Source organism: Streptomyces sp. NRRL F-2664, assembly GCF_000719345.1.
Lineage (GTDB): Bacteria > Actinomycetota > Actinomycetes > Streptomycetales > Streptomycetaceae > Streptomyces.
Map to the genome: position 1 here is coordinate 1 of NZ_JOFX01000033.1, position 55,321 is coordinate 55,321.

56 protein-coding genes and 1 pseudogene (1 of these 57 cut by a window edge) are annotated in these 55,321 nt (G+C 72.9%); 25 read left to right on the forward strand and 32 right to left on the reverse strand.

Going from position 1 to position 55,321, the window contains the following annotated elements:
• Positions 1-179: 179 nt before the first annotated feature.
• The 8 genes from IF89_RS0125305 (at position 180) to IF89_RS0125335 (ending at position 6,884) form a co-directional block, all read left to right on the forward strand.
• Positions 180-833: an HAD family hydrolase gene (locus IF89_RS0125305; RefSeq protein WP_030772492.1), complete on the forward strand. Its 654-nt coding sequence runs from the start codon at positions 180-182 to the stop codon at positions 831-833.
• Positions 834-876: 43 nt separating this feature from the next.
• Positions 877-2,109 (forward strand): MFS transporter, encoded by a 1,233-nt coding sequence (locus tag IF89_RS0125310; RefSeq protein WP_030772495.1) that lies wholly within the window; start codon positions 877-879, stop codon positions 2,107-2,109.
• Positions 2,081-3,229 (forward strand): acetoin utilization protein AcuC, encoded by a 1,149-nt coding sequence (locus IF89_RS0125315; protein ID WP_043194393.1) that lies wholly within the window; start codon positions 2,081-2,083, stop codon positions 3,227-3,229. The genes IF89_RS0125310 and IF89_RS0125315 overlap by 29 nt, the downstream gene beginning before the upstream one ends.
• Positions 3,230-3,324: 95 nt before the next feature.
• Positions 3,325-4,155, forward strand: coding sequence for a phosphatase (locus tag IF89_RS0125320; RefSeq protein ID WP_030772499.1), 831 nt, complete (start codon positions 3,325-3,327; stop codon positions 4,153-4,155).
• 114 nt (positions 4,156-4,269) lie between these two features.
• The gene (locus IF89_RS0125325; protein WP_008738568.1) at positions 4,270-4,479 is read left to right on the forward strand and encodes a helix-turn-helix domain-containing protein; all 210 of its coding nucleotides are present in this window, start codon (positions 4,270-4,272) and stop codon (positions 4,477-4,479) included.
• Between the two features lie 142 nt (positions 4,480-4,621).
• Positions 4,622-4,720 (forward strand): 30S ribosomal protein bS22, encoded by a 99-nt coding sequence (locus IF89_RS42375; protein ID WP_003948845.1) that lies wholly within the window; start codon positions 4,622-4,624, stop codon positions 4,718-4,720.
• A gap of 95 nt (positions 4,721-4,815) precedes the next feature.
• Positions 4,816-5,892, forward strand: coding sequence for an NAD-dependent epimerase/dehydratase family protein (locus tag IF89_RS0125330; protein ID WP_043194391.1), 1,077 nt, complete (start codon positions 4,816-4,818; stop codon positions 5,890-5,892).
• Positions 5,892-6,884 (forward strand): lysophospholipid acyltransferase family protein, encoded by a 993-nt coding sequence (locus tag IF89_RS0125335; protein ID WP_030772502.1) that lies wholly within the window; start codon positions 5,892-5,894, stop codon positions 6,882-6,884. The genes IF89_RS0125330 and IF89_RS0125335 overlap by 1 nt, the downstream gene beginning before the upstream one ends.
• A 54-nt stretch (positions 6,885-6,938) precedes the next feature.
• Here IF89_RS0125335 and IF89_RS0125340 read toward each other — a convergent pair whose 3' ends face one another.
• The 3 genes from IF89_RS0125340 to IF89_RS0125350 all read right to left on the reverse strand — a co-directional run bounded on the left by IF89_RS0125340 (position 6,939) and on the right by IF89_RS0125350 (position 10,569).
• Entirely contained in the window at positions 6,939-8,147 is a 1,209-nt protein-coding gene (locus tag IF89_RS0125340; protein ID WP_030772504.1) for a DUF5667 domain-containing protein, read from the reverse strand.
• A 237-nt stretch (positions 8,148-8,384) separates the two neighbouring features.
• Positions 8,385-9,203, reverse strand: a complete 819-nt coding sequence (locus IF89_RS0125345; protein WP_030772508.1) for an ECF subfamily RNA polymerase sigma factor, BldN family — start codon at positions 9,201-9,203, stop codon at positions 8,385-8,387.
• 382 nt (positions 9,204-9,585) lie between these two features.
• Positions 9,586-10,569 (reverse strand): HAD family hydrolase, encoded by a 984-nt coding sequence (locus IF89_RS0125350; RefSeq protein ID WP_030772511.1) that lies wholly within the window; start codon positions 10,567-10,569, stop codon positions 9,586-9,588.
• A 111-nt stretch (positions 10,570-10,680) separates the two neighbouring features.
• On the opposite strand from IF89_RS0125350, the gene IF89_RS0125355 reads away from it, so the two are divergent.
• From IF89_RS0125355 to IF89_RS0125380, 6 genes are all read left to right on the forward strand, one after another.
• Positions 10,681-10,968: a glutaredoxin family protein gene (locus tag IF89_RS0125355; protein WP_063831342.1), complete on the forward strand. Its 288-nt coding sequence runs from the start codon at positions 10,681-10,683 to the stop codon at positions 10,966-10,968.
• A gap of 272 nt (positions 10,969-11,240) precedes the next feature.
• Positions 11,241-12,050: a redox-sensing transcriptional repressor Rex gene (locus tag IF89_RS0125360; RefSeq protein WP_030772518.1), complete on the forward strand. Its 810-nt coding sequence runs from the start codon at positions 11,241-11,243 to the stop codon at positions 12,048-12,050.
• Entirely contained in the window at positions 12,047-13,771 is a 1,725-nt protein-coding gene (locus IF89_RS0125365) for a glutamyl-tRNA reductase (protein ID WP_030772521.1), read from the forward strand. Before IF89_RS0125360 ends, IF89_RS0125365 begins: the two co-directional genes overlap by 4 nt.
• Entirely contained in the window at positions 13,768-14,736 is a 969-nt protein-coding gene (hemC, locus tag IF89_RS0125370; RefSeq protein WP_030772524.1) for a hydroxymethylbilane synthase, read from the forward strand. Before IF89_RS0125365 ends, hemC begins: the two co-directional genes overlap by 4 nt.
• The gene (locus IF89_RS0125375) at positions 14,733-16,400 is read left to right on the forward strand and encodes a uroporphyrinogen-III synthase (protein WP_030772526.1); all 1,668 of its coding nucleotides are present in this window, start codon (positions 14,733-14,735) and stop codon (positions 16,398-16,400) included. The genes hemC and IF89_RS0125375 overlap by 4 nt, the downstream gene beginning before the upstream one ends.
• A 148-nt stretch (positions 16,401-16,548) precedes the next feature.
• Entirely contained in the window at positions 16,549-17,895 is a 1,347-nt protein-coding gene (locus IF89_RS0125380) for a HEAT repeat domain-containing protein (RefSeq protein ID WP_030772529.1), read from the forward strand.
• On the opposite strand, the gene IF89_RS0125385 is transcribed toward IF89_RS0125380, so the two are convergent.
• Entirely contained in the window at positions 17,873-18,118 is a 246-nt protein-coding gene (locus IF89_RS0125385) for a DUF397 domain-containing protein (protein ID WP_030772532.1), read from the reverse strand. The genes IF89_RS0125380 and IF89_RS0125385 overlap by 23 nt on opposite strands.
• Complete coding sequence (locus tag IF89_RS0125390; RefSeq protein WP_030772535.1) at positions 18,115-18,939, reverse strand: helix-turn-helix domain-containing protein; 825 nt, start codon at positions 18,937-18,939, stop codon at positions 18,115-18,117. Before IF89_RS0125390 ends, IF89_RS0125385 begins: the two co-directional genes overlap by 4 nt.
• On the opposite strand from IF89_RS0125390, the gene IF89_RS0125395 reads away from it, so the two are divergent.
• Positions 18,938-19,486, forward strand: a complete 549-nt coding sequence (locus IF89_RS0125395) for an ATP-binding protein (RefSeq protein WP_078628506.1) — start codon at positions 18,938-18,940, stop codon at positions 19,484-19,486. The two genes, IF89_RS0125390 and IF89_RS0125395, sit on opposite strands and share 2 nt — an antisense overlap.
• Positions 19,487-19,528: 42 nt before the next feature.
• Positions 19,529-20,527, forward strand: coding sequence for a porphobilinogen synthase (gene hemB, locus IF89_RS0125400; protein ID WP_030772542.1), 999 nt, complete (start codon positions 19,529-19,531; stop codon positions 20,525-20,527).
• 6 nt (positions 20,528-20,533) lie between these two features.
• Here the strand turns inward: hemB and IF89_RS46135 are convergent, their stop codons facing one another.
• Entirely contained in the window at positions 20,534-20,710 is a 177-nt protein-coding gene (locus IF89_RS46135) for a hypothetical protein (RefSeq protein ID WP_158717924.1), read from the reverse strand.
• Between the two features lie 152 nt (positions 20,711-20,862).
• Between IF89_RS46135 and IF89_RS0125410 the strand changes: the two genes are divergently transcribed.
• The 4 genes and pseudogenes from IF89_RS0125410 to IF89_RS0125425 all read left to right on the forward strand — a co-directional run bounded on the left by IF89_RS0125410 (position 20,863) and on the right by IF89_RS0125425 (position 22,303).
• Positions 20,863-21,438, forward strand: coding sequence for a hypothetical protein (locus tag IF89_RS0125410; RefSeq protein WP_051807611.1), 576 nt, complete (start codon positions 20,863-20,865; stop codon positions 21,436-21,438).
• Positions 21,439-21,450: 12 nt separating this feature from the next.
• A pseudogene (locus IF89_RS38295) lies at positions 21,451-21,803 on the forward strand (RNase A-like domain-containing protein).
• Positions 21,713-21,934, forward strand: coding sequence for a contact-dependent growth inhibition system immunity protein (locus IF89_RS42380; RefSeq protein ID WP_420706962.1), 222 nt, complete (start codon positions 21,713-21,715; stop codon positions 21,932-21,934). The pseudogene IF89_RS38295 and the gene IF89_RS42380 overlap by 91 nt, the downstream one beginning before the upstream one ends.
• A gap of 96 nt (positions 21,935-22,030) precedes the next feature.
• On the forward strand, positions 22,031-22,303 hold the full coding sequence (locus tag IF89_RS0125425; RefSeq protein WP_030772548.1) for a DUF1876 domain-containing protein: 273 nt from the start codon (positions 22,031-22,033) through the stop codon (positions 22,301-22,303).
• 46 nt (positions 22,304-22,349) lie between these two features.
• Here the strand turns inward: IF89_RS0125425 and IF89_RS0125430 are convergent, their stop codons facing one another.
• Positions 22,350-23,108: an ABC transporter permease gene (locus tag IF89_RS0125430; RefSeq protein WP_030772551.1), complete on the reverse strand. Its 759-nt coding sequence runs from the start codon at positions 23,106-23,108 to the stop codon at positions 22,350-22,352.
• A complete protein-coding gene (locus IF89_RS0125435) occupies positions 23,105-24,115 on the reverse strand; it encodes an ABC transporter ATP-binding protein (RefSeq protein WP_234327865.1) in 1,011 nt (336 codons plus the stop codon). Before IF89_RS0125435 ends, IF89_RS0125430 begins: the two co-directional genes overlap by 4 nt.
• A 102-nt stretch (positions 24,116-24,217) precedes the next feature.
• Between IF89_RS0125435 and IF89_RS0125440 the strand changes: the two genes are divergently transcribed.
• Positions 24,218-25,048 carry a TetR/AcrR family transcriptional regulator gene (locus IF89_RS0125440; protein ID WP_030772555.1) on the forward strand — a complete coding sequence of 277 codons (831 nt, stop codon included), beginning with the start codon at positions 24,218-24,220 and terminating at the stop codon, positions 25,046-25,048.
• A 56-nt stretch (positions 25,049-25,104) separates the two neighbouring features.
• Here the strand turns inward: IF89_RS0125440 and IF89_RS0125445 are convergent, their stop codons facing one another.
• Complete coding sequence (locus IF89_RS0125445) at positions 25,105-25,902, reverse strand: VOC family protein (protein ID WP_030772558.1); 798 nt, start codon at positions 25,900-25,902, stop codon at positions 25,105-25,107.
• Positions 25,903-26,197: 295 nt separating this feature from the next.
• Complete coding sequence (argS, locus tag IF89_RS0125455; RefSeq protein ID WP_030772561.1) at positions 26,198-27,967, reverse strand: arginine--tRNA ligase; 1,770 nt, start codon at positions 27,965-27,967, stop codon at positions 26,198-26,200.
• 178 nt (positions 27,968-28,145) lie between these two features.
• On the opposite strand from argS, the gene lysS reads away from it, so the two are divergent.
• On the forward strand, positions 28,146-29,885 hold the full coding sequence (gene lysS / locus IF89_RS0125460) for a lysine--tRNA ligase (RefSeq protein WP_030772564.1): 1,740 nt from the start codon (positions 28,146-28,148) through the stop codon (positions 29,883-29,885).
• Between the two features lie 91 nt (positions 29,886-29,976).
• On the opposite strand, the gene IF89_RS0125465 is transcribed toward lysS, so the two are convergent.
• From IF89_RS0125465 to IF89_RS0125475, 3 genes are all read right to left on the reverse strand, one after another.
• On the reverse strand, positions 29,977-31,308 hold the full coding sequence (locus tag IF89_RS0125465) for a DUF2637 domain-containing protein (RefSeq protein WP_030772566.1): 1,332 nt from the start codon (positions 31,306-31,308) through the stop codon (positions 29,977-29,979).
• Positions 31,309-31,434: 126 nt separating this feature from the next.
• Positions 31,435-32,199: a DUF3558 family protein gene (locus IF89_RS0125470; protein WP_051807614.1), complete on the reverse strand. Its 765-nt coding sequence runs from the start codon at positions 32,197-32,199 to the stop codon at positions 31,435-31,437.
• A 113-nt stretch (positions 32,200-32,312) separates the two neighbouring features.
• A complete protein-coding gene (locus IF89_RS0125475; RefSeq protein ID WP_030772572.1) occupies positions 32,313-33,173 on the reverse strand; it encodes a hypothetical protein in 861 nt (286 codons plus the stop codon).
• A 190-nt stretch (positions 33,174-33,363) separates the two neighbouring features.
• On the opposite strand from IF89_RS0125475, the gene IF89_RS0125480 reads away from it, so the two are divergent.
• Positions 33,364-34,557, forward strand: a complete 1,194-nt coding sequence (locus IF89_RS0125480) for an RtcB family protein (protein WP_030772574.1) — start codon at positions 33,364-33,366, stop codon at positions 34,555-34,557.
• A gap of 69 nt (positions 34,558-34,626) precedes the next feature.
• Here the strand turns inward: IF89_RS0125480 and IF89_RS0125485 are convergent, their stop codons facing one another.
• From IF89_RS0125485 to IF89_RS0125495, 3 genes are all read right to left on the reverse strand, one after another.
• The gene (locus IF89_RS0125485; RefSeq protein ID WP_030772578.1) at positions 34,627-35,445 is read right to left on the reverse strand and encodes an LAGLIDADG family homing endonuclease; all 819 of its coding nucleotides are present in this window, start codon (positions 35,443-35,445) and stop codon (positions 34,627-34,629) included.
• Positions 35,446-35,625: 180 nt separating this feature from the next.
• A complete protein-coding gene (locus IF89_RS0125490; protein ID WP_030772581.1) occupies positions 35,626-36,390 on the reverse strand; it encodes an SDR family NAD(P)-dependent oxidoreductase in 765 nt (254 codons plus the stop codon).
• A gap of 62 nt (positions 36,391-36,452) precedes the next feature.
• Positions 36,453-36,788, reverse strand: a complete 336-nt coding sequence (locus tag IF89_RS0125495; protein WP_030772584.1) for a YnfA family protein — start codon at positions 36,786-36,788, stop codon at positions 36,453-36,455.
• Between the two features lie 191 nt (positions 36,789-36,979).
• Between IF89_RS0125495 and IF89_RS0125500 the strand changes: the two genes are divergently transcribed.
• Positions 36,980-37,477, forward strand: a complete 498-nt coding sequence (locus IF89_RS0125500) for a hypothetical protein (protein ID WP_234327866.1) — start codon at positions 36,980-36,982, stop codon at positions 37,475-37,477.
• A gap of 10 nt (positions 37,478-37,487) precedes the next feature.
• Here the strand turns inward: IF89_RS0125500 and IF89_RS0125505 are convergent, their stop codons facing one another.
• Positions 37,488-38,216, reverse strand: coding sequence for a Mut7-C RNAse domain-containing protein (locus IF89_RS0125505; protein WP_030772590.1), 729 nt, complete (start codon positions 38,214-38,216; stop codon positions 37,488-37,490).
• Positions 38,217-38,268: 52 nt separating this feature from the next.
• Positions 38,269-38,685, reverse strand: coding sequence for a winged helix-turn-helix transcriptional regulator (locus IF89_RS0125510; RefSeq protein WP_030772593.1), 417 nt, complete (start codon positions 38,683-38,685; stop codon positions 38,269-38,271).
• A 154-nt stretch (positions 38,686-38,839) separates the two neighbouring features.
• Here IF89_RS0125510 and IF89_RS0125515 point away from each other — a divergent pair, with 154 nt between their 5' ends.
• Complete coding sequence (locus tag IF89_RS0125515) at positions 38,840-39,736, forward strand: NADP-dependent oxidoreductase (protein WP_030772596.1); 897 nt, start codon at positions 38,840-38,842, stop codon at positions 39,734-39,736.
• Positions 39,737-39,828: 92 nt separating this feature from the next.
• On the opposite strand, the gene IF89_RS47850 is transcribed toward IF89_RS0125515, so the two are convergent.
• From IF89_RS47850 to IF89_RS0125585, 14 genes are all read right to left on the reverse strand, one after another.
• Positions 39,829-41,790: an NADase-type glycan-binding domain-containing protein gene (locus IF89_RS47850; protein WP_234327867.1), complete on the reverse strand. Its 1,962-nt coding sequence runs from the start codon at positions 41,788-41,790 to the stop codon at positions 39,829-39,831.
• 5 nt (positions 41,791-41,795) lie between these two features.
• A complete protein-coding gene (locus IF89_RS0125525; protein ID WP_030772603.1) occupies positions 41,796-42,371 on the reverse strand; it encodes a phage tail protein in 576 nt (191 codons plus the stop codon).
• Positions 42,368-44,347 (reverse strand): putative baseplate assembly protein, encoded by a 1,980-nt coding sequence (locus tag IF89_RS0125530; RefSeq protein ID WP_030772606.1) that lies wholly within the window; start codon positions 44,345-44,347, stop codon positions 42,368-42,370. The genes IF89_RS0125525 and IF89_RS0125530 overlap by 4 nt, the downstream gene beginning before the upstream one ends.
• Positions 44,347-44,769: a GPW/gp25 family protein gene (locus IF89_RS0125535; protein ID WP_030772609.1), complete on the reverse strand. Its 423-nt coding sequence runs from the start codon at positions 44,767-44,769 to the stop codon at positions 44,347-44,349. Before IF89_RS0125535 ends, IF89_RS0125530 begins: the two co-directional genes overlap by 1 nt.
• A complete protein-coding gene (locus tag IF89_RS0125540) occupies positions 44,769-45,086 on the reverse strand; it encodes a PAAR domain-containing protein (protein ID WP_030772612.1) in 318 nt (105 codons plus the stop codon). The genes IF89_RS0125535 and IF89_RS0125540 overlap by 1 nt, the downstream gene beginning before the upstream one ends.
• Before the next feature lie 108 nt (positions 45,087-45,194).
• Positions 45,195-47,012, reverse strand: a complete 1,818-nt coding sequence (locus IF89_RS0125545) for a VgrG-related protein (RefSeq protein ID WP_030772615.1) — start codon at positions 47,010-47,012, stop codon at positions 45,195-45,197.
• Entirely contained in the window at positions 47,009-47,734 is a 726-nt protein-coding gene (locus IF89_RS0125550) for a LysM peptidoglycan-binding domain-containing protein (RefSeq protein ID WP_030772618.1), read from the reverse strand. The genes IF89_RS0125545 and IF89_RS0125550 overlap by 4 nt, the downstream gene beginning before the upstream one ends.
• A gap of 75 nt (positions 47,735-47,809) precedes the next feature.
• The gene (locus tag IF89_RS0125555; protein ID WP_030772621.1) at positions 47,810-48,235 is read right to left on the reverse strand and encodes a phage tail protein; all 426 of its coding nucleotides are present in this window, start codon (positions 48,233-48,235) and stop codon (positions 47,810-47,812) included.
• Positions 48,236-48,273: 38 nt separating this feature from the next.
• The gene (locus IF89_RS0125560) at positions 48,274-51,015 is read right to left on the reverse strand and encodes a hypothetical protein (RefSeq protein WP_030772624.1); all 2,742 of its coding nucleotides are present in this window, start codon (positions 51,013-51,015) and stop codon (positions 48,274-48,276) included.
• Positions 51,016-51,145: 130 nt separating this feature from the next.
• Positions 51,146-51,304, reverse strand: a complete 159-nt coding sequence (locus IF89_RS47100; RefSeq protein WP_199820559.1) for a DUF6760 family protein — start codon at positions 51,302-51,304, stop codon at positions 51,146-51,148.
• Positions 51,301-51,798 (reverse strand): zinc-ribbon domain-containing protein, encoded by a 498-nt coding sequence (locus IF89_RS0125570; RefSeq protein ID WP_030772627.1) that lies wholly within the window; start codon positions 51,796-51,798, stop codon positions 51,301-51,303. Before IF89_RS0125570 ends, IF89_RS47100 begins: the two co-directional genes overlap by 4 nt.
• Positions 51,795-52,235: a phage tail protein gene (locus IF89_RS0125575; protein WP_030772630.1), complete on the reverse strand. Its 441-nt coding sequence runs from the start codon at positions 52,233-52,235 to the stop codon at positions 51,795-51,797. Before IF89_RS0125575 ends, IF89_RS0125570 begins: the two co-directional genes overlap by 4 nt.
• Positions 52,236-52,276: 41 nt before the next feature.
• Positions 52,277-53,827, reverse strand: a complete 1,551-nt coding sequence (locus tag IF89_RS0125580; RefSeq protein ID WP_030772634.1) for a phage tail sheath family protein — start codon at positions 53,825-53,827, stop codon at positions 52,277-52,279.
• Positions 53,828-53,995: 168 nt separating this feature from the next.
• A protein-coding gene (locus IF89_RS0125585) for an ATP-binding protein (RefSeq protein WP_078628500.1) crosses the window boundary here: on the reverse strand, positions 53,996-55,321 show its 3' portion. It continues 843 nt past the right edge of the window; 1,326 of the gene's 2,169 nt are visible here — the last part of the coding sequence; the start codon falls outside the window, past its right edge; the stop codon is at positions 53,996-53,998.

Below are 55,321 nucleotides of genomic sequence, written 5' to 3' on the forward strand. Positions count from 1 at the left end.
CGATGGTACTGCAGGGGGGACCCTGTGGGAGAGTAGGACGCCGCCGAACAATCATTGTGGGAAAGCCCCGCACCTTCTGGTGCGGGGCTTTTCTGCGTTCACGGGCCGGTCGGGTGACCCGGCGCCGGGGTGGGCACGGCGGAACCGTGCCGGATGGCCTTGCTCCGTAATGTGGGGGTATGGGCTACGACCTTGTCATCTTCGACAACGACGGCGTGCTGGTGGACGGCGAGCCGCTCGCCAACGACGTCCTCGCCGGGTACCTGACCGAGTTGGGGCACCCGACCACTTACGAGGAGTCGGTCCGCGACTACATGGGGGCTTCCGTGCGCCGCGTGCACGAGCTCGTCCTGGAGCGGTCCGGTGAGCAGCTGCCGGCGGACTTCGACGAGACCCTGCACGCGCGGATCTGCGCCGCGTTCGAGAAGGACTTGAAGCCCGTTCCCGGAGTGGAAGAGGTCCTCGGTGCGCTCACCGCCACCGGAACCGGCTACTGCCTCGTGTCCGCCGGCGGGCACGAGCGGATCCGGGTGGGTCACCGGGTGGCGGGGCTCGACGGATGGTTCGAGGAGGAGTGGATCTTCAGCGCGGACGATGTGGCCCTCGGCAAGCCGGCCCCCGACCTGTACCTGCACGCCGCACGGTCGATGGGTGTGGAACCGGCGCGGTGCGTCGTCATCGAGGACAGCCCCCGCGGGGTCCGGGCGGCGGCGGCCGCGGGGATGGACGTGTACGGCTACACCGCGCTGCTGCCTGCGGACGAGCTCCCCGGTGCCACCGGGTACTTCGGCGACATGATGCAGCTCCCGCTGCTCCTGCAACTGCCCGTGTGATCTCTCTACCCACGGGTAGTCCCTGGGCCTACGCTGGCCCGCCATGACGGATGATGTGCGGCTGCGCCGCGGCCGTGGCGCCCTGGGGTTCAGCTTCTTCGCGCAGGGTGTCACCTTCGCCCTGCTCGTCACCCGGATCCCGGCCATCCAGGACCGGTACGGGATATCCGACGGGTTGCTGCCCCTCTTCCTCGCGGCCGTCCCGGTCCTCGCCGGCGTGGCCAGCGTCGGCACCGAGCACCTGGTCGAGCGGGTCGCGCCCAGCGTCGTACTGCGGTGGGCCCAGCCGCTGGTGCTGCTGTCCCTGCTCGGTGTGGGCGCCGGCGAGCAGCTGTGGCATGTCGCGGTGGCCCTGGGGGCGTTCGGGCTGTCGGTGGGGGCGTTGGACGCCTCGATGAACATGCTCGGCGTCAGCCTCCAGCGGACGTACGGCCGCAGCATCATGTTGGGCTTCCACGCGTGGTACAGCCTCGGGGGGATTCTGGGGGCGTCGGCTGCCTGGTACGGGGCGCAGGCCCGGCTGAGCCTGTTCGCCGGCTACGCGCCCGCCGTCGTCGTGCTGGTGCCGCTCGTGCTGCTGGGCAGCCGCTTCTACGTCGACCGGACGGACCGCGCCGCTGCGCAGGGCGCGGCGGAGAAGGGTCTGGGCGGCGGCGGGTTCGCGGCGCTGCTGCCGCTGTGCTTGGTGATGGCGTGCGCGTACATCGGGGACTCGACGGTGGCGAACTGGAGTGCCAAGTACCTCCAGGACGTCCTCGGCAGCTCGGAGCAGACGGCCACCGTCCCCTACAACGTGTACATGGTGACGACCCTCGTCGGGCGGGCCGTCGGGGACCTCGGCGTGCGCCGGTTCGGGGCCGTGGCCGTGGTCCGCGCCGGGACGCTGCTGGCCGCCTCGGGGTTCGCGGTGGTCGCGGCGGCGCCGGAGGTGTGGGCGGGGATGCTCGGTTTCACCCTCCTGGGGCTCGGGCTGTGCGTGATCGTGCCGCAGACCTTCGCGCCCGCCGGGCGGTTGTTCCCCGGTTCCTCCGACACGGCGGTCGCGCGGCTGAACATCTTCAACTACGTCGGGTTCCTGGTCGGCTCGCCGCTCGTCGGCGCGATCGGTGGCGCGTGGAGCTACAGGGGGGCGATGCTGGTGCCGATGGTCCTGGTGCTGATCACGCTGGTGCATGCCCGCTCGTTCGGGCCGGACGGCGCCCGATACGGTGTCGACCATGAGCGGCGAGCCGGTGACCGGGCTGTTGATGTGGGACGAGGCGGTAACGGGGTATGACTTCGGGCCGAGCCATCCGATGGACCCGGTGCGTCTGGCGCTGACCATGGGCCTGGTACGGGCCTTCGGGCTGGACCGGGCGATGCGGGTGCGGGCCGCCCCCGCGGCCGGCGACTCGACGCTGAGGCTCGTGCACCGGGAGGACTACGTCGCCGCGGTGCGCGAGGTGTCGGCGGACCCGGACGCCGCGGACGGCTCGTACGGGCTGGGCACGATGGACGATCCGGCTTTCCGCGGCATGCACGAGGCGTCGGCGCTGATCGCCGGACAGTCGGTGGCCGGTGCGGAGGCGATCTGGCGCGGCGAGGCCGAGCACGTCGTCAACTTCGCCGGCGGGCTGCACCACGCCATGCCGGGCGGGGCGGCCGGCTTCTGCGTGTACAACGACGCCTCGCTCGCGATCGCCCGGCTGCTGGAGCTGGGTGCGGAGCGTGTCGCCTACGTGGACGTGGACGTCCACCACGGGGACGGCGTGCAGGCGGCCTTCTGGGACGACCCGCGGGTGCTGACCGTGTCGCTGCACGAGCACCCGCGGACGCTGTTCCCGCAGACCGGCTGGCCGGAGGAGACCGGGGGCGCGGCGGCGGAGGGCTCGGCGGTGAACGTGGCGCTGCCCGCCGGCACCGGCGACGAGGGGTGGCTGCGGGCGTTCCACGCGACGGTGCCGGAGCTGCTGGCGGACTTCCGTCCGCAGGTGCTGGTGACGCAGCACGGGGCCGACACCCACTTCGAGGATCCGCTCGCGCACCTGGCGGTGTCGCTGGACGCCCAGCGGGCCGTGCAGGAGGCCTGTCACGGGCTGGCGCACACGTACGCGGACGGGCGGTGGCTGGCACTGGGCGGTGGCGGGTACGCGGTGGTGGACGTCGTACCGAGGTCGTGGACGCACCTGGTGGCGATCGCCGCGCACCGGCCCGTGGAGCCGGGGACGGCGATCCCGGCGTCCTGGCGGGACGAGGTGTACGCGCGGACGCGTCAGTTGGCGCCGGGGCGGATGACGGACGGGCGCAGTCCGTCGTGGCGGGACTGGGAGGAGGGCTACGATCCGGCGGACCGCACGGATCAGGCCGTTCTCGCGACGCGGCGGGCGGTGTTCCCGCTGCGCGGCATGCTGACCTGACGGACGGGTGCGGGTCGTGCAGCATCGTTACGCCAACTGTGGGGCTGTTTCGTTGAATTGATGACCAGCCAGATGCGGTGGGGGAGCATCGGAGGGTGTTGAGCACCGGCGCGTTGCGTGCGCATCTGCTGGCCGCCCGGTTGGCCGGGCCCGTCGCCACCTCGCGGGAGGAGAGCCTGCGCAGTTACCGGCTGTTCGCCGCGCGGGACCCGCGGGTGCTGCTGGGGCTGGATCCCGAGCGGGGCTGGGGCGAGGGCGACCTGCTGGGGCTGATGGCGGACAAGTGCGGTGTCTCTGCGGACCCTTCGCACGTCAGCGGGCCGGACGTGATCGATCCGGAGCGGACGGTGGCGGCGCTGGAGGCGTTCGCGGGGCGGTTGGGGGAGGCGGCGGGGGCGCGGTCGCACGTGCTGTTCGGGACCGGTCATCCGCATCGGCTCTTAGGCTTCTACGCCTGTTTGGCCGATGCGCTGTCGGCGGCGGGATGTGTTGTCCTCACCCCGGCGCAGGGGACGCGTGTCGACATGGCGACCCGGTTCGGCGTACGCACGCAGTGCATCGCCTACGTACGGGGGGTCGCACTGGTGCGGGAGCCCGGCGTGCGGACGCCGGGGAGTGCGACCGGCGTGCACAGCCATTCGCCCCTGCCGGTTCGGGTGGCGCTGGGGGCCCTCGCGGAGGCCGGCGGACCGCTTCCGGACCTGGTGGTGGGTGACCACGGGTGGGTCTGCGGTGCAGGTCAGCTGGGGGTGGAGGCGATCGGGCTGGCCGATACGGACGATCCGGCGCTGTTCGTCGGGGAGGCCGAGGGCCGGGTGTCCGTGGCCGTTCCGCTTGATGACGCGGTGCGATCGGACTACTACCATCCGCTTGCCCGGTACGTGTTGGGCCGGGCGGGTCTGACGGGCCGACAGGAGTGGCCGTAGCTCCTCTTCCCCACTCGTATCACGCGCCCCTACTCTGGGGAGTGAGCGTGCGACGACGAGGAGTAACCGGAGGGGAAGCCGGTGCCCGTCATGCGCGGAAGGTCAAGGTGTGTCATGGCTGCTGGCGAGAGGCCTCTCAGTGAGGTTCAGTTCCTGACCGTGGCGGAGGTCGCCTCGGTGATGCGAGTGTCGAAGATGACCGTGTACCGGCTGGTGCACAACGGTCATCTGCCCGCGATCCGGGTGGGCCGGTCCTTCCGGGTCCCCGAGAACGCGGTCCACGAGTACCTCCGGGAGTCCTATGTGGGGGTGGAGTCGGCCTGAGACTGACGGACCCTGACGCCTTCGTAACCCCTGGGAAGCACTCGGATTACGGGCTCGTCGCTCGGGCGGGTAGGCTAGGCCGACGTAGGTCGTGTGGGCCCAGACGCCCCGCACCAGTGAAGAGAAGTGAGCGAGGGTAGTCGTGGGCTCTGTTATCAAGAAGCGGCGCAAGCGGATGGCTAAGAAGAAGCACCGCAAGCTGCTCAAGCGCACCCGCGTCCAGCGCCGTAACAAGAAGTAAACGGCAGCTGTACGTGTTCTCCGCAGCCCCTCCACCATTCTTGGTGGAGGGGCTGCGGTGCAGCCGGGTACTTCTTCGAGGGAGGCGCTGAGCTCGTGGGGAAGGTCGTGCTCGTCACCGGGGCTGCCCGGCAGCTGGGCGGCCGCTTCGTGCGCCGTATCCAGCGCGACCCGGAGGTCGAGCGGGTGATCGCGGTCGACGCGGTGACGCCGCCGCACCGGTTGGGTTCGGCGGAGTTCGTCCGTGCGGACATCAGGCAGTCGTCGATCGCCAGGGTCCTGGCCGAGCACGCCGTGGACACGGTGGTCCACTTGGCGGTCACGGGCGGCCGGCCGGTCGCGGGCGGCGCGCACAGCGCCGTCAAGGAGACGAACGTCATCGGGACGATGCAGCTCCTGGGAGCCTGCCAGAAGTCGCCGACCGTCCGGCGGCTCGTGGTGAAGTCCAGTACCAGCGTGTACGGGGGCGCCCCGCGGGATCCGGCCGTCTTCACCGAGACGACGCAGCCGAAGTCGCTGCCGTCGGGCGGCTTCGCCAAGGACGCCGCCGAGGTCGAGGGGTACGTACGGGGCTTCGCGCGCCGGCGGCCGGACGTCGCGGTGTGCGTGCTGCGCTTCGCGAACATCCTCGGGCCCTTCGCCGATTCGGCGCTGGCCGAGTACTTCTCGATGCCGGTGATGCCGACCGTGCTGGGCTACGACCCGCGGCTGCAGTTCGTCCACGAGGACGACGTGATGGAAGTGCTGCGGCTGGCCGCGCAGGAGCCCCGGCGCGGGACGCTGAACAGCGGCACCTTCAACATCGCGGGTGACGGCGTGCTGCTGCTGTCGCAGTGCTCGCGACGGCTGGGGCGGCCCACGCTGCCGCTGCTGCTGCCCGCGCTCACCTGGCTGGGGTCCGCGCTGCGGGCGGTCGGGGCCACCGACTTCTCGCCGGAGCAGATGAGGCTGCTCACGCACGGCCGGGTCGTGGAGACCACGCAGATGCGTGAGGTCCTCGGCTTTGAGCCGCTCTACACGACCAGTGAGACCTTCGCCGACTTCGCACGGAGCCGGGGCAACGGCCTGCTGCCGCCCGAGCGGGTCGGACGCGCCGTCGACCGGGTGGCGGCGATGCTGGACGCGGAGGCCTCCCAGCACGACGTCGACACGGTAGAAGGAGCGAGACGATAGTGGCGGACGCCAAGGTCATTCCGTTCGACGAGGACCGGCCGCGCCGGCGGACGCCCCGCCGGGTACGGGCTGTTCCGGCACCGGTGGAGCAGCAGCCGGTCGCGGCCGCGCCGGAGCCCGGGGCGGCCCCGGCGCCTGCGGCCGGGCGCGGTGACGGCTGGGACCGGCGGATCGCCGGCGGGCTGGCCTTCCTGCGCCGGCGCATCACCGGGGAGTACGAGGTCGACGACTTCGGCTACGACAAGGAGCTGACGGACCAGGTCCTGATGTCCCTCCTGCGGCCGTTGTACGACAAGTACTTCCGGGTCGAGGTGAAGGGCGTCGAGAACATCCCGGCCGAGGGCGGTGCGCTGATCGTGGCGAACCACTCCGGGACGCTGCCGTTGGACGGGCTGATGCTGCAGGTGGCCGTGCACGACCACCACCCGGCGGAGCGTCACCTGCGGCTGCTGGCGGCGGACCTGGTGTTCATGCTGCCGGTGGTGAACGAGCTGGCCCGCAAGGCCGGGCACACCCTGGCGTGCGCGGAGGACGCGCAGCGGCTGCTGGAGGCCGGGGAGCTGGTCGGCGTGATGCCGGAGGGCTTCAAGGGGATAGGGAAGCCGTTCGGGGACCGGTACAAGCTCCAGCGGTTCGGGCGGGGCGGGTTCGTGTCGACGGCGCTGCGGGCGGGGACGCCCATCGTTCCGTGCTCGATCGTGGGGGCCGAGGAGATCTACCCCATGGTCGGGAACGCGAAGACGCTGGCACGGCTGCTGGGGATCCCGTACTTCCCGATCACGCCCACCTTCCCGTGGCTGGGGCCGCTGGGGGCGGTGCCGTTGCCGACGAAGTGGACGATCCAGTTCGGTGAGCCGATTCCGACCGACGGGTACGCCCCTGAGGCGGCGGAGGACCCGATGCTGATGTTCAACCTGACGGACCAGGTGCGCGAGCAGATCCAGCACACGCTGTACAAGCTGCTGGTGCAGCGCAGGTCGGTGTTCTTCTGACGGTGGTGGGCCGGGCCGTACGGCCCGGCCCACCACTTTTCTGCGCCAGTGTCCCTACTCCGTGTCCTCCGCGCCGAGGCCGAGGCCCGGCAGGAGGCCCGGGAGCAGGGGCGGGAGGGTGATGTCCGGCTTCGGCTCCTCGGGGGTGCCCGCGGGGGGCTGTGCCGACTGGCCTGCGGGCGGGTTGAGCAGATCGCCCGTACCGCCGAGGAGGCCACCGTCGGCCGGCGGCCGGGTGCTGCCCGAGGGGGACGGCGCGGGGCCGCTGCCGGACGGGGTGCCCGCGGCGGGCGCGGACTGCTTGGCACCGCCGGGTGCTGCCGGCTGGGCGGGGGAGCCCGACGAGCCGGTGCTGCCGCGGGGCTGCTCGGGCGGCTTGGGCAGCAGGCTCTGGAGCGGTGCCACGTCTTCGTCTATGGCCTGGAAGACCGAGTCCACTTCGCCGCCGACGTCGGTGAGCTGCACGGGCAGCTTCTGGCGCAGCTTGCCCCAGGCGTCGCGGTGGGAGCGGGAGAACGACGACAGCGTCTGGATCGGGCCGAGGGAGCCGTCCCGGTCGAAGGCGGCCTGGAGGAGGCGGTGGCCCTCTTCCGCGTCGTGCTTGACGCCGGAGAGCGCCCGGCGGATCGCGCCCAAGGACTCGTGGTCCAGGGTGCCGGTCCGGCCGCGCTCCATCAGCCGGCGGGCTTCCGACAGGCGGTTGGAGGCCCGGTCGAGATAGAGCTCGCCGCGCTCCGCGTCGTCGTCGGCCATGCCCAGCTTCAGGTCCTCCATGCCCCGCTTCACGGGGTAGAGGTGGTCACCCGGCAGGGCGTCGGAACTGGCAGCGGCCACTCCGCTGAAGGCCCCTGCGGCTACACCCACGGTGAGACCGCCCGCTGCGATGCCCTTGGACCAGCGGGAGCGGGGCCGCAATTTCCGGAGCGGGGTCGCCCGGTGGGCGCCGCGGCCGGTCCGCTGCTCGGGCACCTGAGGGTCCGAGGCGGCACCGCCCCCGGCCCTCTCCTCCAGCACCATGGCCTCCATGGCGGCAACGAGCTGGGCTCGCTGCACCACTTTGACCTCGGGGTCCAGCACTGGGCGCGGCATTCGTTCGCCGAGCACGCTCGCCAGGGCCAACAACCGGTCGTGGTCAGCAGATTCGGCAGGTGCCTCGGACTGCTCGGCCGCCGGGTCCGGTTCCGAAGGATCGGATGGGTTCCGATCCTCCAGGGCCTGGGCGAAGGCGTTCGCCCGCCGGTGCGGGGTCACGTTCGCGATCACTGGCGGCACCTCCTCTCGTCATGACGATCGACTCCCCAAGGTGTCCGGAAGGTTGCCTTCCTTGAGCACATCCACACTTTCGAGTGAGCGGCTTCGGGCAGGGCGTGTCCACAGGGAGCCTGCATTCCGCACAACGAGCGTCGCGGCAGTTGGGTTACGGACGAAGGATGATCGGACCACAGCGTCATCGTGGGGTCACCGGATGTGAGGTCGAGTGGTGGTGTCTGGGCGGGTCCGTCAGCGGGCGTCTTCGGGGAGGAGGCGGGCCAGGGTGCGGACCGCCCGGTACTGGAGCGTCTTGATGGCGCCCTCGTTCTTCCCCATCACCCGGGCCGTCTCGGCGACCGAGAGGCCCTGCAGGAAGCGCAGGGTCACGCACTCCTGCTGCTGCGGATTGAGTTTCCGTACGGCTTCCAGCAGGGCCGCGTTGGAGAGGGACTCCAGGACGGAGTCCTCGGGGCTGCGCTCCACCTCGTTGGCGTCGAGCATCTCCCCGGTGGTGACCTCCAGCCTGAAGCGGCTGGACTTGAAGTGGTCCGCCACCAGGTTGCGGGCGATCGTCACGAGCCAGGCGCCGAAGTCGCGCCCCTGCCAGGTGAAGGTGGAGATGCGGCGCAGGGCGCGCAGGAACGTCTCGCTGGTGAGGTCCTCCGCGGTCGCCTTGCCGCCGACCCGGTAGTAGATGTAGCGGTAGACCGTGTCGCTGTACTGGTCGTAGAGGCGGCCGAAGGCCTCGGCCTCTCCGGCCTGGGCGCGTTCGACCAGGTCCATCATGCGGGCCTGGTCGCTGTCCGCCAGGGGGCGGCGGGGGGCGGCCTGGGTGCTCGTGCCGCCCGCGCCGTTCGAGCCGCCGGCGGCCGCGCGACCTCGTCTGCCCACCGTCGCCCCGCCGTCGGTCAGGGCGTAGCAGGGACCGGCCGGGCCGAGGCCGGCTGGAACCGCGGCGGCGAAGGCGGGGGCGGTGTACGCGGTGGGGACGAAGCCGCGCAGGTGGTCGAGGACCGTTGCGCGCAGCTGAGCCAGGCCCGAGGCGTCAACCCCGACAGGTGGGTACACGGGACTCCCAGAGGCAGAGCTTCCATCACGTGCAGTGCGGGACCGTTCACCCGTCGTGGCGACAGATGGCCGGTGGCATGCGTTTGAGGAGAATAACGCTTCGTACAGGCAGCGCTACACCCAGTTGCACAAATCACCGGTTCCGACACTTCTGTTGTGTGTCCAGGGCATATTCGGTCGCGGTTGGTGATCGATTCTTGATCGCTTCAGTGCACGGAATGGACGCTTCCCAAGGGGGCCACGACCGAGTCGGGCAGCGCGGAGTGCCGCGCCCGGGGCGCGGGTAGAGGTGAGCGAATGCCCGGGTCGGGACGTGGGCGCGCGGCCGGGTCCCCGGGTCGCGCCGTGGCCGCGCTGTGGCCTGGGCCGGGGCCCGGAGCGGCTACTTGCGGCGGCGGTGCAGGGCGATCGCGGCGGCCGTGCCGCCCGCGATCGCGCCGACGCCGGCGGCCGCCGGGACGCCGACCTTCACGGCCTTGCGGCCGGTCCGATAGTCGCGCAGCCGCCAGTCGTTGGTCCGGGCATGCTTGCGCAGTTTTGTGTCGGGATTGATCGCGTACGGGTGTCCGACGAGGGACAGCATCGGGATGTCGTTGTGCGAATCGCTGTAGGCGGCGCAGCGTTCGAGTTCGAGGCCTTCGGCGGCGGCCAGGGCGCGGACCGCCTCGGCCTTGGCGGGGCCGTGCAGCGGCTCGCCGACCAGCCGCCCGGTGTAGACGCCGTCGACGGACTCCGCGACGGTGCCCAGGGCGCCGGTCAGGCCCAGCCGGCGGGCGATGATCGTGGCGGTCTCGACGGGGGCGGCCGTGACGAGCCACACCTTCTGCCCGGCGTCGAGGTGGGCCTGGGCCAGGGCGCGGGTGCCCGGCCAGATCCGCTCGGCCATGTACTCGTCGTAGATCTCCTCGCCGATCGCCATGAGCTCGGAGACCTTGTGGCCCTTGACGATGGACAGGGCGCTGTCGCGGGCGTCCTGCATGTGCTCGGGGTCCTCGACCCCGGCGAGCCGGAACCAGGCCTGCTGCCAGGCGAAACGGGCGAGCTCGCGGCGCCTGAAGAACTCGCGCTTGTAGAGGCCGCGGCCGAAGTGGAAGATCGCGGCGCCCTGCATGACGGTGTTGTCGAGGTCGAAGAAGGCGGCGGCGAGGTCGTCGCCGGCGACCGGGAAGACGGGCTCCGGGGGCCCTTCGGCGGCCGCCCGTGCGGCGAGGCGGTCGGCGTCGCGCGCACCGGCTGCGACCTCGGCGGGCCCGTCGTCCCCGGTCAGCGCGGTCTTGCGGGCGGCTTCTGCCGAGGCCTCGCCCGCCAGCACGCTGCGTGCCGTGGCGGAGCGCCGACGAGAGGGGAGCCATCCGAGAGCGGCCATGACGCGAGCATAGCCACTGTGTTCGGGAGTTCCCGAACCGGTGGGAAACGGAGGCGTTAACTCTGCGCGACGCCCCAGGGCACCGGGGACGGGCGTCGGGGGCGCGGGAGAATGGGGTGCATGAGCCCTTTGCTGCGCCGTAAAGAGAAGAAGAGTCCGGGCGAGCGCATGGTGACGCTCATCGGGAAGCCGGGGTGCCACCTGTGCGACGAGGCCGAGGAGGTCGTCGCGAAGGTGTGCGCCGAGACCGGGGCTCGGTGGGAGAAGAAGGACATCTCCCAGGACGAGGAGCTCTACCGGCTCCACTGGGAACAGATTCCGGTGGTCCTGGTTGACGGCGAGCAGCACACCTTCTGGCGGGTGAACCCGGACCGGCTGCGGCGGGCATTGGGAGGCTGACCCGCTGCCCGGCTACCATCATGGGCGATTTGTGGGGTCTGGGGGCGTATCTGTGAGGAGTGTGCACGGTTTTGCCCCCTTTGGTATTTGAACGGGTTCGGCGTGCCGTCGGTTCCGGGATTGCGTGCCGATGTCGCGTGACCCCGGTCACTTTGGACGGACAAAGCGGACACAATCTTTGTGCACGCGTTCACAAAGGCATAGCCTGCTGTGGACGGGGCGGTCCTGGGACAAGAGGCCGCCTGCAGCCCCGCTCATCCCGCAGGAGCATCGTGGCAACTGGCCGAACTCACCGACCGGCGACCCGCAGCCGAGGTATTCCCGAGGCCACTGTCGCCCGGCTTCCGCTGTACTTGCGCGCCCTGACCGCGCTCTCCGAGCGATCGGTGCCCACGGTGTCCTCCGAGGAGCTCGCGGCCGCGGCCGGAGTGAACTCCGCCAAGCTGCGCAAGGACTTCTCGTACCTGGGTTCCTACGGCACCCGGGGCGTCGGCTACGACGTCGAGTACCTCGTCTACCAGATCTCCCGTGAGCTCGGCCTGACCCAGGACTGGCCGGTAGTGATCGTCGGCATCGGCAACCTCGGCGCCGCCCTGGCCAACTACGGCGGTTTCTCCGCGCGCGGGTTCCGCGTCGCCGCGCTGATCGACGCCGACCCGGCCATGGCCGGCAAGCCGGTCGCTGGCATGGCCGTCCAGCACACCGACGACCTCGAGAAGATCATCGAGGAGAACGGCGTCTCCATCGGCGTCATCGCCACGCCCGCGGGCGCCGCCCAGCAGGTCAGCGAGCGGCTGATCGCGGCCGGCGTCACCTCCATCCTGAACTTCGCGCCCACCGTGCTGTCCGTGCCCGACGGCGTCGACGTGCGCAAGGTCGACCTCTCCATCGAGCTGCAGATCCTCGCCTTCCACGAGCAGCGCAAGGCCGGCGAGGAGGCCGCCGCGTCGGCCACCGAGCACGGCTCCGCCGTGGGCGGCGCCGCCCCCGCCGCGGCCGTCGTGCCGCCGGCCGGACGCACCGCCGCCGAAACGCGCAAGGGCGGCCCCGAGGGCGACGTCCCGGCGGTGATGCCGGCATGAGCCTGCTCGTCGTCGGGCTGAGCCACCGCAGCGCACCCGTGAGCGTGCTGGAGCGCGCCTCGCTGTCGGCCGACGCCAAGACCAAGCTGCTGCACGACACCCTCGCCGCCGAACCGGCGACCGAGGCCGCGGTCCTCGCCACGTGCAACCGCATCGAGCTGTACGCGGACGTGGACAAGTTCCACGCCGGCGTCGCCGAGCTGTCCACGCTGCTCGCCCAGCACAGCGGTGTCGCGCTGGAGGAGCTCACCCCGTACCTGTACGTGCACTACGAGGACCGGGCGGTGCACCACCTGTTCTCGGTGGCGTGCGGACTGGACTCGATGGTCGTGGGCGAGGGGCAGATCCTCGGCCAGATCAAGGACGCCCTCGCGCTGGGACAGGAGCTGCACTCCGCCGGCCGGCTGATCAACGACCTGTTCCAGCAGGCGCTGCGGGTCGGCAAGCGGGCGCACTCCGAGACCGGCATCGACCGCGCCGGCCAGTCCCTGGTGACCTTCGGCCTGGAGCAGCTCGCCGTGCGCACCCCGGTCGCCGAGTGGGCCGCCGGCAAGCGGGCCCTGGTGATCGGCGCCGGTTCGATGTCCTCGCTGGCCGCGGCCACCCTCGCGCGGGTCGGCGTCGCCGAGGTCGTCGTGGCCAACCGGACCGCGGAGCGGGCGGAGCGGCTCGCGGAAATTCTGGTTGCCTCGGGCACCGGCGTCGCCGCGCACGCCATCCCGATGGCGGAGGTCGCCGACGAGCTGACCCGGGTGGACGTGGTGGTGTCCTGCACCGGGGCCACCGGGCTCGTGCTGACCGCCGACGACGTGCTCGCCGCCGTGTCGTGGGGTGCGGGTGGGCTCGCGCCGGCGGAACAGGGAGAGGCCGGGGCCGCGCCCGAGGCCGACCAGGGGCTCCGCCCCCGGACCCCCGCGCCTCGGACGCCGGCGGCGCCGGATGTGGCCGGACTGGACGCCGATGTGCTCGCCCGGCTGGTCGCCGCCGCCGAGGCCGGCGCCCGGCTGGCCGACGCCGGGGCCGTGCGGACCACGGCCGCCCCCGAGACCGACGGCTGCCCCGTGGGCCTCGACGGACGCGCCGCACTGACCGGGGTCGACGCCAACTCCCTCGAACTGCACGGCACCTGGGCCGACCAGGGCGAGGCCGCCGCGCACCGGCAGCCCCGCAGGAGCGGCCGTACGCGGACCGACGCGACCGCCGTCCGGCTCGCACTGCTCGACCTGGCCATGCCCAGGGACATCGACGCGGCCGTGCACCGGATCCCCGGCGTCCGCCTCGTGGACATCGAGTCCCTCGCCGAGGCGTCCGCCGACGCCCCCATGGCGGCCGACGTCGACGCCGTCCGCGCCATCGTCGCCCAGGAGGTCGCCGCCTTCGGCGCCGCCCAGCGGGCCGCCCACATCACGCCCACCGTCGTCGCCCTGCGCGCCATGGCGGCCGAGGTCGTGGCCATGGAAGTGGCCCGACTCGACGGACGGCTCCCCGACCTCGACGAGCGACAGCGCGCCGAAGTCACCCAGACCGTGCGCCGCGTCGTGGACAAGCTCCTCCACGCGCCGACCGTGCGTGTCAAGCAGCTCGCGAGCGAGCCCGGCGGCGCCGGGTACGCCGACGCACTGCGCGAACTCTTCGACCTCGACCCTCGGACGGTTGCTTCCGTCAGCCGGGCGGACGCGGCCGATCCGAAGAACGACGACGACCCAGGACGGGCATCATGAACACACGTCCCGACCAGCCGCTGCGGCTCGGTACGCGGCGGAGCAAGCTGGCCATGTCCCAGTCGGGGCACGTCGCCGACGCGGTCCGGGCGATCACCGGCCGGCCCGTCGAGCTCGTGGAGATCACGACGTACGGCGACGTCTCGCGCGAGCACCTCGCCCAGATCGGCGGCACCGGCGTCTTCGTCACCGCCCTGCGCGACGCGCTGCTGCGCGGCGAGGTCGACTTCGCCGTGCACTCCCTGAAGGACCTGCCGACCACGCAGCCCGACGACCTCGTCATCGCGGCCATGCCCCGGCGCGAGGACGCCCGCGACGCGCTCGTCGCCCGCGACGGCCTGACCTTCGAGGAGCTGCCCGACGGCGCCCGCATCGGCACCGGCTCGCCGCGCCGCACCGCCCAGCTGAACCACCTGGCGCGCTCGCTCGGCAAGCGGATCGAGACCGTCCCGATCCGCGGCAACGTCGACACCCGCATCGGGTTCGTCCACGACGGCGAACTCGACGCCGTCGTCCTCGCCGCCGCCGGCCTGAACCGGATCGGCCGCGGTGACGAGGCCACCGACCTGCTGTCCGTCGACAGCATCCTCCCCGCCCCCGGCCAGGGAGCCCTGGCCGTGGAGTGCCCCGCGTCCTCCACGGACCTCATCGCCGCGCTCGGCCGGCTCGACGACCCGCACACCCGGGCCGCCGTGACCGCGGAGCGTTCTCTGCTCGCCGCCCTGGAGGCCGGCTGCAGCGCACCCGTGGGCGCGTTCGCCGACCTGCTGGCCGACGGACGGAATGTCAATGAAATGCGCCTGCGCGGCGTCGTCGGAACCCTCGACGGCGCGACGCTGGTGCAGCTGTCCACCACCGGTCCCGTGCCCCAGTCGTACGACGAGGCCATGGCGCTCGGCCGCGAACTCGCGGACGAGATGCTGGCCAAGGGCGCGGCCGGTCTGATGGGGGAGCGATCGCTTTGAACCCCTCAATTCCGACCACCTCCGCTCTTCCGGCCGTCGCCGCCCACGGACGCGTCACCTTCCTCGGCGCAGGCCCGGGCGACCCGGGTCTGCTGACGCTGCGCGCCGTCGAGGCGCTCGCCGCCGCGGACGTACTGATCGCGGAGCCCGAGGTGCTCGAAGTCGTACGGACGCATGCACGGGCGGGTGTCGACACGCCGCAGCTGACGGTAGCTGACGAAGTGTCAGCGGCCGCCGGGGTCCCGGTGATCCGGGACGCGGCCAATCTTGTCATGGAGGCCGCACGCTCCGGCAGGCGGGTCGTGCGTGCCGTGACGGGCGACCCCGGACTCGACGGCAACGCCGCCGAGGAGATGCTCGCGTGCGCGACCGAGGGGATCCCCTTCGAGGTGGTGCCCGGCGTCGCGACCGCCGTCGGCGTGCCCGCGTACGCCGGTGTCCCGCTGCGTGACAAGCAGGGTGCGGACGTGCGGTTCGTGGACGCCAGGACCGCGTCGGCGCGCTGCTGGAGCGAGGTCGGCGCCAGCGACGGCATCCTCGTCGTCTCCGCGACCCTGGAGACCGTCTCCGCGGCCGCGGCCGAGCTGGTGGGCGCCGGGCGCAAGCCCGACACCCCGCTCACCGTGACCGTCTCCGGCACCACGACGCGTCAGCGGACCTGGTCCGCGACCCTGGGCACGATCACCCAGGTGTTCAAGCAGGGCAAGGTACTGCCCTCGCCCGAGGGCGCCCGCCCCGTCATATGCGTGGTCGGCGAACACGGCGCCGCCGCGCGCCGCGAGGACCTGTCCTGGTTCGAGTCGAAGCCGTTGTTCGGCTGGCGCGTCCTCGTCCCGCGGACGAAGGAGCAGGCCGCTTCCCTCTCCGACCAGCTGCGCTCGTACGGCGCGGTGCCCCACGAGGTGCCGACCATCGCCGTGGAGCCGCCGCGCACCCCGCAGCAGATGGAGCGCGCGGTCAAGGGCCTGGTGACGGGCCGCTACGAGTGGATCGCCTTCACCTCGGTCAACGCCGTCAAGGCCGTCCGCGAGAAGTTCGAGGAGTACGGGCTCGACGCGCGCGCCTTCGCGGGCATCAAGGTCGCGGCGGTCGGCGAGCAGACCGCGGCCGCGCTGGTGGAGTTCGGCGTCAAGCCGGACCTCGTCCCGAGCGGTGAGCAGTCCGCGGCCGGGCTGCTGGAGGACTGGCCGCCGTACGACCCGGTCTTCGACCCGATCGACCGCGTCTTCCTGCCGCGGGCGGACATCGCCACGGAGACGCTGGTGGCCGGGCTGATCGAGCTCGGGTGGGAGGTCGACGACGTCACCGCCTACCGGACCGTGCGGGCGTCGCCGCCGCCGGCGGACACGCGTGAGGCGATCAAGGGCGGCGGCTTCGACGCCGTGCTCTTCACGTCGTCCTCGACCGTCCGCAACCTGGTCGGCATCGCGGGCAAGCCGCACAACGTGACGGTGATCGCCTGTATCGGCCCGGCGACGGCCAAGACCGCGGAGGAACACGGCCTGCGGGTCGACGTCCTCTCCCCGGAGCCGTCGGTGTCGAAGCTGGCCGAGGCCCTCGCCGAGTACGGCGCGGCGCGCCGCGAGGCGGCCAAGGCGGCCGGCGAGACGGTGTTCCGCCCGAGCGAGCGCCGGCCGGGTGCGCGCCGGCGTCGCACGACGTGAGCGGCTTAGGCGGCCGGACACGGCCGACGGTACGGGTGAGGGGCCCGGGTGCACAGGCACCCGGGCCCCTCGCGTCCGTAATCCCCTTGTGCGCCGGGCCCCGGCCCGGAAAGGATCACCGCCGGACGAACGGGACACGGGTGAGCGGATGACGGACCGGGACGCACGCCTGGCGGCGGCGGTACGGGCGGGGGACCTCGGAGAGGTCCACGCCCTGTTGGAGTCAGGGAGCAACCCCGACGCGACCGACGAGGACGGCCTGCCGGTGCTGTGCACGGCGGTGGCGGCCTTCGCGCACGAGGTCGCCGAGGCCCTGGTGGAGGCGGGCGCCAACCCCGACCGGGAGCTGCCCGACGGCACGACCCCGCTCCTGCGGGCGATCGAGGGGGGCTCCCCGGCGGTGTTCGAGGCCACCTTGGGCAGCGAGCCACGGCTACGGCTCGCCCCGGAGCGGCGCGAGGAACTGCTGGCGGCAGCCCGCGGCTGGTACGAGGAGGGACCGGCGGCCCGGCTGCGCCACCTGACGGCGGACCCGGACCGGGTGCGTGCGCAGGCCGTCCGTGAGGGCGAGTACAGCACCCTCACGGAGTACACCCTGGGCGGGCGGCGCGTCCGCGACGGCCACGGCGGGATCCTGACTGGCCTGGAATGGGCCTTCCGGATCCTCACACCGCCCGCGGAACTGGTGGCCCGCGCGGTACGGCACGGCGACCCCGAGCACGCCGACCGGTGGGCGTCCGAGTGGATCCTCTCGCAGCGGCGGAGCGCCGAGACCTGGGCCGAGGTGGTGGCCTTCCACCGGCACCCCGACCCGCTGCCCCGCCTCTTCGTCATCGACGTGCTCGTCATGCACGCGCTGACGGGCGCTTCCACCCAGCACGTCGGCTGGTACGACCGCGAACGCCTGAAGCTGCTGGGCACCTGGGTGGACGTGGAGGACGACGCAGTCGTCCTGGCCCGCCTGCTGCGGGCGCTGGTGGACGAGGGCTTCCCCGAAGCGGAAGCCGAGGCCGTCGGCCTGCGTCACGCGGGGCACGCCGACGCCCGCGTCCGCCGCGAGGTGCCGGGCCTGTTCGACCGGCCCCTGACCCCGAGGGCGGCCGAAGCCGTACGCGCCCTGTGCCGGGACCCCGACGCCGACGTACGGGTGGCTGCCGCCGAGGCCCTGGCCGGGGAGGCGCTGCCGGCGGAGGACCGCCCGCTGCTCCTGGCCCTCCTCGCCGACGCCGACCCGCACGTGGCGCGCCGCGCTGCCCACGGCATCGCCGGGGGCGCGGACCGTTCACCGGAGACCACCGAGGCACTGGTGCGCCTCCTCGACGCCGAGGACCAGGACATCCGGCTCAGCGCCGCCTACGGCCTGGCCCTGCGCGACGACCCGCGCACGGTGGAGGCGTACGCGCGCGTGGGCCGACTGGACCGCCCGGAGTACGAGCACGACCACCGGACGGACGGCCTGTGGCGCTGGAAGCTCAGGAACGCACCCAGCCCGTGAGCCCGGCCCAGGCGGCGGGGGCGAGGGCGAGGACGGGCCCGCCGGCGACCTTGGAGTCCCGGACGTGGACGGTGTCGGCGCAGGAGCAGGTGGCGACCTCGACGCAGGCGCCGCCTTCGCTGCCGCTGTAGGAGGACTTCTGCCAGTCGTAGGCCACTTCCAGGCACTGGCCGCCCTCGCTGCCGCTGTAGCTGGACTTGAACCACTTCAGTGGGGTGCTCATGACTCTCCTAGCAACCGGTCCAACAGGCCCCTTGTCTCGGTGACGTTGAGGGCCTGTGACCGCAGCATCGCATACTTCTGGGAGAGGATGCTGACCTCGTTCGGGTCCCTGACGAGGAAGCTGCCGCGCTGGGTTTCGGAGTAGGCGAGGTGCTGGAACTCGGGGGTTTCCAGCAGGATGAAGGGGCCGTCGAGGCCCGCGTGTGCGGTGATGCCCAGGGGGAGCACCTGGAGGGAGACGGTCGGCCGGTCCGCGCAGGCGCGCAGGTGGTGCAGCTGCTCGCGGTAGACCTCCGTGCCGCCGATGCGGTCCCGCAGGGCCGCCTCCCAGACGATGAAGCTGAGGGTCGGGGGGACCGGGCGGGTGAGGATCTTCTGACGCTGGATGCGGTGGGCCGTCTGCCGCTCTATCTTCTCCTCGCCGACGAAGGGGACGCGGCAGCCGAGCACCGCACGGGCGTAGGCCTCCGTCTGGAGCAGGCCCGGCACGGTGAGGGTGTCGTACCAGGACAGGGCGAGGGCCTCCGCCTCGCGCGCCATGTACTCCTCCGCCCGGGCCGGAACCATGTCCACCTCCGGGAGGCGGTTCGCCGCGACCCCCAGCAGGTCGGGCAGACCGAGGACGCGATCCATCTTCTCGGCCACGTTGGGCATCAGGACGCGCCTGCCCTGCTCGATCGAGGCGACGGTCTCGACGTCGACGTGCAGCGCCTCGGCGAGGGCGCGCTGGGTCATTCCCTTGGCGGTGCGGGCCGCGGCGACCAGTGCGCCGACCATCTTCATCGCCGTCTCGTTGGGCCGTGGCCTCTTGCGTGGTGGCATGCCTGTGAACTCCCCCCGTGCGCATACGAGATACCCGTACCAACCCGTACTCCTCAAGGAGTACGGGTCGCTCGTCTCGCCCACGCTAGTCACGCAACGCGACGATCACCCCGTGAACGTGGAAATCCATCCGGCCCTGCTGCGTGAGCGGTTCTATCCCCGCAGCCGCCAAACCGTCCGCCCCGCCAGGGAGTTCGCGGCAGAAACACTTTACGCGTGGGGTGTTACATGCCGCCGAGACGACGTGTTGCTCTGCGTGAGCGAGCTGGCGACCAACGCCCTGCTGCACGGGGTCCCGCCCGGCCGGGGCTACCGGCTGCGGATGCTGCTCTTCGACGGCATGGTCCGCGTCGAGGTGGCCGACAGCGGCGGCGGCCGGCCCCGCGTCGGGCGCCGGGACCCTGGCGCCGAGGGCGGTCGCGGGTTGCTGCTGGTGGCGGCGGTCGCGGACCGGTGGGGGACCCTGGCACGGGTGCCGGGCAAGGTGGTGTGGTGCGAATTCGGCCTCGGACCGGGCGCGGCGGGCGGCTCCGCGCACGGGCTCTAGGCTTGGGGCGACTGCTGTCGAAGCTCGAAGAGGCGACTGAAGATGAGCGCGTACGGATCCTTCCCCGGTTCGCGGCCCCGCCGGCTGCGGACCACCCCGGCGATGCGGCGGATGGTCGCGGAGAACCGGCTGCACCCCTCGGACCTGATCCTCCCGGCCTTCGTACGCGAGGGCATCAGCGAGCCCCTTCCCATCTCCGCCATGCCGGGCGTGGTCCAGCACACCCGCGACACGCTGCGGAAGGCGGCCGTGGAGGCGGTCGAGGCGGGCGTTGCGGGAATCATGCTCTTCGGGGTGCCGGCGGACGAGAACAAGGACGCGCTCGGCACGGCGGGCACCGAGCCCGACGGCATCCTGCAGGTCGCGATCCGGGACGTGAAGGCCGAGGTCGGGGACGACCTGGTGATCATGTCGGACCTGTGCCTGGACGAGTACACCGACCACGGACACTGCGGCGTCCTCGACGAGAACGGGCGCGTCGACAACGACGCGACGCTGGAGCGGTACGCCGAGATGGCGCAGGTCCAGGCCGACGCGGGCGTCCACGTCGTGGGCCCCAGCGGCATGATGGACGGCCAGGTCGGCGTCATCCGCGACGCCCTCGACGAGACCGGGCACGAGGACGTCTCGATCCTCGCCTACACGGCGAAGTACTCCTCCGCCTTCTACGGTCCCTTCCGCGAGGCCGTCGCCTCCTCCCTCCAGGGCGACCGCAAGACGTACCAGCAGGACCCGGCGAACGCCCGCGAGTCCCTGCGGGAGCTGGCCCTCGACCTGGAGGAGGGCGCCGACATGGTGATGGTCAAGCCGGCCGGCCCGTACCTCGACATCCTGTACCGGGTCGCGGAGGCCGTGGACGTACCGGTGGCGGCGTACCAGATCAGCGGCGAGTTCGCGATGATCGAGGCGGCCGCGGAGAAGGGCTGGATCGAGCGGGACCGGGCCATCCTGGAGACCCTGCTGGGCATCAAGCGCGCGGGCGCGGACACGATCCTGACCTACTGGGCCACCGAGGTCGCGGGCTGGCTGCGCAACGCCTGACCCGCTCTACGGCCAGTCGACGAGGCCGTTGAAGACGACGAAGTCGAGGACGACCGCCGCCGGGGCGATGACGGCCAGCCACACCCTGGCGGCGGCGTGGCGCCGCCGCCAGGGCAGCGCCCATGCGGCGAGCAGCAGGACCAGGACCGCGGCCAGGCCGGACCCGAACACGGGGAAGGCCATGCCGTAGGAGACGTCGAACCGGTCGCTAAACCCATGGGCTGGACGCCTATGACCTTCTACGGTGAGGACTGCGGCCTGGTAGTGGTCTCCGACACCGAGGTCGGGCTGTTCTGGGCATTCGGCGACATCTGAAGCCCTGGGAAAATCCATCCATGCCAACGCAATCCACCGACGCCGCCACCTGGGAAGCGGCGCTGCTGCGGCTCCTGGAGGACGTGTTCGTCTTCGCCAGGAGCGGCCCCCGGTCGCACGAGGACTGGGCCGCGGACGTCCGCGCCGTCATGGAACGGTCGGTCGCCGATCCACGGGGCTGGTCCGCCCTGGATCCGGAGAGGTTCGAGGAGGGGCGGGAGGCCGGCTTCCCCTCGTACCCGTTCCGTTCGACGTCCGCGGAGGACCCGCGGGCCGGGCTCCGGCCGATCACGGCCGGCGCCGCCGTCGAGCTGCTCGCCTCGCTCGCGCAGGAGTGGTTCTTCGAGGGCTCCCCGGTCCGGTCCCGGGAGGACCGGGACGCGGTGCTCGCGGACGCCCGGACCGTACTCGACCGGTTCGGTCCCGAGGCGGCGTTCTGGACCTCCTCCGACCTCGCCCGGGGCTGTGACGCACCCGACTTCCTGGCCCAGGATCTCCAAGGCGGCCGCCCCTTCACCGACTACATGATGGATCTCGGCCTCATCGCGGTGTCCGCCGACGAGGTCGGCGTCTTCTGGTCGTTCAACGCGAATTGAGACAATGATCCGATGCTGACCCGATCCGCCACCTACCCGGCCGGGAGACCGCGCAGTGGGCCACCCAGCAGGTGGGTGACCGCCAATGAGCAGGTCATCCACCGCTGGCTCGCCCAGGGAACGCGGGCACGGTGACCACCGAGGCCGCCTGGGCATCCCGGGAGGAGCCCGTCGGCCGGGTGCAGTTGGAGGCGATGCTCCTCGCCGGACAGGGGCCCGTCGACGTCCGCGCCGCCCGCGTCGTCCTGCGTCGTGAGCCGGACAGCCCGTACGGATTCGTCGCCACGCAGCGGCGGTCGCGGACTACGCCGCCACCACCGACCCGCAGCTCGTCGCCCGTCTCGTCGGTGAGCTCCACGAGCTGATCGCCCTCCCGATGGACGAGGGGGACTACGCCCTGGCCGCGGCGGAGCTCGGCATGGAGGTCAACCCGCCCGAGCCGTTCTCGTACGGGGCGTGGTTCCAGTCGGTGGCGGCGGGCCTGGTCGGCGGTTGAGCGGCGCGTCCGCCCCGGGGGTGGGGCTTCCGGTCGCGTCCGTCGGGGCGTGGGCGCACTCTGGAGGGAACGGGTGACCCCTGGAGGTGATGCACCATGGCCACGCTCGTCGGGTGGCATGTGGAGCTGGAGTTCACCGAGGAGGGCCACCGCACCAGTGCGGCGGCCCTGGTACGGCTCGGGGACGGCTCCGAGATCAGGGCGCGGGGTTATGCCCTGCGTCACCCCTCCGACCCGCAGCAGATGAGGGTCGGGGAAGAGATCGCGGGCGCTCGTGCGCTCATGGATCTCGCGCAGCAGATGTTGCAGAAGGCCCACTCGGAGATCGACGAGGCGACGGGCCGTCATTCCTACCCGCTCAACCGCTGAGCGGCGGGCGGACCACCGGCCCGCTGAGGGGCTCGTGCGGGGCCGCTCAGCGGGTCCTGCTGCGGAACAGGACGCCGGCCAGGGCCACGGCCGTGCCGGTGATGCCGGCGCACCAGGCCAGCGCCGTCCAGGGGGCGCTCCCCGCGGGCTGGGCGAGGAGCAGCGCGCGCAGCGATTCGATCACGGGCGTCAGCGGCTGGTGCTCGGCGAAGCCGTGCAGCCAGCCGGGCATGGTCTCGATGGGGACGAAGGCGCTGGACGGGTAGGGCAGGAACATCATCAGGAAGGTGAAGCCGCCCGCCGCCTCCGGCGTCCTGGCGAGCAGCCCCAGTGCGGCGGCCAGCCACGAGATCGCCGTGATGTACGCCAGCAGCAGGCCCGCGGCGGCGAGGAGGGCGGCCGGGCCGGCCTGGGGCCGGAAGCCGATGGCGAGGGCGACGGCGAGGACCAGGGTGGTGGAGAGCAGGTTGCGCACGACGGACGCGGCGACGTGTCCGGCGAGGACGGGTACGCCGCCGATGTCGAGGGTGCGGAAGCGGTCGATGACGCCGTTGCGCATGTCGTCGGCGACGCTGACGGCGGTGCTCGCCGCGCCGAAGCCGGCGCAGAGCAGCATGGCGCCGGGGACCACGTACGTCACGTACGCGGTTCCGGTGTCGATGGCCCCGCCGAAGAAGTAGACGAAGATCAGCATCAGGACCACGGGCAGCATCAGGGCGGTGATCAGCGCGTCGGGCTGCCGGCGGCTGATGCGCAGGCTGCGGCCGGCGAGGGCGAGGGCGCTCACGGGGGTGGCGGCGGTCATCGGTCGGCTCCCGTCAGGGTGAGGAACACGTCGTCGAGGGTGGCGCTGCGGACGGCGAAGCGGTCCACGGCGGTGCGGTCGGGGTCGAGTTCGTCGAGCAGGGCGCGGACGTGGGCGGCGCTGCCGTCGGTGGCGACGCCGAGGGTGAGTTCGTCCGGGGCGAGGTGGACGGCGCGCGGGGCCAGGGCGTCGTAGGCGGCCTGTGTGGTGAGGGTGAGGTCCAGCCGGTGGCCGGCGACGCGCGCCTTGAGTTCGGCGGGCGTCCCCTCGGCGGCGATCCGTCCGTCGGCGAGGACGGCGACGCGGTCGGCGAGGCGGTCGGCCTCCTCCAGGTACTGGGTGGTCAGCAGGACGGTGGTGCCGTCGCAGCGCAGTTCCCGTACGAGTTCCCACAGGTCGCGGCGGCTGCGCGGGTCGAGGCCGGTGGTGGGCTCGTCGAGGAAGATCACCTCGGGACGGGAGACGAGGCTCGCGGCGAGGTCGAGGCGGCGGCGCATGCCGCCGGAGTACGTCCTGGCCGTGCGCGCGGCGGCGTCGGTGAGGCCGAAGCGGGCGAGGAGTTCGTCGGCGCGGGTGCGCGCGGCGCGGCGGGTGAGCCCGCAGAGGCGGCCCATCATGCGCAGGGTCTCGGCGCCGGTCTGGAGGTCGTCGACGGCGGCGAACTGGCCGGTGAGGCTGATGCGTTCGCGGACGGCGGTCCGTTCGGTGACGGTGTGGTGGCCGGCGACGCGGGCGGTGCCCGCGTCGGGCGTGGTGAGGGTGGCGAGGATCCGCACGGTGGTGGTCTTCCCGGCGCCGTTGGGGCCGAGGAGCGCGAGGACGCTGCCGCGGGGGACGGCGAGGTCGATGCCGTCGAGGACGCGGACGTCGCCGTAGGACTTGGTCAGGCCGGTGGCGTGGATCCCGAGGGTGGCCTGCGCGCCCGGCCGGAGGGCGGTGGCGCGGGTGCCGGTGGTGCGGGGGGCGCCGGGGGTGCCCATGGGGTGTGCGGAGGCGTGCGTGGTCATGAGGGGTGGTGCTCCCTTCCCCGTCTTCTGCGTATGCCTTACGCTCTTCTGTGTAAGTAATACACAGAACTAGGATGGGGGTCAATCGAGGAGTGGGCGGTCATGGCGGACAAGGGCGAGGGCAAGAGCGAGGGCGAGGACGGCCAGGGCACCGGCACCGGGCTCCCGGCCAGCCTGGAAAGGGCCTGGGGGCTCCGCGAACGACCCGGCAAGGGGCCGCGCCCCACGCTCACGCTGTCGCGCATCGTGGAGGCGGCCGTGGCCCTGGCCGCCGGTGAGGGCATGGACGCCGTTTCCATGGGCCGGGTGGCCAAGGAGCTGGGCGTATCGACGATGTCCCTCTACCGGTACGTCACGGCGAAGGAAGAGCTCCACATCCTGATGTCGGACGCGGGCGTCGGCGCCCCGCCGCCGCTGCCGCCCGAGGCGCGGGAGTGGGGCTGGCGCGAGCTGGTCACCGAATGGGCCTTCGCCCAGCGGGCGGTGCTCATGGCCAACCCCTGGATCCTGCGCATCCCCATCACCGGAGCCCCGGTCAGCCCCCACCAGCTGGCCTGGATGGAGCGCGGGCTGGCGGCGCTGGCGGACACCGGGCTGCAGGAGGGCGAGAAGATCTCGACGATCATCCTCATCGGCGGCCTGGTGCGCAACGAGGCCACGATGGCGGCCGACATGACGGACGCCATCGTGAAGTCGGGCGTCTCACCGGACCGGGTCATGGACCAGTACCTGCGAACGCTGCGGCTGATGACCGGCCCGGACACCCACCCGGCCGTGACGCGGCTGCTGGAGTCGGACGCCTTCACGGGCTCGGACGAGCCGGACTTCCAGTTCCGCTTCGGCCTGGACCGCATCCTGGACGGCCTGGCCGAGCTGGTGGCAGGGCGGTCGGCGGCAGGGCGGTCGGCGACAGGGCGGTCACCGGCGCCGTGAGCCGCCGCCGTGCCTTCCGCCCGCTCGCGCAGGCGGAAGGGCGGGGCGTCCCACCGTCAGGCGGGCTGCTCCGGCGCGGTCGCCCTGATCACCGAGAAGACGCCGCCCTGGGGGTCGGCGAGCACGGCCATGCGGCCCGCCGCCATGTCGAAGGCCGGGGCCATGACGCTGCCCCCGGCGCGCACCGCGGCGGCCTGGATCTCGTCGACGTCCTCGACGTGGAAGTACGGCATCCAGTGCGGCGGCACCCCGGCCGGCAGCTTGGCGAGGTCCATCATCCCGCCGACGGCCCGGTCACCGACCTTGAACTCGGTGTAGTCCCCGGCGTCCGGCATCTGCGACTTCGCCGTGGTGACGGGGAGGACAGCGGTGTAGAACGCCGCCGCGGCGGGGATGTCGCCGGTGCTCAGCTCGTTCCAGATCAGGGCGCCGTGCTCGTTGACGATGCCCGCGCCGTCGAAGGTGCCGGCCTGCCAGAGGCCGACGGCCGCACCGGTGGGGTCGGTGATCACGGCCATCCGGCCGAGGTCCATAACGTCGATCGGGCCCATCATCACCGAGCCGCCGGCGTCGGTGACGGACTTGAGGGTGGAGTCGAGGGAGTCGGTGGCCAGGTACGTGGTCCAGGCGGTCGGCGGCACCGGGTCGGGCACCGTCCCGTCCGGGTTCATCGCCCTCATGATGCCGGCGACGGGCTTGCCCTTGAGCAGGCAGACGGAGTAGCCGCCCTGCTCGGCCGGACCGATCTCGCCCTGCCAGCCGAAGAGGCCGCAGTAGAAGTCGAGGGCCGCCTGCTGGTCGGAGGTGATCAGGTCGATCCAGCACGGGGTGCCGGGCTTGTAGGGGCCGTTCATGTCGGGCACGGATGCCTCCGCTGAGGGATGGGGAAGGACGCGCCGTCCCCTACCCGGGCCCTACCGCCCGAATCGACCCGTTCGGGTGACGGCTGGGGCCCTGGTGCGCACCGGTGCGCGAGCCCCGCGGACCTGCTCGTGGCCGTCGTCGCGCGGCAGCACGGGCTGACGGTCCTGCACCAGGACGCCGACGTCGAGACGATCGCCAAGGTCACGGGCCAGCCGGTACGGCGCATCCGCGGCTGAAACGGAGCTGCCCCCGGCCCGAAGGCCGGGGGCAGCTCCGTCGTACCGGTCAGAGCTTCTCGGGGGTGCGGATGCCCAGCAGGGACATGCCCTTCGAGAGGGTGCGGGCGGTCAGCTCGCACAGGAACAGGCGGTTCTCCACCTGCTCCGGCGTGTCCGCCTTCAGGACCGGGCACTCCGAGTAGAACGACGTGTACAGCGACGCCAGCTGGTACAGGTACGCCGCCAGCTTGTGCGGTGCGTGCTCCGCGGCCGCCTCGGCGATCAGCTCGCCGAAGGCGTCCAGGTGCAGGCCCAGCGCCCGCTCGGTCGGGGCCAGCGCCACCTCCGGGTGGGCGACCGGCCGCGCGTCGCCCGCCTTGCGCAGGATCGACTGGATACGCGCGTACGCGTACTGCAGGTACACGGACGTGTCGCCGTTCAGCGACACCATCTGGTCCAGGTCGAACTTGTAGTCCCGGGCGGCGGACGTCGACAGGTCGGCGTACTTCACCGCGCCGATGCCCACCTGGGCACCCCGCTCGGCGATCTCCGCCTCCGTCAGGTCCTGGGCCTTCTCGCGGACCACCGCCGAGGCGCGCTCGATCGCCTCGTCGAGCAGGTCCACCAGCCGGACCGTCTCGCCCTCACGGGTCTTGAACGGCTTGCCGTCCTTGCCGAGGACCGTGCCGAACGCCAGCTGCACGGCCTTGACCTCGTCGTTCAGCCAGCCCGCCCGGCGCGCCGTCTCGAAGACCATCTTGAAGTGCAGCGACTGCCGCGCATCCACCACGTAGATCAGCTCGGTCGCCCCGAGGTTCGTCACGCGGTCGCGGATCGCCGACAGGTCCGTGGCGGCGTAGCCGAAGCCGCCGTCCGACTTCTGCACGATCAGCGGTGTCGGGTTGCCGTCCGGGCCCTTGACGTCCTCGAAGAACACGCACAGCGCGCCGTTGGAGCGGACAGCGACGCCCGACTCCTCCAGCAGCTTGCACGTCTCGACCAGCATGTCGTTGTACCCGGACTCGCCGACCACGTCCGGGTCCTGGATGTCCATGTCCAGCTTGTCGAAGACGGAGTAGAAGTAGATCTTCGACTCGTCCACGAACCGCTGCCACAGCGCCAGCGTCTCCGGCTCGCCCGCCTGCAGGTCCACCACCCGGGCCCGGGCCCGGCCCTTGAACTCCTCGTCGGAGTCGAACAGGGCGCGCGACGCCTTGTAGAGGCGGTTGAGGTTGGACATGGCCTCCTCGCCGGAGGCCTGCTCGTCACCGTCGCCGCGCTTGTGGTCCAGCTCGTGCGGGTGCTCCAGCAGGTACTGGATCAGCATGCCGAACTGGGTGCCCCAGTCGCCGATGTGGTGGCGCCGCACCACCTTCTCGCCCGTGAACTCCAGGATCTCCACCATCGCCGCGCCGATCACCGCGGACCGCAGGTGGCCGACGTGCATCTCCTTGGCGACGTTCGGCTGGGCGTAGTCGATCACCGTCGTGCCGGCCGCCGCGTTCAGCGGCACGCCGAGCCGGTCGTCCGCCGCGCGGGCCGCCAGCGTCGAGATGATCGCCTCGTCGGCGACGCTGATGTTCAGGAAGCCGGGGCCCGAGACCTCGATCTCCTTGATCAGCCCACCGGTCGGGATGCCCTGGACCACGGTCGCGGCCAGCTCGCGCGGGTTGGCCTTCGCCTTCTTCGCGAGCGCCAGGATGCCGTTGGCCTGGAAGTCGGCCCGGTCGCTTCGTCGCAGCAGCGGGTCGGCGCCACCGGCCTCCGGCAGGGCGGAGGCGAGGGCGTCGGCGACGCGCTGGTTGACGGACGAAGCGAGCGAAGGGACCGAGGCCATGAGCTGCCGTTCCTGTGAGGTCGTGCCGGTGGATGCACTTGGTTGTTCCGACAAGAGCCGAGTATCCCACGCGGCGGCCACCGGATTCCCGGGATATCCACCGCGCCGAGCAACCGCGGAGCGGCCTGTTCCGTCTGGGAGAATGGCCGAAGCCAGCATTCGAGTAGAAGGACGTGTCGTGGCTCAGAGCGCGCAGAGCAGCACCGAGACCGACTGGGTCTCCCGTTTCGCGGACGAGGTCATCGCCGAGGCGGAGCGCCGAGCCCCGGGCAAAGCGGTCGTCGTCGCGTCCGGTCTCTCCCCCTCCGGCCCGATCCACCTGGGCAACCTCCGCGAGGTCATGACCCCGCACCTGGTCGCCGACGAGATCCGCCGCCGCGGCCACGAGGTCCGCCACGTCATCTCCTGGGACGACTACGACCGCTACCGCAAGGTCCCCAAGGGCATCCCCGGTGTCACCGAGGAGTCCCACGCCCAGCACATCGGCCGCCCGCTGACCGCCGTCCCCGCCCCCGAGGGCTCCGCCCACCCCAACTGGGCCGAGCACTTCAAGGCCGCCATGGTCGAGGCGCTGGCCGACCTCGGCGTCGAGTACGACCCGATCAGCCAGACCGAGCAGTACACCACCGGGGTCTACCGCGAGCAGATCCTGCACGCCATGAAGCACCGCGGCGACATCGACGCCGTACTCGCCCAGTACCGCACCAAGGCCAAGCCGGGCGGCAAGAAGCCCCAGCAGAAGCAGGTCGACGAGGCCGAGCTGGAGGCCGCCGAGGGCTCCGGCGCAGCAGCCGAGGACGACGGCAGCGCCGGCGAGGGGGGCTACTTCCCCTACAAGCCGTACTGCGGCCGGTGCGGCAAGGACTTCACCAAGGTCACCTCGTACGACGACGAGACCACCGAGATGACCTACGTCTGCACCGAGGACGAGTTCACCGAGACGGTCAAGCTCAGCGAGTTCAACCGCGGCAAGCTCGTCTGGAAGGTGGACTGGCCCATGCGCTGGGCCTACGAGGGCGTCGTCTTCGAGCCCTCCGGCGTCGACCACTCCTCGCCCGGCTCCTCCTTCCAGGTCGGCGGCCAGATCGTCCACATCTTCGGCGGCGAACAGCCCATCGGTCCGATGTACGCCTTCGTCGGCATCAGCGGCATGGCCAAGATGTCCTCCAGCAAGGGCGGCGTCCCCACCCCCGGCGACGCGCTGAAGATCATGGAGCCGCAGCTCCTGCGCTGGCTGTACGCCCGCCGCAAGCCCAACCAGTCCTTCAAGATCGCCTTCGACCAGGAGATCCAGCGCCTCTACGACGAGTGGGACAAGCTGGAGGCCAAGGTGGCGGACGGCACCGTGCTGCCCGCCGACGCGGCCGCGCACAGCCGCGCCGTACGGGTCGCCTCCCACGAGCTGCCCCGCACCCCGCGCCCGCTGCCGTACCGCACCCTCGCCTCGGTCGTCGACATCACCGCCGGACACGACGAGCAGACCCTGCGCATCCTGGCCGACCTCGACCCGTCGCAGCCGCTCACCTCCCTCGACGAGGTACGGCCGCGCCTGGACCGCGCCGAGAACTGGATCACCACCCAGGTCCCCGCCGACCAGCGCACCCTCGTGCGCGAGGACCCCGACACCGAGCTCCTGTCCTCCCTGGACGACGAGGGCCGCGAGTCCCTGCGCCTGCTCCTGGACGGCCTGGACTCCCACTGGTCGCTCGACGGACTGACCACCCTCGTCTACGGCGTCCCCAAGGTCATGGCCGGGCTGGAGCCCGACGCCAAGCCCACCCCCGAGCTGAAGGTCGCCCAGCGCACCTTCTTCGCACTGCTCTACCGGCTCCTCGTCACCCGCGAGACCGGCCCGCGCCTGCCCACGCTGCTGCTGGCCGTGGGCGCGGACCGCGTGCGCAAGCTGCTCGCGGCCTGACGGCCCCCGCCGCGGGCCGTGCCCGGGCGAGCGCAAGGGCCCGCACCCTCAGGGGTGCGGGCCCTTCCGCATACAGGTACGTGCCTGCCCGCTACGCGGGCTCGGCCTCGCGCTCCTTGCGGTGCTGCTGACGGAACGACGGGATCATCCGGCGCAGCAGCGAACCACTGCGCGGATGCGTCACGCCGTAGCGGTCCGCCAGCGTGATGTCGAGCGCCTCGGCGGTCGGGTAGTCCTGCGTCTCCTCCGCCAGCGCGCAGAACACCTTGTAGGCGATCTGGGCGAACTCGACCTCGTCCGCGGCCTCGGCCCCCGGCTGCTGCTCCAGCGGGCGCTCGTCCGGCACCGCCTCGTGGCGCGGCTCCGGGATCGGCAGCTGCTCCGCCTGCTGATCGTCCGGGCCCATCGGAGGCAGGACCGGGGTCGGCTCCAGACCCTCGACGTACTGCGGGTTGTAGCCGCCCTCGTACACGGCCTGCGGGGCCTTCGGCGCGGCGAACCAGGCGCTGTTGTGGGCCGCGGGCATCGCCGTCGGGTCCACGGCGAACGCGGGCGGGACATGGGCGACCGCCGCCGGCGCCACCTGCTCGGCCTGGGCCAGGGCGTGCGCCTCGGCCTGCTGGGCCCGGTCCGGCGCCCCGGCCTCGTACCCCTCCGGGACGGCGCCGGCCACCGGGGCCTCCAACGCCCGAGCCGTACCGGCGAGCTGCTGCTCCAGCGGCGGCAGGACCGCCGGGTCGATCCCCGTCGCCGCCAGCGCGTCCGGAGCCGTCTGCGACAACGGGACACCGATCCGCGCCAGCTTCAGCGGCATCAGCGCCTCCACCGGCGCCTTCTGCCGCCAGAAACGTCCGTACCGCGCCTGCAGCCGCGCCTGGTAGATCAGCCGGTCCTGCTCCATGCCGATCGCCTGCTCGTACGACCGCAGCTCCCACAGCTTCATCCGCCGCCACAGCTTGAACGTCGGCACCGGCGACAGCAGCCACCGCGTGATGCGCACACCCTCCATGTGCCGGTCCGCCGTGATGTCCGCGATCCGGCCCACCGCGTGCCGGGCGGCCTCCACCGTCACCACGAACAGGATCGGGATCACGCCGTGCATGCCGACACCGAGCGGATCCGGCCACGACGCCGCGCCGTTGAACGCGATCGTCGCCGCCGTCAGCAGCCACGCCGTCTGACGCAGCAGGGGGAAGGGGATCCGCAGCCAGGTCAGCAGCAGGTCCAGCGCCAACAGGACGCAGATACCGGCGTCGATACCGATCGGGAACACCAGGGAGAAACTGCCGAAGCCCTTCTTCTCCGCCAGCTCGCGCACCGCGGCGTACGAACCCGCGAAGCCGATGCCCGCGATGACGACGGCTCCGGCGACCACGACACCGATGAGTATTCGGTGCGTACGAGTCAGCTGCATCGCGGCCACCCGCGATCCCCTCCCCTTGTCGAGCACAAACCGAGCGCTTACCGCGCCTTTACGGAGCTGCGGCAGGCACAGCGTACGGGTGACCGGATGTCAACGCTCCAGGAGCCCCCGGCCGGCCCGGTGCTCCTACTGGGGCTGGGGGGACTGCGGCTGCTCCGCCGGCTTGTTGGCGGTGGCGACCGACGCCACCGCCTCCTTCGCCGCGGTCAGTGCGTCCTGCAGCAGCTTGGCATGGTCCGGGGCGCCGGCGCCCTCGTAGGCCGCACCGTTGTAGTCGAGCGTGATGACCACGTTCTGGGTGCGCGCCACGACCGTCGTGTTGAGGAAGTCGACGTCCTTCTTCACCGAGTAGGCCACCGACGTGCCCTGGTCGCCGCCCAGGCCCTCCGCGGGCTCGGCCTTCACGTTCTGCGCGCCCTCGGTGGCCTTCGCCGCCTCGACCTGCTTGCCGTACTGCTCCTCGGCCCGCTTGTTGGCGCTGCCGAGGGAGGCGTGCGAGTCGGTCCGGAAGAAGGAGAGCGAGAGCCAGCGGTACTGCGAGCCCTTCAGGCCGTCCTCGTCCAGGCCGTTCCAGGAGCAGCTGGCGCGGCTCGCCAGGTCGTTCGACTTGGTCGCCGTACCGTTCTTGTCCTTCGCCTCCGGGACAAGGGTGTCTATCGTCGCCGACTGGATCGCCTTGCAGGGATCCGGGAGCGTGGCGAAGGCCGCCTTCTCCAGCTCCGGCTTCTTCGCCTTCTCACCGGGCTTCGAAGAAGCGGACGAACCGGACTTCTTGTCGCCCTTGGCGGCCGACTCCTTGCCCGAGTCGGACGAACACCCGGCCACGGTGAGGATCACCGGGACGGCTGCGCAGGCGAGAACGCGGGTGAGGCGCGAGGCTGATCGGTGCATGGTTCCTTCAGTGCTTCGGGGGTCTGCTTCGGACACGGGACCCGGTCAACGGTAGCCCGATCGGGTGCCCGACTGCTGTGCGCGCCGTCACGCCGGGGCGCGGCGCGCACCGCTCATTCGTTGAACCGCTCGGCCAGGGCCAGCGCCAACTGCCGTGCCTTGTCCTGCGTTTCGGCGCTCGACGGGACCGTTCCGGGCAGGGTCGGCTGGACGCTGTACTCGACCTTGACGATGACATTCGAGGTGCGGAACACGATCCGAACGGTGCGCGACTGCGCTGCCGTCGCCCCGGCGGGGCTCAGCTTGTCGTCGAGGAAGGCCTCGGTGCCGAGGCCCTCCAGGACGCGGGAGCCGAGCTCGGGCTGCGGGGACGGACTCGTGCCCGGGGCCGGTGTTCCCGCGGCCGGCGTCCCGGCCGGCGGGGTCCCGCCCGCGGGCGGGGGCGTCGAGGCGGCCGGGGAGGCCGGGTTGGCCGCGCCGGGGGTGGGGGTGGTGGCCGGGCCGGGGAAGGGCAGGTGGGCGTCCGTCAGCAGGCGTACGTAGACCTGCTTGGCCTTGTCGTCGTCGCTGGCGACGGCGCGGTCGTAGGAGACGACGCGCTCGAAGCCGACCGACAGCAGCCGGGTCTCCTCGGGGACCTGCGCGCTCCAGCGGCAGCCGACGTGCCGGTCGCCGTCGTACGAGGCGTCGGCGACGCCCGCGTACAGCTGCTCGCGCTGTTCGGGGGTGAGGCTGTCCGATGCGGGCAGCATCGCCTTGAGCTTCTTGCTGTCGGCGCCCGCCTTGCAGGGCGCGGGCAGGCTGCGGTACTTGCCCGGCTGGGCGGGTGCGGCGGCGTTGCCGCCGGCCTTCGCGTCGCTGGTGCCCGCCCCGTCGCTCCCGCCGGTGCACCCGGTCAGGGCGGCCGCACCGGCCGCGAGCGCGGTGAGCATCGCGATGCCGGGCAGGACTCGCCGTACCGCCTTGCGCTGCACGTCCACTGGCTCCCTTCGACCGGCGGGCCCCCCGTCGGTCAGGAAAATGCGTTGCCGCTACTTGGGCGCGGCTGGACACAATGTCTATCGCACACGCTGGTGCTGGCGCCGGTCCCCTGTCGTATTTGGGATCAAGAGCGAGGCTTTTGCGGATACTCACCTTTCTGTTGGTTTCAGGGGATTGATCCTTATGTCGTATGTAGAGGTACCGGGGGCTCAGGTCCCGATCCGGATGTGGACCGACCCGGCGTCGGTCGAAGCCGGCGCGATGCAGCAGCTGCACAACGTGGCCACGCTTCCGTGGATCAAGGGCCTGGCCGTCATGCCGGACGTCCACTACGGCAAGGGGGCCACGGTCGGTTCGGTGATCGCGATGAAGGACGCGGTCTGCCCGGCGGCGGTGGGCGTGGACATCGGCTGCGGCATGTCCGCGGTGAAGACGTCCCTCACGGCGAACGACCTCCCGGGTGATCTCTCCAAGCTCCGCTCGAAGATCGAGCAGGCGATCCCGGTGGGGAACGGCATGCACCGCGAAGCGGTGGACCCGGCGCGTCTGTACGGGTTCTCCGATGCGGGCTTCGCGGACCTGTGGGAGCGCTTCGACTACGTCGCGGACGCGGTGAAGTTCCGGCGGGATCGCGCGATGCGGCAGATGGGAAGCCTTGGCCAGGGCAATCACTTCTGTGAAGTTTGTATCGATGGTTCCGGTTCGGTATGGCTCATGCTGCACTCGGGTTCGAGGAACATCGGCAACGAGCTCGCCGCCTTCCACATCAACGTCGCCCGGGGGCTTTCGCACAACCAGAACCTGGTCGACCGGGACCTGGCGGTCTTCCTCGCGGCCACTCCCGAGATGGAGGCGTACCGCAACGACCTCTTCTGGGCGCAGGAGTACGCGAAGTTCAACCGTGCCGTGATGATGAGTCTCTTCAAGGAGGTCTTCCGCAAGGAGTTCCGGAAGGCGAAGGTCTCCTTCGACCGGGAGATCAGCTGCCACCACAACTACGTGGCGGAGGAGCGGTACGACGGCATGGACCTGCTGGTCACCCGCAAGGGCGCGATCCGTGCCGGCAGCGGCGACTACGGGATCATCCCCGGCTCGATGGGGACGGGCTCGTACATCGTGAAGGGCCTCGGCAACGAGAAGTCCTTCAACTCGGCCTCGCACGGCGCGGGCCGGAAGATGAGCCGGACGGCGGCGAAGAAGAAGTTCTCGGCGCGCGACCTGGCGGAGCAGACCAAGGGCGTCGAGTGCCGCAAGGACTCGGGTGTCGTGGACGAGATCCCCGGGGCGTACAAGTCGATCGAGCAGGTCATCGACCAGCAGACGGACCTCGTCCAGGTGGTGGCGAAGCTCAAGCAGGTCATCTGCGTCAAGGGCTGACGCCCGGGACGGATGCGGAGAATGGAGGGCTCGGACCGATCGATCGGTTCGAGCCCTCCACGTCGCCTTTCAGGCCTTGGCGGTCCGCAGGCGCCAGAGGCGCACGGCGCAACTCTGTGCCGTCCGTTCGAGTGCGAGGGCAGCCGCAGCGGGATCGTTCAGCCGCACCAGAAGCGCATCTTCGTCCGGACTCCAGCGACGCCGGGGCGGAGCGACCCGCATGTCCGCAGGCCGGACCCAACGGCTCATTTCGTCCACCTTGGCCTTCTTGCGCTCCAGGCCCAGACAGCCGCCGTAGTACAGGTGCGAGGCCAACTGCAGTGCCGCCTCTTTGGTGTAGAGGATGTTGTAGATGCCGTCACGCGCGTTGCGCCTGATGGTCCGCTCGGCCCCGGTGATCTTCTTGGCGAAGTGGCACAGGTAGGCGCCCAGCGCCGTACTGGCAGTGGTGAGCGACACGAACGGCAGGCCCGTGCTCGTGTACCCGACGGACCCGTCGGCGTCGATGACCCCGCGGAGGTAGTCGCGCCGGGAGAACTCCACGCGGGGCGGCCTGATGTCTCTCGACTTAGGTCCGTAGGGGAGCCCCAGTTCGTTGAGGGTGTTCCTGGCTTCGAGGGCGCAGAGGTTCCACGTGGCCGAGGCGTGGGACTCGGAGAAGTTGGTGGCGCGGGTGCGCTGGGTGATCGAGCTGTAATAGGGCGTGAGGTGTTGGAACGCGCGCAGGATTTCAATGTCCCGCACGTTGACCTCGGCGGTCAGCTTGCCCTTCCGCCCGGCGCCCTGCGCCAAGTGGCCGTCGGCTTGCAGGAAGCCGAACATATAGGCATAACGCGGGTCCTGCAGGTCCATGAAGCGCACGGGGGCGTTAGGGTCCTGGTCAGCCATGAGGAAGTGCCTTCTTCCTGGGTGGTGAGGCCCTCGCCCGGGACTGCCATCCCGGGCGGGGGCCGTTCGTTCTGCGGCTGAACCTAGGCGGGGATTCGGTGGGGGGCACGCCAAACGGATGTCGTTCACTCGAACGCATGGCGGAATGTGATGGTCCGCAACATCTGCCGGGGTGGGACCTTAGAGCTCGCGGTGGACCTTCGTGTTGGAGGCCTGGGCGCGGGGGCGGACGACCAGGAGGTCGATGTTGACGTGGCTGGGGCGGGTCACGGCCCAGGTGATGGTGTCCGCCACGTCGTCGGCGGTGAGGGGTTCGGCGACGCCCGCGTAGACCTTCTCCGCCTTCTCGGTGTCGCCGCGGAAACGGGTCTTCGCGAACTCCTCGGTCTTGACCATGCCGGGGGCGATCTCGATGACGCGGACGGGGCGGCCGACGATCTCCAGACGGAGGGTCTCGGCGAGGACACGGGCGCCGTTCTTCGCGGCGACGTAGCCGGCGCCGCCCTCGTACGTGGCGTGGCCGGCGGTGGAGGAGAGCACCACGACCGTGCCGTCGCCGGAGGCGGTGAGGGCGGGGAGCAGCGCCTGGGTGACGTGGAGCGTGCCGATGACGTTGACCTCGTACATGGTGCGCCAGTCGGCGGGGTCGCCGGTGGCGACGGGCTCGGCGCCGAGGGCGCCGCCGGCGTTGTTGACGAGGACGTCGCAGCGGTCGAGGGATGCGGCGAGGGCGTCGACGGCGGCGCGGTCGGTGACGTCGAGGGTGTGGGCGGTCGCGGCGTGGCCGGCTTCGGTGAGTTCGGCGGCGAGGGCCTCGATGCGGTCCTTGCGGCGGGCGGTGAGGACGACGTGGTAGCCGGCCGCGGCGAGCCGGCGGGCGGTGGCCGCGCCGATGCCGCTGCTCGCGCCGGTGACTACGGCGGTTCGGGTGGCGGCCGTGCTCATGTGCGGGCTCCTCGGTCGTTCGTACGGGCGATCACCCGCCAGCATAGGTGCGGCCGGGCGGGTCAGCGGCCGCGCGGGGCGTACATGATCACGGCCATGCCGGCGAGGCAGACGAGGGCTCCGACGACGTCCCAGCGGTCGGGCCGGTAGCCGTCGGCGACGGCGCCCCAGGCGAGGGAGCCGGCGACGAAGACGCCGCCGTACGCGGCGAGGACCCGGGCGAAGTCGCCCTGGGGCTGGAGGGTGGCGGCGAAGCCGTAGAGGCCGAGCGCGATCACGCCGCCGCCGATCCAGGCCCAGCCCCGGTGCTCGCGCACGCCCTGCCAGACCAGCCAGGCACCGCCGATCTCCAGGAGGGCGGCGAGGGCGAAGAGGGCGATGGAGCGGGTGATCGACATGGCTCAAAGGTACGCACGGCAGATGGGGGTGGGCGCGCCCTCATTCGTGTGATGGTCCCACTGGTCGGGGGCCGGGGAGGGCTAGCCTCCGCGCGAATGCGGGACGCGGTTCGCGGACGTGGGGCGTAGGACGTCTGACGTGGGACGCGAACGCGCGACGCGAGCAGCAGCATCAGGAGGAGGTGGTGGCGGTGGCGGTGCGCCGTGTCGCCGTACGGAGTGTGGTGGTGGCGGGGTTGCTGGCGTTCGGGGCGGTCGCGCCCGGGCCGGCGCAGGCTGCGGGGTCGGGTGGGGTGGGGGCCGGGCCGGAGGCCGACGTGTCGTACCACGGCCGGGTGGCGTTGGCCGGGTCGCGGCTGAGGGTCTGGCTGGTCCCGGAGAACGACGGGCCGGCCGCGCTGCCGAACGCGACGTTGCGGGTGCGGCTGTCGGCCGACCTGGCGGACCGGCAGCGGCTGGCGGAGGGCTGTGCGCGGGCCGGTCTGCGGGAGGTGGTGTGCGAGACGGGCCCGTTGCCGCTGCGCGGGCAGGGCCGGCACGTGGGGCTGGCGCTGGAACTGCGCGAGCGGGTGCCGGAGGTGGTGGTGCAGGTGGACACGTGGTGGAACGGCGGTGCGACCGACCGGAACCACGCGAACGACGATCACGTGGTGCTGGCCCTCGACACCGGTGACGCCTACGCCTTCTGAGCCGCTTCGATCAGGCGGTGCCGAACTCGACGAGCGCCTCGTCGACGATGCGTTCCAGGCGGGCGTGGTGGGCGCCGCGCCAGTAGACGCGCTCGCATGCGGCGCATTGCGCGAAGACGTCGTAGGAGCGGTGCGTGCCGTGTTGCAGGCGGTCGCCGACGCTCTCCTTGTCGGCCTCGTGGAGGGGCCCGTTGCAGGCGGTGCAGCGGGTCCACGGGGCGAGCGGGGGTGCGAAGCGGCCGAGGACGTCGCGCAGTTGCTCGTCGGGGTTGTCGCTGTAGACGTACGCGCCGGCGAAGATCTCGCGGCGGCGCAGCAGCCCGCGGTCGCGGGAGAGCAGGACGCGCTGTTCGGCGGCGGAGCGGGTGGCGAGGGCGGGGTCGCCGATGTCCTCGTTCTCGTAGGCGGCGTCGACGCCGAGGAGGCGCAGGCGGCGGGCGAGCGTGCCGAGGTGGACGTCGAGGAGGAAGCGGAGCGGGGCGCCGGGGATGTGCTGGGGGCGCTCGACGCCGAACACCTCGACGTCCTGGCCGTCTTGGGGCACGTAGGAGGCCGGGACCTCGCGGCCGTCGACGAGGAGGCGGCCGACCTCGGTGAGCGGGACTCCGGCGGACTCGACGACGTGGCCGAGGCTGGAGGTGCCGTCGGTGGCGGTCGGGACGCGGTCCGCGCGCCGGCTGGGCGGGGCGAAGAGGCGCAGTTCGGGGGCGAGGGTGAGCTGAATGCCGGGTCCGTTCACCCTGTCAGCATGCCATCGGGGGGCGGTGTACCGCCCCTGGTTTCCGCAGGCCTCAGGAGTCGGCCGCGGCCCGGTCGTAGGTCTCGCGGTGGGCGTTGACCTCGTCGAAGTGGTTCTCGGCCCAGACCTTCACGGAGGAGAGCAGGAGGCCGAGGCTGCTGCCGAGGTCGGTGAGGCGGTAGTCGACGCGGACGGGGACGGTGGGGGTGACGTGGCGGGTGACGAGGCCGTCGCGTTCGAGGGAGCGCAGGGTCTGGGTGAGCATCTTCTGGCTGACGCCCGGGATCCTGCGGCCGAGGTCGCTGTAGCGCAGGGAGCGGTCGTCGGCCTCGCCGAGGGCGCTGACGATGAGGCCGACCCACTTGTCGCTGATGCGGGCGAGGAGCTGGCCGGTGGGGCACTCCTTGAGGAAGGCGTCGTAGGCGGCACGGGCTTCCTCGCGGCGGGCCGCGGCGGTGCTGGTGGCCATGGGTCCCCACTTCCGGGTCGGGTACGCACCTTGGAGTGCGTACTTACGGAAAGAGAGTACCTCTCCCTAGGTTAGTGGTCATCAGGAACGGCACACACGGACCACGAACGGAACGGGGAGAGAGACGATGAGCGCGAACACGAGCGGGCGGACGATGCTGGCGGCCGTGGTGAACGGCTTCGGAGGCCCGGAGCGGGTCGAACTGGCCGAGGTCCCGGTACCCCGGCCGGCGGCGGGGCAGGTCCGGATCCGGGTCGCCGCGGCCGGGCTGAATCCGGTGGACGGCGCGGTGCGGGCAGGGGTCTTCGGCGGTGACGGGCAGCAGCTCGGTCTCGGTTGGGAGGTCGTCGGCGAGATCGACGGGACGGGTCCCGGGGTGACCGGTTGGAGCCGCGGTGACCGGGTGGTGGGCCTGCACTACGGCGCGGTGAAGCCGCTGGGCACGCACGCCGAGTACGTCGTGCTCGACGCCACCGCGGTGGCGGCCGCGCCGGCCGCGGTGGACGTCCTGGCCGCCGCGGCGCTGCCGCTGGCCGGGCTGACCGCAGCCCGCGCTGTGGAGCAGCTGGGGCTCGCGCCCGGTTCCTCGGTGCTGGTCACCGGCGCGGCGGGGATGGTCGGCGGTCTGGCGGTGCAGCTCGCGGCCCGGGCCGGCCTGGTGGTGACGGCCCTGGCGGGTCCGGGGGACGAGGAGTTCGTACGGTCGCTGGGCGCGGCCGCCTTCGTCCCGCGCGGCGGGGCTCCGGCCGGCGCGGTGGACGGGGTCCTGGACGCGGCCGTCCTGGGCGGGCCCGCGCTGGCTCTCGTCCGCGACGGCGGGGTCTACGTCGGGCTGATCCCGCACCACGCGCCGGCGGCGGAGCGCGGCATCCGGGTCGAGGAGCAGGAGGTCGCCCCGGACGGGGAACTGCTGGCGGAGCTGGTGGCCCTGGCCGATGCGGGTGCGCTCACCCTGCGGGTCTCGGAGGCCTTCCCCCTGGCGGAGGCGGCGAAGGCGCACGAGCGGCTGGCGACGCCGGGCGTGCGGGGGCGGATCGTCCTGACGGCGTGAGGGTCGCGGCGGCGCCGTGGGGCGGGGCCCTTGGTGGGGCTGTCCGGCGGGGCCGCCGCCGGGCGGGGGCTGCGCGGCGGATGGCGCGGGTGTCAGCTGCGCTGGAAGAACTCCACCTCCGCGAGGGCGAGGGGGCGGCCCTCGGCCGACCCGGCGGGTTCGTGGAGGGTCAGCCGGACCGTGGTGGCGTGGCTGATGCCGAGGGGGAAGGTCTGCGGTCCGGGCTTGTCGCTGAGGACGAGCTTCTTGTGGACCGTGGCACCGTCCCGGTCCGTCACCTCCATGTCGATGCGCAGGGCCCGTCCTTGCCCGGCGTACTCCTCGGGGGCCGGTGAGGCGCCGTTGGTGATGATGACGTCGACGAGGCGGAACGGCTTGCCGAAGGTGTAGGTGGCGGTCGTGCCCGGACCGGGGGCGGCCCAGTAGCGGTTGCTGAGGCCGTCGGTGCTGTGGGTCGCGGGGTGCCCGGGGACCTCGGCGGCGGCCTGGACGCGGGTCGGGGTGACCGCCTTGGCCTTGCCGAGCTTGTCGCAGGTGTCCTCCACGAGGTGGCGTCCGGCGGGGAGGAGCAGGAAGGCGGCCGCGCACAGGGCCAGTACGACGGCCAGCACCACCAGGAAGCGGACCAGGCGCCCGGAGCCGGCCCGGGTGCGGCGGCGGAACGGCCAGACGGTCCGCCACCACGGCAGGGGTGCGGTGACGGTGGTGGGCGCCAGGGGGGCCGCGCAGCGACGGCAGAAGCGGCGTTCGGGCGGGTTGGGCGTGCCGCAGGCCGGGCAGGGGGCGCCGGTGATGTCGTCGCCGGCGGGCAGGGGGCGCACGACGGGGCGCGGCGCGACCGCCCTGGCGGGCAGTACGGGCGCGGGCGACTCCACCGCCGGCAGCGGCGGCGCCGTCCGCCCCGGCGCCACGGGCCCGGGCCCGACCCCCGCCGCCCCGGGGCGCGACCCCGCCCCGGCGGATGTGCCGGGCCCGGACCGGCCGTCGGCCGGTGTGCCCGGGCGGGGTTCGGCCCCGGATCCGGCATCGGCCGACGTGACCGGCCCGGCCCCGGACGGGGAGTCGGCGGGCGAGCCCGCTCGGGACGGCGCCGCGGATCCGAAGTCGGCATCTGTGGGCAGGGCCGCGGCGGGCACCCTGCGCAGCCAGGACAGCCACCGTGCCGTGCGGGGCGCGGGCTGCGTGGCAGGCGTGGCCGGCCCGGAGCCGCCCGCCGCGCCGCTCCTCAGGGCGGCTGCGTCCCGGGCCGTGCCGGCCACGGCCTCGGAGGTGACCTCCCGGTCCGTGCCGGGTGTACCGGGTCGTGGCGCGCCCTCGCCGGTGGGGCCGTCCTCAGTGGCCCGCAGGGCATTCTCGTCGGTCGTGCCGCGGGTGAGGGCTCCGCCTCGGGCGGTCCCGCCCGGGCCGTTGGCCCGAGAGGCCCGCGGGCCGTCGGCCCGAGCACCCGGATCCTCCTGGACCGTGCCCGTGCCGGGCCCGGTGTCCTGGGGCGTGGCCGTGCGGCCGGGGAGGGAGCGTACGTTCGGGTCCATGCGGGCCGGGGCGGTCGGCCCTTGGGGCGGGCCGCCGGTCGTGGCCCCGCGGACGCGGTCGTCCTGAGCCGGGTCGGCCTGCCGCAGGGCGGAGCCGGCTCCGTCGGGGTTCTGCCGGGCGGTGGCCCTGCGGGTGGTCGAGGCCTGGGCGGGTCGGGCCGTGCCGGCCCGAGGGGTCTCCTCTGCACGGCTCTCCGGGGGCGTGCCACCCGCCGCGTCGTCCTCTGCCGGACCGCCCGCGGCCGGACCGCTCTCGGGTACGCCGTCCCGGCGCACGGTTTCCCCGGCCCCCTCGTCAGCGGTCGCGGCCCCACCGTTCGGGGCCGCCTCCGTCGCGGTGTCGGGATCCTGCGCCGGGGTCCCGGGGGGCGGGCCGGTCATGGCGCCGGGGGCCGGAGCCGCCTCGTTCGGGGTGCCGGAGCCCGGGCGGGTGGGGGTGGACCAGTTGAGGTAGGTGCCGCAGTTGGGGCAGAAGTCGTCGGTGGGGGCGGTGGGCGCTCCGCAGGCGGGGCAGGCGGGCATCGGCGTCAGCTCCCTTCGGTCGCGGGCGGCGGGCCGGGCAGGATCTCCACCCGGCAGAGCGTGTGGACGGGGCACAGGGTGTCGACGAGGGCGCGGACGCGGCCGGTGTCCACCGCGTACGCGGTGCCCGGCCCGCGCGGCCACACCCGTACGAGGACCTCGCCGGACGAGGCCGGGGCCGGTTCGGTGCCGGCCGTGCGGGACCAGACGGCGGTGCCGCCGCCGACGACGTCGGCGGACACGCCGAGGACCAGGCGCAGGGCCTCGACCAGGCCGCGCCGGGTGCCGCGCCACCGGTGCAGTTCCACCGCGCGGGCCACCGCCTCCCGCCGCAGTGCCGTCGGCCGGCCTGCGTCGTCCGAGCCGCCGACCCAGGACGCCAGCCAGGCCAGGAAGTCGGTGGGGGCCAGCCGCGGGTCGAAGTACGCGGGCAGGTTGTCCAGGGTCGTGAACACCGGGGCCAGGACGGTGTCCAGGCCCGCCGTGAACCGCTGGGCGAAGTCGTCGTCCGCGTACAGCGCGGGCAGCTGTTCGCCGATCGGGTACCGGCTGGGCAGGCCCGGTACGGCGGCCCGGCTCATCCCCGCACCTCCGGCTCCGTCACGACCACCTGGTGCTGGTAGGAGAAGACGAGCGTGCCCGCGCCGATGTCGATGCGGTCGACGGGGGCTCCGCGCCGTCCCGTGACGGGGTCGGCGGCGAACATCCGGATGTCCTCCACCAGGACGTCCCCGACGGCGCGTTGCAGTACGCCGAACACCTCGCCGTACTGCACGGGCCGGCCGAACGGCCAGCCCGTGCCGTCGGGGCCGCCGTGCAGCGGGTCGAGGTGCCGGAACAGCGCGGTGAGCGCCGCGTCGCGCACCCGGTCGGCGTCGGCGGCGGGCGCCGACAGCCGGGCGACGACGGTGACGCCCTGGTAGACGGGCGGTTCCACGACGAGGCTGGTCCCGATGAGGCGTCGTTCGTCGAGGGTTTCGGTGATGGCGGTGAGGACCTGCTCGGAGGGGATGAGCTGCTCGAAGCGGAGCCGGTGCGGGTCTGCGTCGTCGGAGACGGCGTCCGGCACCACCAGGACCCGTACGGAGCCGGCCCCGCGCCCGCCGTCGGTGGCGGCCAGGCAGCGGACCCGGCGGACCGAGGGCGCCGCCCGGCGGGCGAGGATCTCGTAGTCCTCGGCGGTCACGGCGCGTTCCTGCATGCGCAGCGCCTCAGGAGCGCGCAGCCTGGCGTTGTCGACGGTCTCCCCGGCGACGCCGCCGCGTGCGGCCTCGCGGTTGGTGACGCGGGCGACGTAGGGGACGGAGCTGCGCAGGACGGAGATCGCGCCGCGCGAGACGTTGCCGGCCGGGCCGCCGCCGGTGCGGTAGCGGGCCACGCGGATCCGCGACCCCTTGGGCGGTACGGCGCCGCAGGGGCGCAGGCTGCCGTCGGCCTCGCGCAGGACGGGCGGGAAGGAGAACTCGCCGGTGGTGGCGTCGACACGGACGTGCCGGTCGTCGGGCCCGGAACGGCCGAAGTGCTCGACGACGTCCCAGCGCTGCCATCCTTCGGGGGAGGACACCTCCACCACCGGCGGCTCCCCGTCGAGCAGGACGGGCGGCCGGCCCAGCCGGAAGCGCTGCCCGGCCACGCCCTCGGACGTGCCGAGCGGTACGTCGGCGACGCGCTCGGCGTGTTCGACGGTCATGGTGGCGCCGACGGTGAAGACGGCGGCCTCGCGGACGGTGGGGGACTCGGAGTAGAAGGGCTGGCCCGGCTCGGGCTCGGTGACCCGGCAGCGCAGCCAGCCGGCGCGGCTTCCGCTGATCACGGACGCGGTGTGCCCGGCGGGGACGTACACGATGATCTCGCCGGGCCGGTTGAGGCCGCCGGTGGTGTCGGAGTCGGTGGCGCAGCGCTGCCAGCGGCTGCCGTCCCAGGCCTCCCACACCAGCGGGGGCTGGCGCGGGTCCACGCCGACGCCTTCGACGCGGCTGTCCAGGCGGATCGCGACGACGCACCGCGGCACGGCGGTCGGCAGGCCGAGGAGCAGGGCGTCGCCGGGCTCGGGCGATGCCTGGAAGCACGGTATGTCGCGGCCCTCGGCGAGCGCGCCGGTCCGGTCGGCGGGTTCGCCGGCGCGGGGCGCGGTGACCAGCTTCGTCAGTTCGCTGGGCAGGATCCGCAGGTCGTCGGTGGTGGCGAACACGACGGCTTCCTCGGTGTCGCCGGCCGCGGTCGCCACTTCGGTCGTCACCTCGGTGCCGGCGGGCAGGGTGACGATGTCGGGCTGGGGGGCCGACAGCCAGAAGTCGACGTCCGCGGTGGCGGCCGACGGCGGGTACAGCTGGATGCCGAGCAGGTCGAGGAAGGCGAGGTAGTTCTTGTCCGGGACCCGGTTGAGCCGGTACAGGAGCTGGTCGACGAGGTAGGCGAACGTCTCGATGAGGGTGACGCCGGGGTCGGAGACGTTGTGGTCGGTCCACTCCGGTGCGCGCTGCTGCACGTACCGCTTCGCCTCGTCGACGAGCTGCTGGAACCGTCGGTCGTCCAGGTTGGGGGAGGGCAGGGCCATCAGTCCGCGACCATTTCCTCGGCCCCCTCCTCGGAGGGGATCGTGTAGAAGGGGAAGACCAGGTTGCGCCGGTCGTTGGTGGTGCGCACCGTGTAGTGCACATCGATGTAGAGGGTGCCCGCCTCGACGGAGTCGAAGGCGACGACGACGTCGTCGACGGTGATCCTGGGCTCCCACCGTTCCAGTGCCTCGCGGACCTGCTGGGCGACCCGGCCGGCGGTGTCGCCGTCGCCGGGGGCGAAGACGTACTCGTGGATGCCGCAGCCGAACTCGGGCCGCATGGGCCGCTCCCCGGGCGCGGTGCCGAGGACGAGGCGGATGGCTTCCTCCAGCTCGCGTTCGCGTTCGACCATGGCGATCCCGCCGGTCGGTCCGACGCGCAGCGGGAACGCCCAGCCGCGGCCGATGAACCGCTCGCTCATCACACGCCTCCGATCAGGACGTTCGGGGCACCGGTGAGGACCATCGCGCCGCATGCGGTCCGGTCGCGGGCGCGGGCGGCGGGCAGGCCGCCGATGAGGACCGTTCCGGTGGTGAGGGCCGCCGGGTTGGGGACGATCACATTGGCCGGGCCCAAGGCCGCGTGCGGCGGGACGACGCAGACATGCAGGCTGCCCACGACGGCGGCGGGCCGGCCGCCGACCAGCACCGTGGCCACCGCCGCGGCGGCGCCGGGCGGCGGCGTGGCGAGCCGGCCACCGTGGTCGGTGGGGTCGCCGGTACGGGCTGCGGCTGGCATCGGGGGCTCCTCGGGGACGGAACGGGACGGAACGGAATGGAATGCGACGGAAAGGGAGGGAAAGGGACGGGACGGAGCGGCGGCGGGACGGCGGCGGTGCGGGTGCTTTCAGTTGATGCGGATGAGGCGGGCCTTCAGGACGGCGAGCAAGCCCCCGTCGACGGTGACGTCGGAGGTTCCGGACACCTTCACCGAGCGGCCGCCGATGGTGACGCCGGCGGTGCCGTCGATGTCGACCTGGCGGCCGGACACCTTCACGGTGCCCCTGCGCGCGTCGAGCGTGATGCCGTTGCGGTCCAGGAGGACGGAGGTCAGGGGCCGGCCCCGGCCCGCGAACACGGTGAGTTCGATCCGGTCCCGGCGGTCGTCCATGCGTACTTCGAGCCGCTCGTCCCCGCTGACCAGCCGCAGCCCGGAGGGGCCGGGCGCCGCCGCGTCGAGCAGTTCCACGCGGTGGCCCGAACGCGACACGATCGACCGGCGGTTGACCTTGCCGCTGGTCCCGTCGATCAGCGGCACGTCGTGCGGTGAGGGCTGGTCCACGCCGTTGTAGAGGCCGCCGATGACGTAGGGGCTGTCGAGCAGGCCCTGCTCGAAGCCGACCAGCACCTCGTCGTTGACCTCGGGGCTGACCACGCCGCCGCCGCCCTTGCCGCCCCACTGGACGGTGCGGACCCAGTCGGTGACGTAGGTGTCGTCCAGCCAGGGGAACTTCAGGCGTACGGCGCCGCGTTGGGATCCGTTCGGTTCGCGGACGTCCGTCACCACACCGATCGCCAGACCGGGGATGCGCGGCCCGCGGCCCGGCGCGTTGGCGCCGGTGACCAGGCCCGTCAGGGAGCGGTCCGGGCTGGCGCTCACCCACACGGTGGTGCGGAAGCCGCCGTGCGGTTCCAGGACGTGCTGGACGGCGGTGGCCGTGTACCGGCCCGAGAACGCCTGCCCGACGTTGCCCAGCGCGACCGGTTTGCCGGCCCGCAGCAGCGGGTTGCCCTCGGCGACCGCCTCCAGTTCGCCGAAGCCGGAGCTGATCTGGGCGGCCGCGGCCTTCGCGACCGCCGTCGCCTCGGCCTGCGTGCGGTAAGGGGTGTCGGTGACGGACACGGAGGCCGCCCCGAACCGTGCGGCGGTCTGCGGGCCGAGGCCCGGCACGACCGTGTCGCTGACCACGGACGGCTGCTCGGCGACCAGCGGCCGCTTCGTGGTCACGTCCCAGCCGCGGACCTGCACCTTCGAGGCGCCGTCGGCGGCCGTCAGCGCGGCCCGCAGGGCGAGCAGGTTGCGCCCGTACTCCAGCACCATCGGGTCGCGGACCGCCGACGTCGACGGGGCGGGCGCCCCGGACGCCTTCACGGGCCGGGTGAACTGCAGCAGCCCCTGGTCGTCGACCCGTACGTGCGCGCCGCTCTCCCCGGCGAGGAACTGCAGGAAGTCCCAGTCGGAGACGTTCGCCTGGGACAGTTGCTTGTAGGTGACCGGCGCCGCCTCCACCTTCCCCACGGAGAGCCCCGCGCCGGCGGCGACCTTGCGGACGATGGCGGCGGCCGTCATGTTCCGGTACGCGACCACCTTGCGGCCGCGCTGGAGGCGGTGCGCCTTGGAGTAGGCGCGGACGACCGTGAAGGAGCCGGTGCGGTCCCGGTCGATCTCCAGGGCGGTGACCTCACCGTTGAACAGCCGTTCCCGCGACAGTCCCTTGACCGTCGCGACCGACACCCGCAGCGGGGTGCCGATGGTGATGCCGGTGGCGCGCAGGAACTCGTGGTCGGGGTCGCGGTAGGTGAGGACCGCGGTGTCGGGCAGGCCCACGTTCTCGTCGACGACACAGCTGACGAGTTGCGCCGCCCAGATCTGCGGCAGTTCGCCGGGTGCTTCCACGACGGGGTCGGCCGCGAAGGAGCGCCCCCCGGTCTCCGACCCGCTCACCGCTGTTCCTCCTCGCCGTGCTGGTCCCGCGTACCGGGCACCACGATCTCGGTGCCGGGGACGAGGGCCATGGGGTCGTCCAGGCCGTTGGCCTCGGCGATGACCCGCCAGGCCGTCGCGTCGCCGTACTCGCGCCAGGCCAGCATGGCCAGGCTGTCGCCCGCGACGACGGTGTGGGTGCTGCGGGCGGTGCGTGAGCCGGAGGTCGGGTTCTGCCCGGGCGGGTCGACGCTGGCCTCCTCGATGGACAGCGCGCAGGTGGCCCGTAGCGGTCTGCCGTCCACGTCGAAGAGGGTGTACGACACCGACAGGTTCGACAGCACGCCGTCGAAGGACGTGGTGCGTGCACTGCCCCACTCGAAGCGCACCCAGGGGCTGGCGGGCTTCTTGCGGCCGAGGCTGGCCGGGGTCGGTACGCACGCCTTCATCAGCTTCTCCACCGCCTGCTCCACCGAGTTGTCGTGGGTGGCGGTGGCGTCGAGGAACACCTCCAGGCTGAGGGTGCGCGGGCCGCTGCCGACGAACTCGGGCAGCGCCGACTGCCCCGCCATGCGGGACGGGGAGCGACGCCACTCGGTGGTCTTGCCCAGTTGCAGGGTCGACGGGTTGAACTGCAGGTCGAGCCGGGCGATCGTCCCGCCGGGCTTCGCCCCGACCGAGGCCGGGGGTTCCTTGAGGGTGAGCTGGGCCCGGGCGCGGCTGGCGCGTGCCGATGAGGCCATGCCGTGGACTTCCTTCCGGGGCGACGGGTGAGCGGGACGGGGGGTGCGGGGAGGTCGTGGCGGGGCGGCGGGTGGTCAGGAGGGGAGCAGCCCCTGGTGGGCGATCTCCAGCGACTCCACCGCGGCGGCGGAGTCGGCGGGGTCGAAGGACGGCCCCTGCCAGCGGACGGGGACGATCCCGAAGACCTGCCAGCTGATGATCCGGCTGAGGTCGGGACGCAGCGCGACGATCTCGCCGTCCTTCGGTTCGACCCGCCGCAGCGTCTCGTCCAGCCAGCGGCCGATCTTCGCCGTGTCGGCGGTGACGGGCCGGGTGAGGGTGATGTTCGACCAGGTCACCCGGCCGGGCAGCTGCCAGGTGAAGCCGTTGTTGCCGCCCTCGGCGTAGCTCTCCATCTCCACCTCGGCGCCCATGCCGGAGCAGGTGTGGAAGGCGCCCAGGTCGTTGCCGCCGATCGCCAGCCGGAAGAACACGCTGGTCGCGAAGATGTTGTCCGTCATCGGTCCGTCGTCCGTCCGTTTCTCGTTCTCACGTGTTCTCAGCGGCGCCCGTCGAAGGGCCTGCCCGCGCGTTCCCTGCCGCGCCGCAGTTCCGTGCGCAGGAGGCGGGCCACCGGGTCGAGCAGACGCCGGGCCAGGTCGTCCAGGTCGAGGTCGCCGCCGCCGTGCGGGGGTGCGTCGCGCGCACCGCCGGGCCGGGCGGGGGCGGCCGGGGCGCGCTGCACCGCAGGCGGGCCGCCCGCCCGCGCCGGCGGCGCGGGCCGCCGGGCCGGTGCGGGTGAGGGTGCGGGCGCGGCGACGGGTACCGGTGCGGCGGCACGGCCGGTGGCCGCGGCGGCCGGAGCCGGCTGGGCCGCGAGCGGCGGCGCCTGCGGGCCGGTCACCGGCAGGGAGCCGACTGCGGTGGCAGCCGGCCGTGCGGGGCGTACCGGGCGTACGGGGTGTACGGGGTGCGGCGGTACCGGGTCCGGGGCGTGCCCGCCGCCGGCAGCGCGCTGGATCTGCGGCGGCCGCGCCTGCGGGCCTGCCGCGGACGGGGTGGACCAGCGCGCCGGGACCACGGGCCGGCCGGCCGGGCGGGAGCGGGGGGCCGCGGCCGGCGCGGCTCCCATGTCCGCCACGTCGAGGGTCCCCAGACCCAGGGGCCGAGCCGCCAGCAACTGGACGGACCGGGGCGCGGCCGCGCCCGGCGCGGCCGTCCCCCCGACGGTCCGGGCGCCGACCAGCGGGACCGTGCCGGGGCGACCTGGTGCGGCCGCCACCCGCTGTACGGGCGGACGCGCCCCCGCGACCGGTGCACCGGTACGGGGCTTCGTGGCGGGCACGCCCGCACCTGGCAGGGGCGCGTGCCCGCGGGCCCCGGAGGACGCGCGTCCGGCGGCACTCACCGGCATCGAGGGCAGGGGCGACCCGAGACCGCTGCGCACGCGCGGCCCGGCGGCCGGCCCGGACGGTGTCGCCGTGGGCGGGAGTTGGGCGAGGGGTGCGCCGAGGGGTGGGCGGGTGTCTGTCGGCCGGTCGGGGGTTTCGGGTGCCGGGCTGCCGGGCGCGGGGTCCGCGTGCCGTTGGAGGGTGGGCATGGCGGGGCTCGGGGTGGTTGCGGTGGTGGGGGCCTGCGGTATCGGGCCGTCGGGCGTGGCTGCTGGGTGTCGCTGCAGGGTGGGCATGGCGGGGCCCGGGGTGGCCGCGGTGGCGGGGGCCTGTGGGGTTGCCGTGGGCGGGAGTTGGGCGAGGGGTTCGCCGAGGGGTGGGCGGGTGCGTGTCCGCCGGTCGGGGGTTTCGGGTGCCGGGCTGCCGGGTGCGGGGTCCGCGTGCCGTTGGAGGGTGGGCATGGCGGGGCCCGGGGTGGCTGCCGTGGCAGGGGTCGACGGGGCGGCCGTCTGCACAGGGTCGGTGAGCGGTTCGCCGAGCGGTGCTCGGGTGGGCATGCGCTGGACCGGCGTCTGCGGCACGGGCGTCGCTTCGGGCTGCGCGTGCCGCCGCACCGGAGGAAGGGGAGCGGCCGTCGGCGGGAGTCCTGTCCGCGGGGTGCCGGGCGGACCGGGGGCGTGCACCCGCTGGACCGGGGTTTCCGCTGCCGGCGCGCCGGCAACGGGCTCCGTCCGGCGGACCATCGGCATGGCCGGGGCGGCCGTGGTGCGGTCCGGCGCCCCAGGATCCGGCACGGCCACCGCGGGTTCCGTGGGCCGGTGCACCGTGGGCGTCGACGGCGTCGACGGCGTCGACGACGTCGGCACGTCGGTGCCGAGCGGGGCGCGGGACTGCGCGCGCTGGACGGGCCCGCCCGGCGCGGTGTCCGGCGCCACCGCAGGCCGTACGGCGGACACGCGGCGCCGGGGCGCGGCGGGGACCCGGGCGGTGGTGAGGGCGGGCCCGACGGGGCGCGGCCGGACCACCGCGGTCCCGCCCTCTCCCGTACCACCCGGCCGGGCGGCCGGGGACGAGGCAGCCCTGGATCCGTGCCCGTCGCCGGTGCCGGTACGGCCTTCGGCGCCTGCCCCGGGGACGACCGCGACGCGGCGGACCACCGGGAACGGTGCCGGCGAGGCCGTCCGGCGGCCGGGCTCGGCAGCGCGCTGTACGGCGGGCGCGGAGGCACCGAGTACGGCGGGGGAGTGCGCGGACGTCAGGCCGAGCGGACCGGACCCGGATCCAGGACCGCCCCGGCGCTGCCCGCGGGACGGTGCAGCAGGGCCCGCCGCGGCAGTCGGCGTGCCCGGCGCGGGAGCGGGACGCGGATCCGCCGCCCGGCCCGGGGGTGTGGCGCGCGACGGAGACGGCTGCGTGCCGCCACCCCGGGACACGGCTCGTGCGACGACCGGCCCCGGCGCGCCGCCGTCCGCGCCACGGCCGGCGGCCGGTGTCGGACGTACGGCATCCGGAGAGGATCCCGGAGCGGATCCCGGAGCGGACGCCGTCGGGTTCGGCGAGGTGGTGCCGGGACGCGTACGGCGGGGGACCTGCGGGGTGTGGTGCCCCGGAGCAGTCGGCTCCGGGCCCGGGCCCGGCTCCGCGGGCAGGGCCCGCAGCAGCAGGGGGCCGCCGCTGTGGGTGGGCCGGGCGGTGGCGGGGCGGGCGACCCCGCGGACGAGGCCCGCGGGAGCGGACGGCAGCAGCGCGTGGGCGAGTCCGGTGTCGAACGACGGGTCGCGCCACGCGGCCAGGCCGGAGCGGAAGGCGAGTCCGTCGCTGACGCCGAGGGCCGCGCGCGACACGGTCAACCGGGGCGGCGTGGTCGTGCGCCAGCCGCCGTCCCAGCCCTCGGGGACGGTCCCCGACACCGGTGCCGTGGCCGACTCCGCCCTCGGACCGGCGGACGCCGATGCCGAAGAGGCCGACGACGCCGACCCCGCGGCCGCGGGCTTCGGCACGGCGGTGCGCCGACGCAGCCTGTCCCGCCATGCCATCTGCCTAACCGCCTTCGTTCACACGGGTGTTGATACGCGCTATCTCGGTGACCCAGTCCTGGCGCTCGGCGTGGGTCAGGTCGAGGATCTCGTCGCGCCGCCAGTGGAAGTGGTAGGCGATGTACGCGATCTCCTCCCGGAGCCGGGGGAGCGCGTACGTCACGATTCCCCCAGGCGCCCACCGGAGAGGTCGACCTCGAAGCCGCCGTCGCAGTGCGGGCAGGTGACCGCCGCGCGGGTGTGGCCCTCGCTGTTGACGCGCCGGTAGAAGTCCTGGAGGAACGCGACGTCGGTCGCGTACATCCGCTCGACGACCCCGGCGTGCACGTCGGTGACGGTGCCCAGCCGGGTGATCACCTGGCTGAGCAGGACCACGCTCAGGTACGCCGGGTTCTCCTTGACCCGCAGGTCGATCTGCGGGCGCAGCTCGTCCCGGGCCGTGGCCAGGCGCATCGCGCCGTGCCGGTGCACCGTGCCCGCCTCGTCCACATAGCCGCGCGGCAGCTCGAACTCGAACTCCGTCCGCAGCCCGTGGTCCTCGCGCGGGGCCGGAGCGGCGGCGGCCGGGGGTGCCGCCGCCTGCTCCGGGGTCTGGGCGGGCGCCGTGACCTGGAGGATCTCCTCCAGGCTGCCCGCGGTCACGGTACGGCGCCTCATTCGACGATGATCTCCTCGAACACGATGGTCACGGTCTCGGTGGCCGCGGCGGACTCGCCGGCCTTGAGGGAGGGGCCCTCCCACTTGGAGGCCCAGCCCTGCATCAGCTGGATGCGGCGGACGGTCGCGCCCGTGGAGTCCTTGATCTCGATCGTCAGGTTCTGCCGCGCGGTGTCGACGGCACCGTTGTTGAGGGTCTCCTTGATCCACTTGGTGAACTCGCTGCTCTTGTCGAGTCCCCGGGTGATGGTGACCTCGCCCGCCTGGCGCGCGCCGGGCTGCTTGCGGATGATCTGCTTGCCCTCCGCGCTGACCTGGCGGACTTCGACGACCTCTTCCTCGACGGTCAGGCCGCTGATCTCCTGGATGGATTCGACCAGGTAGCCGCCGAGCTGCACGCCGAAGATATGGGTGGAAAGAGCATCGCCCTCTGCCATGACTGTCCTTCACCTTTCCTTGTTGCTGCTGCCCCGGAGGGTCACTCGTCGATGAGGCTGGTGCTGTCGGAGAACTGGGCCAGCCGGAACACCACGAACTCGGCCGGCTTGACGGGCGACACACCGATCTCGCAGACCACGCGGCCCTGGTCGATGGACTCCTGCGGGTTGTTGTCGCGGTCGCACTTGACGTAGAACGCCTCCGCCGCCGTGCGGCCGAAGAGGGCGCCGCGGCGCCATTCCTCGGTCAGGAAGGCGGTGACGTTGCGCCGGATGCTGGACCAGAGCCGGTCGTCGTTCGGCTCGAAGACCACCCACTGCGTGCCGAGGAGGATCGATTCCTCCAGGTAGTTGAAGAGGCGGCGCACGTTCAGGTAGCGCCAGGCCGGGTCGGAGGACAGGGTGCGCGCGCCCCAGATCCGGATGCCGCGGCCGGGGAAGGCCCGTACGCAGTTCACGCCGATCGGATTGAGCAGGTCCTGCTCGCCCTTGCTCAGGCGCAGCTCCAGGTCCACCGCGCCGCGGATCACCTCGTTGGCGGGGGCCTTGTGCACGCCGCGCTCGGCGTCGCTGCGCGCCCACACGCCGGCGACGTGGCCGCTCGGCGGGACGGTCGTGTTGCGGCCGGCGGCCGGGTCGAAGACGCGCACCCAGGGGTAGTAGAGGGTGGCGTAGCGGGAGTCGTAGCCCGCCTCGTCGTTGCGCCAGGTCCGCACCTGCTGCGCGGAGAGGCCGGGCGGGGTGTCCAGGACGGCCACCCGGTCACCCATCTGCTCGCAGTGGGAGATCACCGCGAGCTGTACGGTGCGCACCCCCTCCGCGTCGATGTCTCCGCGCTCGTAGGCGCTCATCAGGTCCGGGACCGCGACCATGGTGATCTCATCGATGGTCTCCAGACCGGCGAAGCCGGTGCGGGCGCCCGCGTCACCGACGTACTCGGCCGGGTCCAGCCGGGACACCGTACCGGTGCCGGTCGCGGCGACCGGGGCGTCGGGCAGGGCCACGGTCCCGCCGGCGGGGCGGGTCTGGGCGGCCGACCGCTGCTCGGTGACCTCGATCAGCTTGGAGGCGCGCGCCTGGGTGACGAGGTAGCCCTTGACGTTCTTGCGGGCGGAGGCCTCGTAGGTCTCGGCGACCTGCTCGCCCTGGCGGACCAGGAGCTTGAAGCGGTCCTCGGGCGGGTTCTCGCCGTCGGCGTCGGCGATCTCCACGGACACACCGGTGACGCCGGGCCGTGCCGTGATCAGGAAGCCGCCGAGTTCGACGGGTTCCGCGGCGCGGGCCGGGGGGACAGCGCCGGCAGCGGCCGGTGCGGCGGCTTCGCTGCCGGATCCGCCGATGCGGACGACGTAGGCGGCGCCGCCGCCGTTGGCGAAGTAGCCGTAGACGGCGTGGGGCAGATAGGTGCCCTGGGTGAAGCCTCCGAAGTGCTGGGTGTACTGGTCCCAGTTGGTGACCAGCGTCGGTTCGTGGAAGGGCCCGCTCTGGGCGAATCCGACGAACGCGGCGACGGCGGTGCCGACCCCTTCGATCGGGCGAGCACCGGACTGCACCTCCTCCACGTACACGCCCGGGGTGAGGTACGTCGGCATGCTCGCTCCTTCGTCACGGCTTGCAATCAGGTCCGGTCACAGCTTCGTGCGCGGGCGACGGGGCAGGCAGGGGCGTACGGACCGGGTCAGGGGCAAGTGCGCTGCCCTCGGGGTCGCTTCCGCCGGGCCGTCCAGGCAGCGGGTGCGCCCCCGCGTTCCGTCCGCGGGTCACACGTCCGTGATCTGGTCGAGGTACGGGCCGAACTCGCCCTCCAGGACGAGGCGTCCGAGCTTGCGGTACTCCTGGGCGACGGCGGTCATCACCTGGCGCATCGTCAGGGGTGCGCCCGAGGCGGCCGCGGAGTAGGCGGCCGTCACCGCGCAGGCCCGGATGGAGCCGCCGGCCAGTTCGAACCGGTCGGCGCAGAAGCCGAGGTCGACGTCGTCGGCCCGGGGCACCCGGTCGCCCAGGCAGCGCTCCCACAGGGCGCGGCGCTGGGCCGCGTCCGGCACCGGGAAGTCGGCGATCACGTCGAGGCGGCGGGTGAACGCCTCGTCGAGGTTGGCCCGCAGGTTGGTGGTCAGGACGGCGATGCCGTCGAAGGACTCCATGCGCTGGAGCAGGTAGGCCGACTCCATGTTGGCGTGCTTGTCGTGGGAGTCCTTCACGTCGGAGCGCTTGCCGAAGATCGCGTCGGCCTCGTCGAAGAGCAGCACCGCGTTGACGGCCGACGCCTCGGTGAAAATCCGTTCCAGGTTCTTCTCGGTCTCGCCGACGTACTTGTCGACGACCGTCGACAGGTCCACGACGTACAGGTCCATGCCCAGGTCGGCGGCCACCACCTCGGCGGACATGGTCTTGCCGGTGCCGGAGGAGCCCGCGAACAGGGCGATGACCCCGCGCCCGCGGCCGCCGCCGGGCCGCATGCCCCACTGTCCGAGGACCTGGTCGCGGTGGCGTGCGCGCACCGCGAGGTCGCGCAGCCGGCGGTGGGTGGGGGCGGGCAGCACCAGGTCGTCCCAGCCCACGGCGGGCTCGACCCTGCGGGCGAGGCGGGCCAGTCCTGCACCGTTCTGGGCCCGTACGGCGGCCCGCAGGTCGGCGGGGGAGACGGGACGGCCGTCGAGCGCGGCGGTGCGCGAGGCGCTGTCGGCGGCGCGCCGCAGCTGCCCGGCGTCGAGGCGGTGTGCGGACACGGACCGGGCGAGCGCCTCGATCCCGGCCGCTTCGCCCGGCCCGCCTGCCGCGCCCGTGGCGCCGTGTGCGGCGGCGGCCCGCTCCAGCGCGTGCCGCCAGCGCACGGCCTGCCGGTCGGGGTCGGGCGCCGCCACGTTCAGGGAGACGGGGGTGGCGGCCGCCCAGGCGGGCTCCCAGCCGCCCGTGCCGTGCGTGAAGAGGGGGACGCCGCGCAGGGCCGCGCACAGGGTGCGCAGTACGTGGGCCCGTTCGGCGGGCGGCTCGGGAAGTGCCTCCAGCGGCCCGAGGAGTACCCCGGCGCCCAGCAGGCGGGCTTCGCGTGCGGCGGCGCGGGCGAGTGCGGGCAGGGCGCGGGC

What these genes read in the sequence shown, in the direction of transcription:
- IF89_RS0125305 (WP_030772492.1), top strand. Translation starts at nt 180, where the DNA reads ATGGGCTACGACCTTGTCATCTTCGACAACGACGGCGTGCTGGTGGAC.
- IF89_RS0125310 (WP_030772495.1), top strand. Translation starts at nt 877, where the DNA reads ATGACGGATGATGTGCGGCTGCGCCGCGGCCGTGGCGCCCTGGGGTTC.
- IF89_RS0125315 (WP_043194393.1), top strand. Translation starts at nt 2,081, where the DNA reads ATGTGGGACGAGGCGGTAACGGGGTATGACTTCGGGCCGAGCCATCCG.
- IF89_RS0125325 (WP_008738568.1), top strand. Translation starts at nt 4,270, where the DNA reads ATGGCTGCTGGCGAGAGGCCTCTCAGTGAGGTTCAGTTCCTGACCGTG.
- IF89_RS0125350 (WP_030772511.1), bottom strand. Translation starts at nt 10,569, where the DNA reads ATGGCCGCTCTCGGATGGCTCCCCTCTCGTCGGCGCTCCGCCACGGCA.
- IF89_RS0125355 (WP_063831342.1), top strand. Translation starts at nt 10,681, where the DNA reads ATGGGGTGCATGAGCCCTTTGCTGCGCCGTAAAGAGAAGAAGAGTCCG.
- IF89_RS0125365 (WP_030772521.1), top strand. Translation starts at nt 12,047, where the DNA reads ATGAGCCTGCTCGTCGTCGGGCTGAGCCACCGCAGCGCACCCGTGAGC.
- hemC (WP_030772524.1), top strand. Translation starts at nt 13,768, where the DNA reads ATGAACACACGTCCCGACCAGCCGCTGCGGCTCGGTACGCGGCGGAGC.
- IF89_RS0125380 (WP_030772529.1), top strand. Translation starts at nt 16,549, where the DNA reads ATGACGGACCGGGACGCACGCCTGGCGGCGGCGGTACGGGCGGGGGAC.
- IF89_RS0125385 (WP_030772532.1), bottom strand. Translation starts at nt 18,118, where the DNA reads ATGAGCACCCCACTGAAGTGGTTCAAGTCCAGCTACAGCGGCAGCGAG.
- IF89_RS0125395 (WP_078628506.1), top strand. Translation starts at nt 18,938, where the DNA reads ATGCCTGTGAACTCCCCCCGTGCGCATACGAGATACCCGTACCAACCC.
- IF89_RS0125390 (WP_030772535.1), bottom strand. Translation starts at nt 18,939, where the DNA reads ATGCCACCACGCAAGAGGCCACGGCCCAACGAGACGGCGATGAAGATG.
- hemB (WP_030772542.1), top strand. Translation starts at nt 19,529, where the DNA reads ATGAGCGCGTACGGATCCTTCCCCGGTTCGCGGCCCCGCCGGCTGCGG.
- IF89_RS46135 (WP_158717924.1), bottom strand. Translation starts at nt 20,710, where the DNA reads ATGGCCTTCCCCGTGTTCGGGTCCGGCCTGGCCGCGGTCCTGGTCCTG.
- IF89_RS0125410 (WP_051807611.1), top strand. Translation starts at nt 20,863, where the DNA reads ATGCCAACGCAATCCACCGACGCCGCCACCTGGGAAGCGGCGCTGCTG.
- IF89_RS0125425 (WP_030772548.1), top strand. Translation starts at nt 22,031, where the DNA reads ATGGCCACGCTCGTCGGGTGGCATGTGGAGCTGGAGTTCACCGAGGAG.
- IF89_RS0125430 (WP_030772551.1), bottom strand. Translation starts at nt 23,108, where the DNA reads ATGACCGCCGCCACCCCCGTGAGCGCCCTCGCCCTCGCCGGCCGCAGC.
- IF89_RS0125435 (WP_234327865.1), bottom strand. Translation starts at nt 24,115, where the DNA reads ATGACCACGCACGCCTCCGCACACCCCATGGGCACCCCCGGCGCCCCC.
- IF89_RS0125440 (WP_030772555.1), top strand. Translation starts at nt 24,218, where the DNA reads ATGGCGGACAAGGGCGAGGGCAAGAGCGAGGGCGAGGACGGCCAGGGC.
- IF89_RS0125445 (WP_030772558.1), bottom strand. Translation starts at nt 25,902, where the DNA reads ATGAACGGCCCCTACAAGCCCGGCACCCCGTGCTGGATCGACCTGATC.
- argS (WP_030772561.1), bottom strand. Translation starts at nt 27,967, where the DNA reads ATGGCCTCGGTCCCTTCGCTCGCTTCGTCCGTCAACCAGCGCGTCGCC.
- IF89_RS0125470 (WP_051807614.1), bottom strand. Translation starts at nt 32,199, where the DNA reads ATGCACCGATCAGCCTCGCGCCTCACCCGCGTTCTCGCCTGCGCAGCC.
- IF89_RS0125480 (WP_030772574.1), top strand. Translation starts at nt 33,364, where the DNA reads ATGTCGTATGTAGAGGTACCGGGGGCTCAGGTCCCGATCCGGATGTGG.
- IF89_RS0125485 (WP_030772578.1), bottom strand. Translation starts at nt 35,445, where the DNA reads ATGGCTGACCAGGACCCTAACGCCCCCGTGCGCTTCATGGACCTGCAG.
- IF89_RS0125490 (WP_030772581.1), bottom strand. Translation starts at nt 36,390, where the DNA reads ATGAGCACGGCCGCCACCCGAACCGCCGTAGTCACCGGCGCGAGCAGC.
- IF89_RS0125495 (WP_030772584.1), bottom strand. Translation starts at nt 36,788, where the DNA reads ATGTCGATCACCCGCTCCATCGCCCTCTTCGCCCTCGCCGCCCTCCTG.
- IF89_RS0125510 (WP_030772593.1), bottom strand. Translation starts at nt 38,685, where the DNA reads ATGGCCACCAGCACCGCCGCGGCCCGCCGCGAGGAAGCCCGTGCCGCC.
- IF89_RS0125515 (WP_030772596.1), top strand. Translation starts at nt 38,840, where the DNA reads ATGCTGGCGGCCGTGGTGAACGGCTTCGGAGGCCCGGAGCGGGTCGAA.
- IF89_RS47850 (WP_234327867.1), bottom strand. Translation starts at nt 41,790, where the DNA reads ATGCCCGCCTGCCCCGCCTGCGGAGCGCCCACCGCCCCCACCGACGAC.
- IF89_RS0125525 (WP_030772603.1), bottom strand. Translation starts at nt 42,371, where the DNA reads ATGAGCCGGGCCGCCGTACCGGGCCTGCCCAGCCGGTACCCGATCGGC.
- IF89_RS0125530 (WP_030772606.1), bottom strand. Translation starts at nt 44,347, where the DNA reads ATGGCCCTGCCCTCCCCCAACCTGGACGACCGACGGTTCCAGCAGCTC.
- IF89_RS0125535 (WP_030772609.1), bottom strand. Translation starts at nt 44,769, where the DNA reads ATGAGCGAGCGGTTCATCGGCCGCGGCTGGGCGTTCCCGCTGCGCGTC.
- IF89_RS0125540 (WP_030772612.1), bottom strand. Translation starts at nt 45,086, where the DNA reads ATGCCAGCCGCAGCCCGTACCGGCGACCCCACCGACCACGGTGGCCGG.
- IF89_RS0125550 (WP_030772618.1), bottom strand. Translation starts at nt 47,734, where the DNA reads ATGGCCTCATCGGCACGCGCCAGCCGCGCCCGGGCCCAGCTCACCCTC.
- IF89_RS0125555 (WP_030772621.1), bottom strand. Translation starts at nt 48,235, where the DNA reads ATGACGGACAACATCTTCGCGACCAGCGTGTTCTTCCGGCTGGCGATC.
- IF89_RS0125570 (WP_030772627.1), bottom strand. Translation starts at nt 51,798, where the DNA reads ATGAGGCGCCGTACCGTGACCGCGGGCAGCCTGGAGGAGATCCTCCAG.
- IF89_RS0125575 (WP_030772630.1), bottom strand. Translation starts at nt 52,235, where the DNA reads ATGGCAGAGGGCGATGCTCTTTCCACCCATATCTTCGGCGTGCAGCTC.
- IF89_RS0125580 (WP_030772634.1), bottom strand. Translation starts at nt 53,827, where the DNA reads ATGCCGACGTACCTCACCCCGGGCGTGTACGTGGAGGAGGTGCAGTCC.